General features: G+C 61.2%; 47 protein-coding genes and 1 pseudogene (1 of these 48 running past the window's edge). 22 read left to right on the forward strand and 26 right to left on the reverse strand.

The annotated features are described in order from the left end of the window. Nucleotides 1-113 precede the first annotated feature (113 nt). The 4 genes from mdeB to BM132_RS24650 all read right to left on the reverse strand — a co-directional run bounded on the left by mdeB (nucleotide 114) and on the right by BM132_RS24650 (nucleotide 4,892). Nucleotides 114-2,810: an alpha-ketoglutarate dehydrogenase gene (mdeB, locus tag BM132_RS24635; protein ID WP_092459377.1), complete on the reverse strand. Its 2,697-nt coding sequence runs from the start codon at nucleotides 2,808-2,810 to the stop codon at nucleotides 114-116. After that, nucleotides 2,807-3,229 carry a hypothetical protein gene (locus BM132_RS24640; RefSeq protein ID WP_092459379.1) on the reverse strand — a complete coding sequence of 141 codons (423 nt, stop codon included), beginning with the start codon at nucleotides 3,227-3,229 and terminating at the stop codon, nucleotides 2,807-2,809. Before BM132_RS24640 ends, mdeB begins: the two co-directional genes overlap by 4 nt. 49 nt (nucleotides 3,230-3,278) lie before the next feature. Next, nucleotides 3,279-3,737 carry a transketolase gene (locus tag BM132_RS24645; protein ID WP_092459381.1) on the reverse strand — a complete coding sequence of 153 codons (459 nt, stop codon included), beginning with the start codon at nucleotides 3,735-3,737 and terminating at the stop codon, nucleotides 3,279-3,281. A 138-nt stretch (nucleotides 3,738-3,875) separates the two neighbouring features. Further along, entirely contained in the window at nucleotides 3,876-4,892 is a 1,017-nt protein-coding gene (locus BM132_RS24650) for a 1-aminocyclopropane-1-carboxylate deaminase (protein ID WP_092459383.1), read from the reverse strand. Nucleotides 4,893-5,090: 198 nt separating this feature from the next. Between BM132_RS24650 and BM132_RS24655 the strand changes: the two genes are divergently transcribed. Next, entirely contained in the window at nucleotides 5,091-5,600 is a 510-nt protein-coding gene (locus BM132_RS24655; protein WP_092459385.1) for an Lrp/AsnC family transcriptional regulator, read from the forward strand. Between the two features lie 85 nt (nucleotides 5,601-5,685). On the opposite strand, the gene BM132_RS24660 is transcribed toward BM132_RS24655, so the two are convergent. From BM132_RS24660 to urtA, 8 genes are all read right to left on the reverse strand, one after another. After that, nucleotides 5,686-6,729 (reverse strand): aliphatic amidase, encoded by a 1,044-nt coding sequence (locus BM132_RS24660; RefSeq protein WP_092459387.1) that lies wholly within the window; start codon nucleotides 6,727-6,729, stop codon nucleotides 5,686-5,688. 14 nt (nucleotides 6,730-6,743) lie between these two features. Further along, nucleotides 6,744-7,088, reverse strand: a complete 345-nt coding sequence (locus BM132_RS24665; protein WP_092459389.1) for an FmdB family zinc ribbon protein — start codon at nucleotides 7,086-7,088, stop codon at nucleotides 6,744-6,746. Between the two features lie 10 nt (nucleotides 7,089-7,098). Next, complete coding sequence (fmdA, locus tag BM132_RS24670; RefSeq protein ID WP_092394474.1) at nucleotides 7,099-8,328, reverse strand: formamidase; 1,230 nt, start codon at nucleotides 8,326-8,328, stop codon at nucleotides 7,099-7,101. 107 nt (nucleotides 8,329-8,435) lie between these two features. Continuing rightward, nucleotides 8,436-9,125, reverse strand: coding sequence for an urea ABC transporter ATP-binding subunit UrtE (gene urtE / locus BM132_RS24675; protein ID WP_092459391.1), 690 nt, complete (start codon nucleotides 9,123-9,125; stop codon nucleotides 8,436-8,438). Nucleotides 9,126-9,135: 10 nt separating this feature from the next. Then, nucleotides 9,136-9,894, reverse strand: coding sequence for an urea ABC transporter ATP-binding protein UrtD (urtD, locus tag BM132_RS24680; RefSeq protein ID WP_092459393.1), 759 nt, complete (start codon nucleotides 9,892-9,894; stop codon nucleotides 9,136-9,138). Further along, complete coding sequence (urtC, locus tag BM132_RS24685; protein WP_092459395.1) at nucleotides 9,891-11,081, reverse strand: urea ABC transporter permease subunit UrtC; 1,191 nt, start codon at nucleotides 11,079-11,081, stop codon at nucleotides 9,891-9,893. The genes urtD and urtC overlap by 4 nt, the downstream gene beginning before the upstream one ends. 10 nt (nucleotides 11,082-11,091) lie before the next feature. After that, complete coding sequence (gene urtB / locus BM132_RS24690; protein WP_177193292.1) at nucleotides 11,092-12,009, reverse strand: urea ABC transporter permease subunit UrtB; 918 nt, start codon at nucleotides 12,007-12,009, stop codon at nucleotides 11,092-11,094. A gap of 99 nt (nucleotides 12,010-12,108) precedes the next feature. After that, entirely contained in the window at nucleotides 12,109-13,353 is a 1,245-nt protein-coding gene (gene urtA / locus BM132_RS24695) for an urea ABC transporter substrate-binding protein (RefSeq protein ID WP_092394486.1), read from the reverse strand. A 319-nt stretch (nucleotides 13,354-13,672) separates the two neighbouring features. Between urtA and BM132_RS24700 the strand changes: the two genes are divergently transcribed. Together BM132_RS24700 and BM132_RS24705 are read left to right on the forward strand one after the other, a co-directional pair. Next, nucleotides 13,673-17,050, forward strand: coding sequence for an ATP-binding protein (locus BM132_RS24700; protein ID WP_092459397.1), 3,378 nt, complete (start codon nucleotides 13,673-13,675; stop codon nucleotides 17,048-17,050). Continuing rightward, nucleotides 17,025-17,711, forward strand: coding sequence for a response regulator transcription factor (locus BM132_RS24705; protein WP_092394492.1), 687 nt, complete (start codon nucleotides 17,025-17,027; stop codon nucleotides 17,709-17,711). Before BM132_RS24700 ends, BM132_RS24705 begins: the two co-directional genes overlap by 26 nt. 73 nt (nucleotides 17,712-17,784) lie before the next feature. Here the strand turns inward: BM132_RS24705 and BM132_RS24710 are convergent, their stop codons facing one another. Next, nucleotides 17,785-18,723 carry an AraC family transcriptional regulator gene (locus BM132_RS24710; protein ID WP_092394495.1) on the reverse strand — a complete coding sequence of 313 codons (939 nt, stop codon included), beginning with the start codon at nucleotides 18,721-18,723 and terminating at the stop codon, nucleotides 17,785-17,787. Nucleotides 18,724-18,745: 22 nt separating this feature from the next. Then, on the reverse strand, nucleotides 18,746-19,579 hold the full coding sequence (locus BM132_RS24715; protein WP_092459399.1) for an oxidoreductase: 834 nt from the start codon (nucleotides 19,577-19,579) through the stop codon (nucleotides 18,746-18,748). A gap of 205 nt (nucleotides 19,580-19,784) precedes the next feature. Between BM132_RS24715 and BM132_RS24720 the strand changes: the two genes are divergently transcribed. From BM132_RS24720 to BM132_RS24730, 3 genes are all read left to right on the forward strand, one after another. Further along, complete coding sequence (locus BM132_RS24720) at nucleotides 19,785-20,300, forward strand: sigma-70 family RNA polymerase sigma factor (RefSeq protein WP_092394930.1); 516 nt, start codon at nucleotides 19,785-19,787, stop codon at nucleotides 20,298-20,300. Further along, on the forward strand, nucleotides 20,287-21,270 hold the full coding sequence (locus BM132_RS24725) for a DUF4880 domain-containing protein (protein ID WP_092394501.1): 984 nt from the start codon (nucleotides 20,287-20,289) through the stop codon (nucleotides 21,268-21,270). The genes BM132_RS24720 and BM132_RS24725 overlap by 14 nt, the downstream gene beginning before the upstream one ends. Before the next feature lie 120 nt (nucleotides 21,271-21,390). Then, entirely contained in the window at nucleotides 21,391-23,763 is a 2,373-nt protein-coding gene (locus tag BM132_RS24730; protein WP_092459401.1) for a TonB-dependent siderophore receptor, read from the forward strand. A 99-nt stretch (nucleotides 23,764-23,862) separates the two neighbouring features. Here BM132_RS24730 and BM132_RS24735 read toward each other — a convergent pair whose 3' ends face one another. Next, the gene (locus tag BM132_RS24735) at nucleotides 23,863-24,453 is read right to left on the reverse strand and encodes a hypothetical protein (protein ID WP_092459403.1); all 591 of its coding nucleotides are present in this window, start codon (nucleotides 24,451-24,453) and stop codon (nucleotides 23,863-23,865) included. Nucleotides 24,454-24,815: 362 nt separating this feature from the next. Here BM132_RS24735 and katG point away from each other — a divergent pair, with 362 nt between their 5' ends. The 3 genes and pseudogenes from katG to BM132_RS29015 all read left to right on the forward strand — a co-directional run bounded on the left by katG (nucleotide 24,816) and on the right by BM132_RS29015 (nucleotide 29,367). Continuing rightward, entirely contained in the window at nucleotides 24,816-27,080 is a 2,265-nt protein-coding gene (gene katG / locus BM132_RS24740) for a catalase/peroxidase HPI (RefSeq protein ID WP_092459405.1), read from the forward strand. A 502-nt stretch (nucleotides 27,081-27,582) separates the two neighbouring features. After that, nucleotides 27,583-28,461: pseudogene (locus BM132_RS29010) on the forward strand (methyl-accepting chemotaxis protein); the annotation flags it as partial. A 201-nt stretch (nucleotides 28,462-28,662) separates the two neighbouring features. Continuing rightward, the gene (locus tag BM132_RS29015; RefSeq protein ID WP_371264159.1) at nucleotides 28,663-29,367 is read left to right on the forward strand and encodes a methyl-accepting chemotaxis protein; all 705 of its coding nucleotides are present in this window, start codon (nucleotides 28,663-28,665) and stop codon (nucleotides 29,365-29,367) included. 338 nt (nucleotides 29,368-29,705) lie between these two features. Here BM132_RS29015 and BM132_RS24755 read toward each other — a convergent pair whose 3' ends face one another. From BM132_RS24755 to BM132_RS24770, 4 genes are all read right to left on the reverse strand, one after another. Beyond that, nucleotides 29,706-30,074 carry a glyoxalase superfamily protein gene (locus BM132_RS24755; protein WP_092394519.1) on the reverse strand — a complete coding sequence of 123 codons (369 nt, stop codon included), beginning with the start codon at nucleotides 30,072-30,074 and terminating at the stop codon, nucleotides 29,706-29,708. 135 nt (nucleotides 30,075-30,209) lie between these two features. Continuing rightward, nucleotides 30,210-31,682, reverse strand: coding sequence for an N-acyl-D-amino-acid deacylase family protein (locus tag BM132_RS24760; RefSeq protein ID WP_092459409.1), 1,473 nt, complete (start codon nucleotides 31,680-31,682; stop codon nucleotides 30,210-30,212). 1 nt (nucleotide 31,683) lies between these two features. Then, complete coding sequence (locus BM132_RS24765) at nucleotides 31,684-32,544, reverse strand: MurR/RpiR family transcriptional regulator (protein WP_092394525.1); 861 nt, start codon at nucleotides 32,542-32,544, stop codon at nucleotides 31,684-31,686. 27 nt (nucleotides 32,545-32,571) lie between these two features. Then, the gene (locus tag BM132_RS24770; protein ID WP_092459411.1) at nucleotides 32,572-33,921 is read right to left on the reverse strand and encodes a GntT/GntP/DsdX family permease; all 1,350 of its coding nucleotides are present in this window, start codon (nucleotides 33,919-33,921) and stop codon (nucleotides 32,572-32,574) included. A 414-nt stretch (nucleotides 33,922-34,335) separates the two neighbouring features. Here BM132_RS24770 and BM132_RS24775 point away from each other — a divergent pair, with 414 nt between their 5' ends. Both BM132_RS24775 and BM132_RS24780 read left to right on the forward strand, forming a co-directional pair. After that, nucleotides 34,336-35,781: a SulP family inorganic anion transporter gene (locus BM132_RS24775; protein WP_092459413.1), complete on the forward strand. Its 1,446-nt coding sequence runs from the start codon at nucleotides 34,336-34,338 to the stop codon at nucleotides 35,779-35,781. A 109-nt stretch (nucleotides 35,782-35,890) separates the two neighbouring features. Then, nucleotides 35,891-36,100 (forward strand): DUF2788 domain-containing protein, encoded by a 210-nt coding sequence (locus tag BM132_RS24780; RefSeq protein ID WP_047230243.1) that lies wholly within the window; start codon nucleotides 35,891-35,893, stop codon nucleotides 36,098-36,100. Here the strand turns inward: BM132_RS24780 and BM132_RS24785 are convergent. The 4 genes from BM132_RS24785 to BM132_RS24805 form a co-directional block, all read right to left on the reverse strand. Then, the gene (locus BM132_RS24785) at nucleotides 36,095-36,661 is read right to left on the reverse strand and encodes a pseudouridine synthase (RefSeq protein ID WP_177218218.1); all 567 of its coding nucleotides are present in this window, start codon (nucleotides 36,659-36,661) and stop codon (nucleotides 36,095-36,097) included. The two genes, BM132_RS24780 and BM132_RS24785, sit on opposite strands and share 6 nt — an antisense overlap. A 158-nt stretch (nucleotides 36,662-36,819) precedes the next feature. Then, nucleotides 36,820-38,319: an AMP nucleosidase gene (gene amn, locus BM132_RS24790; RefSeq protein WP_177193293.1), complete on the reverse strand. Its 1,500-nt coding sequence runs from the start codon at nucleotides 38,317-38,319 to the stop codon at nucleotides 36,820-36,822. Between the two features lie 717 nt (nucleotides 38,320-39,036). Next, nucleotides 39,037-40,686, reverse strand: coding sequence for an acyl-CoA dehydrogenase family protein (locus tag BM132_RS24800; RefSeq protein WP_092459419.1), 1,650 nt, complete (start codon nucleotides 40,684-40,686; stop codon nucleotides 39,037-39,039). 74 nt (nucleotides 40,687-40,760) lie between these two features. Next, the gene (locus BM132_RS24805; RefSeq protein ID WP_092459421.1) at nucleotides 40,761-43,145 is read right to left on the reverse strand and encodes a hybrid sensor histidine kinase/response regulator; all 2,385 of its coding nucleotides are present in this window, start codon (nucleotides 43,143-43,145) and stop codon (nucleotides 40,761-40,763) included. A gap of 405 nt (nucleotides 43,146-43,550) precedes the next feature. Between BM132_RS24805 and BM132_RS24810 the strand changes: the two genes are divergently transcribed. From BM132_RS24810 to BM132_RS24825, 4 genes are all read left to right on the forward strand, one after another. After that, nucleotides 43,551-44,348: a hydroxymethylpyrimidine/phosphomethylpyrimidine kinase gene (locus tag BM132_RS24810; protein WP_092459561.1), complete on the forward strand. Its 798-nt coding sequence runs from the start codon at nucleotides 43,551-43,553 to the stop codon at nucleotides 44,346-44,348. 16 nt (nucleotides 44,349-44,364) lie between these two features. Further along, nucleotides 44,365-44,991: a thiamine phosphate synthase gene (thiE, locus tag BM132_RS24815; RefSeq protein WP_092459423.1), complete on the forward strand. Its 627-nt coding sequence runs from the start codon at nucleotides 44,365-44,367 to the stop codon at nucleotides 44,989-44,991. A gap of 24 nt (nucleotides 44,992-45,015) precedes the next feature. Next, nucleotides 45,016-46,299, forward strand: coding sequence for a glutamate-1-semialdehyde 2,1-aminomutase (gene hemL, locus BM132_RS24820; RefSeq protein WP_092459425.1), 1,284 nt, complete (start codon nucleotides 45,016-45,018; stop codon nucleotides 46,297-46,299). 219 nt (nucleotides 46,300-46,518) lie between these two features. Further along, nucleotides 46,519-47,073 (forward strand): tetratricopeptide repeat protein, encoded by a 555-nt coding sequence (locus tag BM132_RS24825; RefSeq protein WP_092394551.1) that lies wholly within the window; start codon nucleotides 46,519-46,521, stop codon nucleotides 47,071-47,073. Nucleotides 47,074-47,226: 153 nt separating this feature from the next. Here BM132_RS24825 and BM132_RS24830 read toward each other — a convergent pair whose 3' ends face one another. Continuing rightward, entirely contained in the window at nucleotides 47,227-47,556 is a 330-nt protein-coding gene (locus tag BM132_RS24830; RefSeq protein WP_016773045.1) for a DUF1820 family protein, read from the reverse strand. A gap of 133 nt (nucleotides 47,557-47,689) precedes the next feature. On the opposite strand from BM132_RS24830, the gene miaB reads away from it, so the two are divergent. The 5 genes from miaB (at nucleotide 47,690) to lnt (ending at nucleotide 53,127) form a co-directional block, all read left to right on the forward strand. Continuing rightward, nucleotides 47,690-49,018 (forward strand): tRNA (N6-isopentenyl adenosine(37)-C2)-methylthiotransferase MiaB, encoded by a 1,329-nt coding sequence (miaB, locus tag BM132_RS24835; RefSeq protein ID WP_177193294.1) that lies wholly within the window; start codon nucleotides 47,690-47,692, stop codon nucleotides 49,016-49,018. 216 nt (nucleotides 49,019-49,234) lie between these two features. After that, nucleotides 49,235-50,245 carry a PhoH family protein gene (locus BM132_RS24845; RefSeq protein ID WP_092459429.1) on the forward strand — a complete coding sequence of 337 codons (1,011 nt, stop codon included), beginning with the start codon at nucleotides 49,235-49,237 and terminating at the stop codon, nucleotides 50,243-50,245. Further along, nucleotides 50,238-50,696 carry an rRNA maturation RNase YbeY gene (ybeY, locus tag BM132_RS24850; protein WP_047229507.1) on the forward strand — a complete coding sequence of 153 codons (459 nt, stop codon included), beginning with the start codon at nucleotides 50,238-50,240 and terminating at the stop codon, nucleotides 50,694-50,696. Before BM132_RS24845 ends, ybeY begins: the two co-directional genes overlap by 8 nt. Nucleotides 50,697-50,736: 40 nt before the next feature. Beyond that, nucleotides 50,737-51,576: an HlyC/CorC family transporter gene (locus BM132_RS24855; protein WP_025215634.1), complete on the forward strand. Its 840-nt coding sequence runs from the start codon at nucleotides 50,737-50,739 to the stop codon at nucleotides 51,574-51,576. 27 nt (nucleotides 51,577-51,603) lie between these two features. Beyond that, nucleotides 51,604-53,127 (forward strand): apolipoprotein N-acyltransferase, encoded by a 1,524-nt coding sequence (gene lnt, locus BM132_RS24860; protein WP_092459431.1) that lies wholly within the window; start codon nucleotides 51,604-51,606, stop codon nucleotides 53,125-53,127. A 144-nt stretch (nucleotides 53,128-53,271) separates the two neighbouring features. Here lnt and BM132_RS24865 read toward each other — a convergent pair whose 3' ends face one another. Together BM132_RS24865 and BM132_RS24870 are read right to left on the reverse strand one after the other, a co-directional pair. Continuing rightward, nucleotides 53,272-54,033, reverse strand: a complete 762-nt coding sequence (locus BM132_RS24865) for a YdcF family protein (RefSeq protein WP_092459433.1) — start codon at nucleotides 54,031-54,033, stop codon at nucleotides 53,272-53,274. Between the two features lie 103 nt (nucleotides 54,034-54,136). Then, nucleotides 54,137-54,457: a hypothetical protein gene (locus BM132_RS24870; RefSeq protein ID WP_092394566.1), complete on the reverse strand. Its 321-nt coding sequence runs from the start codon at nucleotides 54,455-54,457 to the stop codon at nucleotides 54,137-54,139. Nucleotides 54,458-54,750: 293 nt separating this feature from the next. Between BM132_RS24870 and leuS the strand changes: the two genes are divergently transcribed. Both leuS and lptE read left to right on the forward strand, forming a co-directional pair. After that, nucleotides 54,751-57,357 (forward strand): leucine--tRNA ligase, encoded by a 2,607-nt coding sequence (leuS, locus tag BM132_RS24875; protein ID WP_092459435.1) that lies wholly within the window; start codon nucleotides 54,751-54,753, stop codon nucleotides 57,355-57,357. 88 nt (nucleotides 57,358-57,445) lie between these two features. Further along, nucleotides 57,446-57,671, forward strand: partial view of an LPS-assembly lipoprotein LptE gene (gene lptE, locus BM132_RS24880; RefSeq protein ID WP_092459437.1) — the start only. Its footprint extends 380 nt past the window's final position; only the first 226 of its 606 coding nucleotides appear in the window; its start codon is at nucleotides 57,446-57,448; its stop codon lies off the right edge, out of view.

Below are 57,671 nucleotides of genomic sequence, written 5' to 3' on the forward strand. Positions count from 1 at the left end.
CACAAAAACCTGTGGGAGCGAGCCTGCTCGCGATGAGGCCAGCAAGCCCAACATCCATGTGACTCAACTACCGCTATCGCGAGCAGGCTCGCTCCCACAGGAGGAAGCTGGTTTCAAGCGTCCCATGGGGCCACGGCGTCAACGTCAATCGCGTAGCGTTCAATGGCCTGGGCACAGACACTCGCGTCCAGACGCCCCTCATGCACCAGTGAGGTCAGCGCACTCAGGACGATCTGGTGGCGGTCCACTTCGAAGAACCTGCGCAGTTGGTTGCGGGTATCGCTGCGGCCAAACCCGTCGGTGCCGAGCACGGTGTAATGGCCATCGAGATAACTGGCGATCAACTGGGGCAAGGCGCGCACGTAGTCGGTACAGGCAATGATGGGCGCCGAGTCGCGAAGGCATTCTTGAACATGACTGCATTGGGCAGCTTGTCCGGGATGCAGACGATTCCAGCGCTCCACTTCACGAGCATCACGTGCCAACTCGGTGAAGCTGGTAACGCTCCAGACCTGACTGTCGATGCTCCAATCGCTGGCCAACAACTCGGCAGCGGCAATGACTTCGCGCAAGATCGTGCCGGAACCCAGCAACTGCACGGCGCCGCACGCATCCTTCACTTCATGCCGGGCAAATGCATACATGCCCTTGATGATCGCCTGTTCGACACCTTCAGGAAGGTTGGGCTGCGGGTAGTTCTCGTTCATCAACGTGACGTAATAAAACTCGTCGACCTGGCGCTCCAGCATCTGGCGCATGCCGTGATCCAGAATCACCGCAAATTCACCCGCGAACGCGGGATCGTAGGCGCGACAGTTGGGCACCATCGCCGCCATCACGTGGCTGTTACCGTCCTGGTGCTGCAAGCCCTCGCCCCCCAGGGTTGTGCGCCCTGCGGTGGCACCGAGCAGGAACCCGCGAGCGCGCTGATCCGCCGCAGCCCAGATCAGGTCGCCGATGCGCTGGAAACCGAACATCGAGTAATAGATGTAGAACGGCAGCATCGGCAGGCCATGCACCGAGTAGCTGGTCGCGGCCGCGACCCAGGAACTGATGGCGCCGGCTTCGCTGATGCCCTCTTCGAGAATCTGCCCGTCCAGGGCTTCTCGATAACTGAGGATCGAACCAATGTCCTCCGGCTCATAACGCTGGCCCACGCTGGAGTAGATACCGATCTGCTTGAACAGGCTGGCCATGCCGAACGTGCGTGCTTCATCCGCCACGATCGGTACAATGCGCGGCCCCAGTTGCTTGTCCCGGAGCAAGCCGCTGAGCATCCGCACGAAGGCCATGGTGGTGGACATTTCCTTGCCTTGGGCGGCGATGGCAAATCCGGCGTAGCTGTCTACGTCGGGCACGACCAATGACGCGCAGGCCGAAGGTCGCGCAGGCATGTAGCCGCCCAACGCCTGGCGGCGTGCATGCAGGTAGCGCATTTCCGCGCTGTCGTCGCTCGGTTTGAAGAAGCTCAGCGAGGTAGCCTGCTCATCCGTCAATGGCAGGTTGAAACGGTTGCGGAACGCGATCAACGCCTCATTATCGAGTTTCTTCTGCTGGTGCACAGTCATCTTGCCCTGCCCGGCGTCGCCCATGCCGAAGCCCTTCTTGGTCTGGGCCAGGATCACCGTAGGTTTCTTGCCCTCAAGCATTGCGCTTTGATACGCGGCAAAGATCTTCACCAGGTCATGACCGCCGCGTTTGAGGCGGTCGATCTGCTCGTCGGTCAGGCCTTCGGCCAAATGCGCCAAGGCTGCGTCCTGGCCGAAGAAATGCTCGCGGTTGAAGCGCCCATCCTTGGCCGCAAACGTCTGGAACTGGCCATCGACCGTGGCCGACAATGCGCGGACCAGCGCGCCGTCTTTATCCCGGGCAAACAATCTGTCCCAGTCGGAACCCCACACCAGTTTGATCACGTTCCAGCCCGCACCGCCGAACAATGCCTCGAGCTCGTCGATGATGCGACCGTTGCCACGCACCGGGCCGTCCAGCCGCTGCAGGTTGCAATTGACCACCCAGACCAGGTTATCCAGCCCTTCGCGCGCCGCCAGGGTCAACGCCGACATGCTTTCCGGCTCATCCATTTCACCGTCGCCAAACACCCCCCAGACGGTTCGCCCCGAGGTCTCTTGCAGGCCGCGATGCTCCAGGTAACGCATGAAACGCGCCTGGTAGATCGAGCTGATCGGACCGATCCCCATGGAGCCCGTCGGGAACTGCCAGAAGTCCGGCATCAACCACGGGTGTGGATAACTCGACAAACCCCGGGCGCCATTGGCTCGCGCGCCGATCTCTTGCCGATAGTGCTGCAGATCCTTTTCTTCCAGGCGCCCCTCGAGAAACGCCCGGGCATAGACGCCTGGCGCCGAGTGCGGTTGGTAGAACACCAGGTCACCCCCGCCGGTTTGGGTGCGCGCCTTGAAGAAATGGTTGAAGCCCACTTCAAACAGATCCGCCGCGCTGGCATAACTGGCAATGTGTCCACCCAATTCGCCATAGGCGTGATTGGCCCGGGCAACCATCGCCAGGGCATTCCAGCGCATGATCGAGGCCAGACGCTCTTCGATGGCCAGATCGCCTGGAAACACCGGTTGCTGCTCAACGCTGATGGTATTGATGTACGGGGTGCCATGGCTGGGCCGCCAGCCGATGTCCGAAGCGTTTGCCACGGCCAGCAGCATGTCGAGGATCTGTTTGGCCCGGCCCGTGCCGCCGTGGGCTGCGACGGAGAGCAACGCCTCACGCCACTCGGTCATTTCTTCATCCTCGGCAGCCTGGCCCGGCCATTGGGCATGGGGAGCGGACAGGTTCATAGGCAACTCCTGCAGGTGTCGGGTATCACTTGAAGGTGGTGCGAATGGCTCACTCGGGCGAGGCTTTTGACCTGCTCAACCGCCGCGATGACGGCATGTTCGGCCGCCTCGTCTGGTGCAACCGGGTAGAGGCATGGCTGACCAATGGAAAGGTCGTGCAAGAAGCGCTCATCAAGTTCACCTAGCACCACAAAATGGCAGTCACGCTTGGCCACTGGCACGCCAACGAGCTTGCCCGGCGCGGTGTTCAGCGTATCGACATGGATCAGCGCAACATTGTCAAAACAGCTGAACCCCTGATGGATCAAGTCAATATGATCGCTATCAAGTCCGCTCACGATGACCACGATGCGCGTACAACTGGAAGGCTCGCGCATCCACGTCATGGCGTAGGCACGACCCTCGGCGGTTCGGCTCATAAGCTTTGCCTTTTTCCTGTTTCAACAAGCGTATTGACGAGGACATGGGTTAGATGACGCCGCGCGCCTGCAGCACGCTTTTCGCCAGACTCCGGGTCGCCAATAACACCTCCTCCACCTGTCGATCCATCGCCACCGTGGATGAGGCTATTTCACCAAGTTCGACGACGCGCAGCGGGTGGCCGCAGACGGATCCCAGCCAGGTCAGACCAGAGAACGTGCCCACTTCCAGTAAAAAGCTGCCGTGGGGGACAGCGCCTAACAGTTGGCTGGCATAACACGTCTCACCCCCGGCAGACGGCTGCGGGTTGGAGCCGACCCGCAGCCAGTCGACCATCAACGCTTCGGCTTGCTTGACGGCCAGATAGGCCACCTGGTCCCAGTCATCTATCGCCACGTGCAGCTGGTCGATCATGTATTTGGGCAGCGCAGCGCTGGTCACGATGACCACCCCGGCATCCGCCGAAGGTTCCTTGATCCAGACTGCGGATTGCGATATCGCATGCATGGCGGTACTCCCGGCGGCTTGATTGCAGCAGCTTGCTCTCGGCGGCGATCCGACGATAAGGCCGTGACATTCAACATTGATGCCGACTCACCCAGCGCTTCGTGAGCAAGCTTGCTCCTACAGGTTATTGGCGTTTAATCAGCCGTTGCGGAACAGGAAGCTGTAGGCGTTCAGCGCAGGTGCCCCGCCCAGGTGCGCATAAAGCACTTTCGAGCCTTCGGGGAACTCGCCGCGGCGGACCATTTCGATCATGCCGTGCATGGATTTGCCTTCATACACCGGGTCGGTCAGTACACCTTCCAGGCTGCCGCACAGGCGAATGGCTTCCAGCGTACCTTCGTTGGGCAAACCGTATTCCGGGTAAGCGAAGCGTGTGTCGAGCACCACGTCCTCTTCGGTGATCTCACGCCCCAGTTCCACCAGCTCAGCGGTGTGTCGGGCGATACGCAGGATCTGTGCCTTGGTTTTCTCGGGCTTGGCCGAGGCATCAATGCCGATAACGTTCTTCGAACGGCCGTCCGCGGCGAAACCGACGACCATGCCGGCCTGGGTACTGCCGGTCACGGAGCAGACCACGATGTAGTCGAACGTGAACCCCAGTTGTTTTTCCTGCTCCCGCACTTCCTCGGCAAAGCCGACGAACCCCAGCCCGCCGTAAGGATGCTCGGAACAACCCGCCGGGATCGGGAACGGTTTGCCGCCCCGCTCCTTCACGTCGCTCATGGCCTTCTCCCAGCTGGGCCGAATACCGATGTCGAACCCGGCGGCATCCAGCCGTACGTCCGCGCCCATGATGCGGGACATCTCGATGTTGCCAACGCGGTCATACACGGCGTCGGAGTAGTTCACCCAGTTTTCCTGCACCAGCACGCACTTCATGCCCAGGTGAGCGGCGACGGCAGCGACCTGGCGGGTCTGGTTCGACTGGATCCCGCCGATGGACACCAAGGTGTCGCAGCCCTGTTCGAGGGCCTCAGGAATCAGGTATTCGAGCTTGCGCGTCTTGTTGCCGCCGAAGGCCAGGCCACTGTTGCAATCTTCGCGCTTGGCATACAACTCGACCTTGCCGCCCAGGTGTTCGCTGAGGCGTTTCAGGGGCGTGATGGGAGAAGGACCGAAGGTCAGCGGATAACGTTTAAAACGATTCAGGTTCATGACTCTGCTCCTCGATTATTGAATATCCAAGCGCCAGGCCGAAAAACAAAGGCTGCATTCCAGGCTCTTTCAGGGGGGCTTCGATGAGTTCAATACTAAGAAGAAATCAAAAAATATGTATTGCAAATAATCATCAAATGAAGAAACATAATTTTCACATAACCAATTCAAACATATTTTTATTGTGCATAAATCACCATGATCGCAACAAATAATCACAGCAAGTCGGGCGAAACAGTCCCAATGCCGCAGCCGCTGGATCGAACCGACCGTGCCATCCTCAAGACCCTGCAGCGAGATGCCTCCATCTCCAATGTGGCGCTTGCAGAGAAGGTGAAATTGAGCGCACCGGCATGCCTGAGACGCGTCGAACGGCTCAAACAGGCCGGCCTGATCAAGAACATCGTTGCACTGCTGGACAATCAAGCGCTGGATGCGGGGATGGTGGTCCTGATCGGCGTGGTGCTGGACCGCTCCACACCGGAGTCCTTCGCCGCATTCGAGGCGGCCGCACAAAAAGTGTCCGGCTGCATGGAATGCCATGTGGTGACGGGGGAATTCGACTACTTCATGTTGATCCGAACCAAGGACAGCAACAGCTTCAACCGGCTCCACGCGGAGCAATTGCTTTACCTGCCCGGGGTTCGGCAGATTCGCTCGTTCATGGGTTTGCGCCAGGTCTTGTCGACCACCCATATCCCCCTTTGAGGCTCAATTCAGCCCGCCAATGGACAGGAAGGTACGAGGGATTGGCAGGTCCCGCCGCCGGGATCTGCCGAATCGATGACATGCCTCAGCCCGCCGTCTTTTCTTTGCCGTCGTGGGGCAATTGTCCCACCGGACAGTCCGCCACCCCCACGGTGCGCCGGGTGATTTTTTCCACATCCTCCCGGGCCTTCTGCGCATCCAGAACCCAGGTGCGATAGAACTCGAACGGACAGTCGGCGATGCCCTTGTCACCATCGCCTGAATCGTAGAGGCCGGTGTAGCCACGGTGAAGCAGCTTGAACAAATGGTTCTGCGACTGATCGTTGGCCCGGGCATCGCGTATCTGCGAGATCGACAATTGGGCGTACTGGATGCCCATTTCCTCCTCCCCACACTCGCCCAGGGTCCGCCCGTCGAAACCGATGATCGCCGAGTGTCCGAAGTATGAATACACCCCGTCGAAGCCGGCGGCGTTGGCCACCGCGACGTAGCAGTTGTTGGCCCAAGCCATGCTCTTGGACATTTGCACCTGCTGCTCCTTGGCCGGGTACATATAGCCCTGGCAGCGCACGATCAGCTCCGCGCCCTTCATCGCACAGTCGCGCCAGATCTCCGGGTAATTGCCGTCGTCGCAGATGATCAGGCTGATCTTCATGCCCTTGGGGCCGTCGCAGACATAGGTGCGATCACCGGGGTACCAGCCTTCGATGGGGCACCAGGGGATGCACTTGCGATAGCGCTGGACGATCTGCCCGTGATTGTCGATCAGCACCAGGGTGTTGTAAGGCGCCTTGTGCGGATGTTCCTCGTGGCGTTCGCCGGTCAGGGAAAACACGCCCCAGGTATTGGCCTCGCGACAGGCCGCGCCGAAGATGGCGGTCTCTTCGCCGGGAATAGTCGCGGCGGTGGCCATCATCTCGTCACGGTCATAGAGAATGCCCATGGTGCTGTACTCAGGAAACACCACCAGGTCCATGCCCGGTAGCCCCTGCTTCATGCCCTTGATCACCTCGGCGATCTTGCGGGCGTTGTCGATGACCTCAGCCTTGCTGTGCAGGCGCGGCATCTTGTAGTTCACGACAGCAACACCGACGGTATCGGGGCTGCTGGAAATGTCGCCATGGCGCATGAAGAAATCCTCCGTCAGTGACTGATCATCCAGGGCCTGGGCCCGGTTTTGCTCTTGAGTCCCAGGGGATTGGCCTTGCTCGGCACCACCGGTTTGTTCGGGGTACAGCAACCGCAACCCTTGGGATGGCGCCGCTGCTGGTACTCGGCGACGGTCTGCGGCGCGTGGGTGCTGCGCTCATTGGTAGCAATGGCCTGACGCTGACTGCTCGACAAGCAATTCAAGGCCGGCACCGACAGCTGCAAGCCACCACCAGCGCCGCCACAATAGGGGCACTGGCAAGGCTCATGGCGCTGGTTCATGGGCCGCAACAGCGTGAAGGTGCCGCAAGCCTGGCACTGGTATTCGTAGGTCGGCATGGTGGGCGTCCTACAGGTCGGGAGCGATGGGCAGGTCGATGCTGCCGTCCAGATGCTTGATCGGACCGCTGGCATTGGGGTTGATATCGAAGTCGAAGATCTCGGTCGGCAGCCACAACGTCGCGCAGGCATTGGGAATGTCCACCACCCCGCTGATATGCCCTTGCACCGGCGCCGAGCCCAGCAATGCATAACCCTGGGCCGGGGAGTAGCCAAACTTGGTCAGGTAGTTGATCGCATTCAGGCAGGCCTGGCGGTAGGCGACGTTGACGTCCAGATAGTGCTGCTGGCCGCTCTCGTCCACCGAGATGCCTTCGAAGATGAGGTAGTTGTTGTAGTTCGGGGTGATCGGGCTCGGCTTGAACACCGGGTTCTTGATCCCGTACTTGGCCATGCCGCCCTTGATCAGCTCGACCTTCATATGCACCCAGCCGGCCATCTCGATGGCGCCGCAAAAGGTGATCTCACCGTCACCCTGGCTGAAATGCAGATCGCCCACCGACAACCCGGCGCCATTGACGTAGACCGGGAAGAAGATTTTCGAGCCCCGGGACAGGTCCTTGATATCGCAGTTACCCCCATGCTCGCGCGGTGGCACCGTGCGGGCGCCGGTGGCCGCCGCGTCATCACGGGCCTGGCCCTTGAGCTTGCCCATGTGCGCGGTGGCGGCCAGGGGGGCGTTGGCCAGTGGCGGCACGCGGGTCGGGTTGGTGTCGATCAGTTCCTGCTCACGGCGATTCCAGTCGGCGAGCATCACCGGATCAGGCAGGCAACCAATCAGCCCGGGGTGGATCAGCCCGGCGAAGTTGACCCCCGGGATATGCCGCGAGCGAGTGAACATGCCATTGAAATCCCAGATGGCTTTCTGCGCGCTAGGGAAATGGTCGGTGAGAAAACCGCCACCGTTCTGCCGGGAAAAGAAACCGTTGAACCCCCACTGCGAGTCGGCCTTGGCGCCGATATCCAGCAGGTCGACCACCAGCAGATCACCCGGTTCGGCACCGTGTACGCCCACCGGGCCGGACAGGTAGTGCACGGTAGAGAGGTCGATATCGCGCACATCCGCCGCATCGTCGTTGTTTTTGATCGCCCCGGCGGTCCAGTCATAGGTCTCGAGAATGAAGTCATCTCCCGGCTTGACCCAGCAGGCCATCGGGATGTCTGGATGCCAGCGGTTGTGGATCTGCTCATTCTCGGTGGCAGGCTGGTTGAGGTCGACTTTGATCAACGTATCGGTCATGGCAAAGCTCCTGAACGGTAGGGATGTACAGCGTTAGCAGCAGTCTTCAATGGCGGCGCGAATCGGCCAATACGTCGGATGACGTAGCGCCCCGTGCCGGGGCGGGCCTACACGGAGAGGTAACGGCTGATGGTCGCCTCGTCGACCTTGTCGCGGGTTTCCTCGATGACAAAACGCCCCTTCTCGATCACCAGGAAACGGTCGGCGATTTCCAGGGTGAACGACAGCACCTGTTCGGAGACGACGATGGTCAGGTCGCGCAGGTGGCGGATTTCCTTCAGGGTGCGGGCAATGTCCTTGATGATCGACGGCTGGATGCCCTCGGTGGGCTCATCCAGCAACAGCACCTTGGGCTGGGTCGCCAGCGCCCGGGCAATCGCCAGTTGCTGTTGTTGCCCGCCCGAGAGGTTGCCGCCCTTGCGCGAGCGCATGTCGTGAAGCACCGGGAACAAGGCATAGAGGTCTTCCGGCACCTGGCCTCGGGCCGAGGCCGGCAAGCCGGTCTGGATATTTTCCAGCACCGTCATGCCAGGAAAAATCATCCGCCCCTGGGGCACATAGGCGATGCCGTGCTCGACCCGCTCATGGGTCTCAAGGCTGGAGACCTCACGCCCATCGACGCTGATCTGCCCTTCCCATTGCGGGAGAATACCCATCAGGCTCTTGAACAGCGTGGTCTTGCCCATGCCGTTGCGCCCCATCACGGCGACGATTTCCCGCCGGGCCACGGACAGGTCGAGGTCGTGGAGAATCTGGCTCTGGCCGTAGCCACAGGACAGCTTGTTGACGTTGAACATGCCTGCCTCCTCAATGGCCCAAATAGACTTCAATGACTTTCGGGTTGCTTTGCACCGACTCCATGCTGCCCTCGGCGAGCACTCTGCCCTGGTGCAACACCGTGACCTTGTGGGCGATGCTCTTGACGAATTCCATGTCGTGCTCGATCACCAGCACCGACCGTCCCTGGCTGATGCGCTTGAGCAACTCGGCAGTCTGCACACGCTCGTTGACGCTCATCCCGGCGACGGGTTCGTCGAGCATCAGCAGGTCGGGGTTCTGCATCAGCAGCATGCCGATCTCCAGCCACTGCTTCTGCCCGTGGGAAAGCAAGTCAGCTTGTTGCTCCAGCAACTCGCCGAGAAATATCTCCCCGGCCACCTCTTGCACCCTGGCAATCACCGCTGCGCTGCGCTTGAAGAACAAGGCGCTGAACACCTTGCGCCCGGCGGGGTAGGACATCTCCAGGTTCTCGAACACCGTGAGGTTTTCGTAGATCGACGGGTTCTGGAATTTGCGCCCGACCCCGGCGCGGACGATGTTGTACTCGTGCATCTTGGTCAGCTCCTTTGCGTCGAACTGAATGCTGCCGCTGGTGGCGCGTGTCTTGCCGCAGATCAGGTCGAGCAAGGTGGTCTTGCCCGCACCGTTGGGGCCGATCACCACCCGCACTTCATTGCGATCGATATAGAGATTGAGATCGTCCACCGCCTTGAAACCATCGAAAGACACCGTCAGCCCCTCGATAGCCAGCACCGGCTTGTTCATCTGAAAACCGACGGCGGTCATGGCTGTGTCTCCAGGGAAGCACGCTCGGGGGCTGGGGTGGTCGGTTCGATACGGGGGGCTGGCGGCGGCAAGGGCGCGTCCACCGGTAGCCGGCGCGGGGTGCGCCGCAACCAGCGAGCCAGGGCCTGGCGACCATAGCTGTCCCAGAGCCCGGCCAGGCCATTGGGGAAGTACATGACCACGGCAATGAACAACCCACCCATCAGGTACAGCCACAGCTCGGGAAAGGACTCGGAGAAATAGGTCTTGCCGTAGTTGACCAGCAAGGCTCCATACACCGCGCCGAGCAGCGACATGCGCCCGCCGACTGCGGTGAAAATCACCATCTCGATGGACGGCACGATGCCGACGAACGACGGCGACATGAAGCCCACCTGCAAGGCGAACATCGCACCGCCGATGGCCGAGAATCCGGCGGCGATACAGAACACGAAGATCTTGAAGGCGGCCACGTCGTAACCGGAAAAGCGCACCCGCTCCTCCTTGTCGCGCATGGCCATCAGCAACCGCCCCAGCTTGGAAGCGAGAACAAAACGACCAATGAAAATGCAGCCGAACAGTAACCCCGCATTAATGAAATACAGCACCAGCTTGGCGCTGTCGGTGCGCAGGTCCCAACCGAGCAAGGTCTTGAGGTCGGTGATGCCATTGACCCCACCGCTCAAGCCCTGTTGACCGACAATCAGCACCGTCAGGATCAGCGCAATGGCCTGGGTGACGATGGAGAAATAAACATCCCCGACCCGTCGCTTGAACAACGCCACGCCAATGATAAAAGCCAGCAGCACCGGCACCAGGATCACCGCCAGCAGCGTGAAGCTGAAGCTGTGGAACGGCACCCAGAGCCACGGCAATTCGGTGATCTGGTTCCAGTCCATGAAGTCTGGAATTCCCGGTGTGGTCTGGATCTTGGTGCTGACCGGGTCGGAGGCTTCCAGCTTGAGGAACATCGCCATGCAATAGCCGCCGACACCAAAAAACACCCCCTGCCCCAAACTCAGAATGCCGCCATACCCCCAGCACAACACCAGGCCGACCGCGACAAAGGCGTAGGTCAGATATTTGCCGACCATGTTCAGGCGAAAGGCATCCAGGGTCAGCGGGAACACCACGAAAATCAGCAGCGCCAACAGCGCCACGCCGAGCAGGTTCGACTTGCCCGCCAGCATCTTGTCTAGAACGTTCATCGGCTCGCCTCTACTTGCGCACTTTGATGGAGAACAGCCCCTGGGGGCGCAGCATCAGAATCAGGATGACCCCGGAGAGGGTCAGCACCTTGGCCATCGAGCCGCTCAGGAAGAACTCCGAGATCGATTGCGTCTGGGCAATCACGAACGCGGACGCGATGGTGCCGAACAGGCTTTGCGCACCGCCGAAGACCACCACCAGGAACGTGTCGACGATGTACTGCGAGCCGGCGGTGGGCCCGGTGGAACCGATGGTGGTGAACGCCGCGCCCGCCACGCCGGCCACACCGCAACCCAGGGCAAACGTCATGCGGTCGACCTTGCGCGTGTTGATGCCCACAGCCCGGCTCATCACCCGGTTCTGCACAGTGGCCCGCACATGCAGTCCCCAGCGCGAACGGTATAGCAACACAAAAATGCCCGCCGTCAGCAGCAAGGTCAGGGCCATCATGAACAGGCCGTTGCGCGGAATTTCGATAGCGTCCGTCAGGTTGAACGAGCCCATCAGCCACTCTGGTGGCGTGGCACTGACTTCGCGGGCACCGAACACTGAACGGAAGGTCTGCTGCATGACCAGGGACAGGCCCCAGGTTGCCAGCAGCGTGTCCAGTGGGCGTTTGTAGAGCCGGCTGATCATCGCCCACTCCACCAGCCAGCCGATGGCGCCGGCGACTAGGAACGACAGGGCGATGGCGAAGAAAAAATAATAGGGCCCGAACGCCGGGGCGAAATGGCTGGTCAGGCTCGAACAGACATAGGTGGTATAGGCACCTATGGTGAGGAACTCGCCGTGGGCCATGTTGATGACCCCCATTTGCCCGAAGATGATCGCCAGTCCCAATGCCATCAACAGCAGCACACAGAACACGGACAAGCCGTTGAACCCCTGCATTGCCGCGATGGCACCAAACTCCGATAGCCATTCCATGATGAGGGTCTCCTGCTGGGAAGATGGCAGTAAGCAAGCCGCACCGGCGCCAAGCCCGGCTCTTGCAGGAGCCCGGCCGCCGCCGATGAGGCCCGAGCGTTATTGGTAACCTTTAGGGAACGGATTCGGCTCGATCAGACCCGACTCGTAGACCACCTTGAACTGGCCATCGGGCTGTACCTCACCGATACGGGTCTTGCTCCACAGGTGATGGTTTTCATGCACTTTCACGTCGCCTTCAGGCGCGGTTGTCAGTTCGATAGCCGGTGAGGCCGCCACCACTTTGTCGACGTCAAAGCTGCCGGCTTTCTCCACCGCGGCCTTCCACAACCATGGCCCCAGATAGGCCGCCTGGGTCACATCGCCGATCACCGCATCCTTGCCGTACCGGGCCTTGAAGGCTTCGACGAACGCCTTGTTGTTGGGGTTGTCCAGGCTCTGGAAGTACTTCATCGAGGCATAGAACCCGGCCATGTTCCCGCCGCCGATCCCGAGCAGTTCATCTTCGGTCACCGACAGGGTGAGCAAGGTCTGCTTGGCCGCGTTGACGCCCGCGGCATTGAGTTGCTTGTAGAACGCCACGTTGGAACCGCCGACCACGGCAGCGAACACCACGTCGGGTTTCTTCAGCTTGACCTTGTTGATCAGCGAGCCGAACTGAGTGTTGCCCAGCGGGTAGTAGTCTTCCCCGACCACCTCACCGTGCAGCACGTTTTCAATGTGCTTGCGCGCGATCTTCATTGAGGTACGCGGCCAGATGTAGTCCGAGCCCACCAGGTAAAAAGTCTTCGCGCCCTTGGTCTTGGCGATCCAGTCGAGGCTGGCGAGGATTTGCTGGGTGGCTTCCTGGCCGGTGTAGATCACGTTCTTGGACTGCTCCAGCCCTTCATAGAACGTCGGGTAGTAGAGCAGGCCGTTTTCCTTCTCGAAGATCGGCAGCACGGCCTTGCGCGAGGCCGAAGTCCAGCAGCCGAACACCGTCGCCACCTTGTCGTTGACCAGCAACTTCTTGGCCTTCTCGGCGAAAGTCGGCCAGTCGGAGGCGCCGTCTTCCTGGATCACCTTGATCTGCCGGCCGAGGATGCCGCCCGAGGCGTTGATCTGCTCAATGGCCAGGCGTTCGGCCTGGATGGAGCCGGTTTCGGAAATCGCCATGGTCCCGGTGGCCGAGTGCAATTGGCCGACCGTGACTTCGGTCGGGGTCACGGCCAGACCGGTGCTGTTGGCCTCATCCGCCAGGACACCCTGGCTGAACACACTGGCGGCCAGTAACGACAGGGCCGCTGCTCCCAGCGCCAGACGGCGCGGCAACAGACCTTGGGTGCGGATCAATCGTGGTTCCATGCTGCTACTCCTCTGCGGTGGCGCTGCGGGTTCGCCCTGGGGCGGCCAGCAACGGTGATGGCATGAGCATGGCGGTGCGGAGCGGCAGCCGGTATACGCAGCCTGACGTAAAGGCATACGTCATTTGACGTAGGGAAAATCGCACAAAGCTGGTGCAGGCTAGCGCTCCGGGCCCATGCCACCTTGCTCCCTCACGCGCGGGCACGCGCATGGGCAGCCGTCGACGCCACCCGGCGGCCGAGGCATGGAAATTGCTCAATTTTTCACCAGCGCAACACCCGCCAGGCATGGAGCGCCTTGACCGCAGGAGGCTTTTACCGTGCTACCACCCGGCACCCAGCGCATCGCCAAGATCCGTCGTGACTACAACCGATGGGTCGCCGACGAGACCATGGAGGACTACGCCCTGCGCTACACGCCAAAGTCCTTTCGCAAGTGGTCGGAGCTGCGTATCGCCAATACCGCCCTGGGTGCGGTGTCGTTCCTGGCGCTGGAAGCCATCGGCGGGGTGCTGGCCTTGAGTTACGGCTTCACCAACACGTTCTGGGCGATTCTCGCGGTGAGCCTGGTGATCTTCTTCACCGGCCTGCCGATCAGTTACTACGCAGCCCGTTACGGCGTCGACATGGACTTGCTGACCCGTGGCGCCGGTTTCGGCTATATCGGCTCGACCATCACCTCGCTGATCTACGCCAGTTTCACCTTCCTGTTCTTCGCCCTGGAAGCGGCGATCATGGCCCTGGCCCTTGAGCTGTATTTCCATATTCCACTGGCCTTCGCCTATGTGATCTGCTCGCTGCTGGTGATTCCGCTGGTGGCCTACGGGGTGACCCTGATCAGCCGCCTGCAACTCTGGACTCAGCCACTGTGGCTGGTTCTGCTGGTGCTGCCCTATCTGTTCGTGCTGGCAAAAAATCCCCAGGCCTTCAGCGACTGGACCAGCTTTTTGGGGCGCAGTGCCAGCGGCGGAGACTTCAATCTGCTGGAATTTTTCGCGGCCTGTACCGTGGCCCTTTCGCTGGTGACGCAGATCGGTGAACAGGTCGATTACCTGCGTTTTCTGCCAGAGAAAAACGCCGCCAACCGCAAACGCTGGTGGGCCGCGCTGCTTTGCGCCGGTCCCGGATGGATCATTCCCGGCGCCTTGAAAATGGCCGCTGGAGCCTTCCTGGCCTTTCTCGCCCTGCAACACGAAATCCCCATGGAGCGTGCCGCCGAACCAACCCAGATGTACCTGGTGGCCTTCAGTTACGTCTTCTCCTCGCCGGAATGGGCCTTGGGCGCCATGGTGCTGTTTGTGTTCGTCTCACAGATGAAGATCAACCTGACCAACGCCTACGCCGGCTCACTCGCCTGGTCGAATTTCTTTGCCAGAGTGACCCACAGTCACCCGGGTCGCGTGGTATGGCTGGTGTTCAATGTGGCGATTGCGTTAATGCTGATGGAACTGGGCGTGTTCGACGTCATCGACCAGGTGCTCGGCCTCTACGCCAATATCGCCACCGCCTGGATCGGCTGTGTGGTCGCGGACCTGGTAATCAACAAACCTCTGGGGTTGTCGCCCAAACACATCGAGTTCAAGCGCGCGCACCTTTACGACATCAACCCGGTGGGCGTCGGCGCGATGCTGATTGCCTCGCTGCTGTCGATTCTCGCCCACTTCGGCCTGTTCGGTGCCCTGGCTCAGGCCGCCCCACCCTTTGTCGCCCTGGGTGCCGCGTTGATCATGGTGCCGCTGCTGGCCTGGGCGACGGGCAGTCGTTATTACATCGCCCGTGCCAGCGACCCATTGTTGTTGCACCCGGTAGAAGCGGGTACGCAGATCACCTGCGGCCTGTGCAGCAACCCGTTTGAAAGCGCCGACATGGCGTTCTGTCCGGCCTACAGCACGCCCATCTGCTCGCTGTGCTGTTCGCTGGACGCGCGTTGCGGCGATCGTTGCAAACCCCAGGGGCGTCTGTCCGCGCAGTTCGAGTCGCTGTTGCGCTGGTTGCTGCCCAACAGCATGGTGCCCCGCCTGCACACGCGGCTGATGCATTACCTGGGCCTGTTGCTGGTGCTGATCCTGATGCTCAGCGGGGCCCTCGCGCTGATCTACAGCCAGGCCTCTGGAGGCTTGCCCCATTCGGCGCCGCTGTACCAGGCGTTTTTCAAGGCTTTCCTGACCCTCTCAATGTTGGCGGCGATTCTCGCCTGGTGGATCGTCCTGACCCGGGAAAGCCGCCATGTGGCCCAAGAGGAGTCGACCCGCCAGACCCAGTTGCTGATGCAGGAAATCGCCGCGCACCGCGTCACTGACCAGGCCCTGCAGGATGCCAAGGAGGCCTCCGAGGCAGCCAATGCGGCCAAGAGTCGCTACATCACCGGGCTGTCCCATGAGTTGCGCACGCCGCTCAACAGCATCCTGGGCTTTACCCAAAACCTGCAACGCGACGCGGCAATGCCGGAGCAGCATCAGGATGCCCTGGCGACCATTCTGCGTAGCGGCTCGCACCTGCTGTCGTTGATTGACGGCCTGCTCGACGTGGCCAAGATCGAGGCCGGCAAACTGCGCCTGGAACTGACGGAAATCCCCTTCCCGGAGCTGATCCACGACCTGGAGCTGATGTTCACCCCGCAGGCCGAGGAAAAAGGCCTGCGCTTTCGCCTGGAACTGATCGGCAAGATGCCGGCGGTGGTGCGGGGTGACGAGAAACGGGTTCGGCAGATCCTGATCAACCTGCTGGGCAACGCGGTCAATTTCACTGACAGCGGTGAGGTCTGCCTGCGGGTCAGTTACATGCGCGAAACGGCAACCTTCGAGGTCATCGACACAGGGATCGGCATAGACCCCGAGCATATCGAACGGATCTTCCAGCCGTTCGAACGTGGCGACCTGATGCGCCAGGACAAGGGCGTCGGCCTCGGTCTGACCATCACCCGCATGCTCACCTCGCTGATGGGCGGTGAATTGCAGGTCAAGAGCCAGCAGGACCAGGGCACCTGCTTCCAGGTGCGGCTGTTTCTCTCTCAGGTGCGCGCGCCCCAGGCGGTGGTCCATGTCGAGCACGACATCATCGGCTACCAGGGGCCACCGCGTCGTGTGCTGGTGGTGGACGATCATGTCGACCATCGCAAGGTGCTCAGCGGCATGCTCACACCGCTGGGTTTTGAGGTCGTGCAAGCGAGCAACGGCCAGGAAGCCATTCGCCAGGTGGCACTGCTGGGGCCGGACCTGATCCTGATGGACCTGTCGATGCCGACCATGGATGGCTGGGAAACCAGCCGCCTGATTCGCCGCAACGGGTTGTCCAACGTTCCGATCATCGTGATCTCGGCCAATGCCTTCAACGACGAACGCAATCTGGCCAGTGCCTGCAACGACTATCTGGCCAAACCCGTGCGCACGCCGGAGTTGCTGGAGCGCATCCAGGCGCAACTTGACCTGCAGTGGGTGCGGCGTGAAAGGCCTGCGTCCGCGGCACTCCCTGCACACTGGGTCTTACCCTCACACCCGGACCTTGTCACCCTCGGCGAGCTCAGCGCCATGGGCTATGTCCGTGGGTTACAGGAAAAGCTCGACAGCATCCAGGCCGAGACACCGCAGACGGCAGCGTTTATCGGGACACTGCGCAAGTTGCTGAAGAACTTTCGCCTGGACGAAATCAACCGCGCCCTCAAGGAGGCAGAAGATGAATGCACTGACCACAGTCGCTGAACCCGGTGTTGTGCTGATTGTGGATGACACCCCGGACAACCTCGCCCTGCTCTCCGACGCGCTTAACGATGCCGGCTATATGGTGTTGGTGGCCCTTGACGGGCTAAGTGCGTTGAACCGTATCGAGCGTCGACGCCCGGATCTGATCCTGCTGGACGCAATGATGCCGGGCCTGGATGGCTTCGAGACCTGTCGGCGGATCAAGGCGCAACCCCAGAGCGCTGATATCCCGGTGCTGTTCATGACCGCGCTGACGGAAAGCTGCCATGTGGTTCAGGGTTTTGAAGTGGGTGGTAGCGACTACGTGACCAAGCCGATCCAGATCGACGAAGTGTTGGCGCGGGTCGCCGCGCACTTGCGCACTTCACGCATTCTGCATTCTGCCCGTGCGGCGTCGCAGCCAGTGGCGGCCTTGAGCCTGAATGACGAACCGGCCAGCCAGGTGTTGTCGGCACGCTTTCAACTGACGGGGCGTGAAGTTGAAGTGTTGCGCTGGGTGGCCTGTGGGAAAACCAATCGCGACATCGGCACCATCCTGGATTTGAGCCCGCGTACGGTGAACAAGCATCTGGAGCATGTGTACATCAAGCTGGGGGTGGAGACGCGTACAGCGGCAACGTCGGTGGTGCTTTCGGCGATGACCGAGCATCGGCGGACGTAGCGAATTTCCGTGAGACGGGTGGCGAAACCTACGGCTACCGAAGGCGGGTCTGGCGCGTCCAGTTGATGCCTCTCTAATGCGATGACACATAGATAGACGGCGTGGCAGGCGCGGGCAACGCATAAGTCGCCTTCATCCACTCGATCTCGGCCTGGGGGGTACGGCCAAAGAAGCGCTTGAACTCACGGCTGAATTGCGACGCACTTTCGTAGCCCACGTTGAACGCCGCTGCCGAAGCGCTCATGGCATTGCGTAGCATCAGCAGGCGTGCCTGGTGCAGGCGCGTCGACTTCAAGTACTGCATGGGGGAGGAGTCGGTCACGCTGCGAAAGTGCAGGTGAAAGTTGGGCACGCTCATGCCGGCCTCATGGGCAAGTGACTCGACGTCCAGACGCTCCTGGTAGCTGCTGTGGATTTTGCGAATCACGCGAGCGATCTTACCGAAGTGCCCCTGGCGATTAAGCGCGGCATGCATTGAGCCGCCCTGCTCGCCAGTGAGGATGCGGTAGTAGATTTCTCGTACCAGTGACGGCCCGAGTATTTGCGCGTCACCCGGACGACTCATGGCTTCAAGAAAACGCAACGTCGAGGCACGCAGCCGGTCATCCATGGGCGAGGCATACATGCCCTTGGGCAGGGCATCACTTGGGCCCAGCACCTCATCGACTTGCAATATCAACTCGCTGGCCAGCTGAAAGTCGAGCCGCATGTAGATCGCCAGCATGGGCTCGGCAGCGCTGGCGTCGGTCTCCATGGTGAAGGGCACGGGGACGGACACCACCAGATAATGCTGGGCGTCATACACGTAGACGTCTTCCCCCAGATAGCCGCGCTTGCGCCCCTGACACAGGATGACGATGCCCGGGTCATACAAGACCGGCGTGCGGGTCAGTGGCCGGTTCGAACGCAGAAAGCGGATGTCGTCCAGCGCGCTCAGGTTGTAGCCCTCGACCGGCGCGAGCTGCTCCATCAACTGCACCATGCGCAAGGTGTGTGGATCGGTCGGCGTCATCATTGCCCCCTTTGCTGGCCGCTCAACCGTCAGTCGAGCGGGTCAGCGCCTCCCATCGGTCAATCTCACTGGCCGTTCGAGTCAATTTGTCACGCACCAGGTTCAACGCGTCACTGCCCAACAACAAGTGCGCCGGTGGCGTCGGGCTGGCGATGACCTGCAACATTGCTTGGGCAGCCTTGCGCGGGTCGCCGAGCTGTTTACCGCTTTTCTCTTCCCGCGCTTTACGCACCGGATCGAAACTGGCGTCATAGTCGGCAATGCTGCGCGGCGTGCGCTGCATCGAACGACCTGCCCAGTCAGTGCGAAACGAGCCGGGCGCCACGGCGGTCACGAAGATGTTGAACGGCAGCAATTCCTGGCTCAGCGTATCGGAGATACCTTCCAGCGCAAACTTGCTCGCACAGTAATAGGCAATACCCGGCATCGTGATGGTTCCGCCCATCGAGGTGATATTGAGAATATGACCGGCACGACGTTTGCGGAAATACGGCACGAAAGCCTTGGTCACCGCCACCGCGCCGAACACGTTGACGTCGAACTGGCGGCGCATCTCTTCCAACGGCGACTCTTCGAAGATGCCCTCATGGCCATAGCCGGCATTGTTGACCAGCACATCGACCGGGCCGTGGCTGGCTTGTGTGGAAGCGACAACGCTGTCGATCCGCTCGAAGTCAGTGACATCCAGGATGACGCCATGGGCATGATCCGGGGACAGTGTCTCGAAGGCCTGCAACGCCGCTTCACTGCGCACGGTGCCGATGACTCGATGGCCCTCCGCAAGCGCTTCCCGCGCCAGGGCGTTGCCCAGGCCGCTGCTGACGCCGGTGATGAATAGGGTTTTTCTGCTGCTCATGGCGAGCCTCCAATAAGGTGGGTGCAAGGCCATGGTAGCGAGGCAGAACCGGGGCCCCTATGCCGGTTTGCCTTGCAGCATTGCCTATTCCTATCAGGACTCGAGACCAAGCCCATCTCGAACATCAGGTTCCGCACATTGCCCTGACGTCACCTGTCTGAATATAATGCGATTCATTATCAATTATGTATTTTCCGAGATGCTGATGCGCAGCAACGACACACTGGGCAATGCCGATCTCGCGCTGCTCTATCGCAGCCACCATTCCTGGTTGCACAGCTGGCTGAGCCGGCGCATCGGATGTCACGAAAGCGCAGCCGATCTGGCGCAGGACACGTTTGTACGCCTGCTCAAATCCCGTCAGATAAGCCCGTTGCGCGAACCCCGGGCTTATCTGAGCAGCATCGCCCGCGGACTGATGATCGATCGCTATCGCCGTCGCGAACTCGAACGCGCCTACTTCGAGAGTCTCGCGCTGCTCCCTCCACAAGCGGCCCCCTCGGAAGAAGAACGGTTGCTGATTCTTGACAGCCTTGAGCGCATCGACCGTCTGCTCGACCTGCTGAAACCGAGAGTTCGCCAGGCTTTTCTACTCGCCCAGCTCGACGGTTTGACCTGCCTGCAAATCGCCGAAAAATTGTGCGTTTCCCGCTCTACGGTTGAACGCGACTTGGCCAAGGCCCTGCAACACTGCTATCGCTTGCGTTATGCCGAACAGTGAAGCGCAGGTGCTGGACCCGGCGGTGGTCGACCAGGCGATCCACTGGCTGGTGCGCCTGCGCTTCAATCCAGCCGACGAGCAAACCCAGCGCACCTTTGAGCACTGGCTGCGGCAGCGTCCTGAGCATTTTTTAGCGTGGCAGCGTGTAGAAGCGCTTGGCGATGACTTCGCGGGCGTTCCACCTGATTTGGCCCGGCACACCCTCAAAGGCGCCCGCTCAGGCATGCATCGGCGCCAAAGCCTGAAGCTACTGGGTGTGCTGGCCACTGTTGGAGGAGCGACCTGGCTGGGCCGCGACTACACACCATTGCCGGCTTTGCTTGCCCAGCAGCACAGCAGAACCGGCGAGCAGAGACGCTTCCAACTCGATGACGGCAGCCTTATCCAGCTCAATAGCGACAGTGCGGTCGACAGCTATTTCAACGAACAGCGGCGCCTGATCGTTCTGCGGCGCGGCGAAATCATCGTGAATACCGGCGCCGATGCGGGCTCAGCTCAACCGCGTCCTTTCTGGGTACAAACCCGCGACGCAATCATAAGCACCCAGAACGCCCGGTTCCTGGCATACGAGCGTGACGACGGGACCCTTCTGGCGGTGCAGCGCGGCGCAGTCAGCGTATTTCCCGGATCCAGCCAAACCCTTTCGGTTAACAACACTGTCCAGGCCGGCAATCAGCGGCTGTTCACCTCAAATGGCGTTCGTGAGTTCAAGGATAACGGCCTGGATGTATGGAGCTGGAGTGACGGGGTGATCAGCGCACGCCATATGCGCCTCGGTGATTTCATTGGGGCCTTGTCGCGCTATCGGCCCGGCCTGTTGCGATGCGCCGAAGAAGTCGCGGACCTGCGCGTTTCCGGGACCTTTCAACTCGCCGACACCGATCAGGTACTGGCATTGGTGGCGCAGTCACTGCACTTACGGATTGATTATCGAACCCAATATTGGGTGACGTTGAGCGCCGCCAGCTAAGCCCTTTTCCGTCGCGCGCCAACATCAAATAAAAATGAGGTGATTTCTCATTCTCGTTCGGCATGTAAGAAAGGCTGAAATACAGGCCGATCTGCCGATCCCCTTTCTTGGAGCGAGTAAATGAGTTCGTCCCCGGTTCCACAGCGCCACCGACTGAATCGTGCCTTACACGGTGCGATCTTTGGCGTCATTGTCAGCAGCTACGCGCTACCGTCTCTGGCGCAATCCTCGAGCGTTGATCAGGCCCATCAGGTTCACTCGTGGAACATTCCTGCCGGCCCATTGGCACCGGCGCTTGACCGCTTTGCGCGCGAGGCGGGCATCAGTCTTTCTTTCGATGCGTCAAGCGTAGCGAACCGCAATACCCAGGGCGTGAGCGGGACACTCGATACGCCCCAAGCTCTGTCGTCGTTGTTGCAGGGGAGCGACATCGCGATACAGCAGCAAGGCCCGAACGCTTACTTGCTGACGCCGCAAGCCAGGGCGGACGGCGAACTCGACACCTTTCGCCTCGCGCCCATCCTCGTCAACGCCAAGGCGAGGGTCGACGGCACCGAAGACGCCAACTCGGTGGTCGCCCAGGAACTCTGGGTCGGCGGTAAGGTGGCCACCAGCATCCTCAACACCCCCGCCTCGGTTTCCGTGGTGACCGACAAGGAAATGAAGCAACGCAGCGTGAGCACCACCGAAGAACTGCTGCAATACACGCCGGGGGTTCTTACCGACTATTACGGCACTGACGACCGCAACGATTACTTCCAGATCCGCGGCTTTCAGGCCACGACCTATCGGGACGGCCTGACCCTGGGTTCAATGCGCGGTGTGCGCGAGGAACCTTTCGCCTATGAGCGCGTTGAGGTGATACGCGGGGCCAACTCCACACTATTCGGCCCGGCTGACCCGGGCGGTTCGGTGAACTTTGTCAGCAAGAAGCCACGCTTCGACAAGTTCGGCCAGGGCTACGTCACCTACGGTTCTTTCGACCATGTCGAAACCGGCATCGATGTCGGGGACTCGCTGAACGAAGAGCAAACCCTGGCCGGTCGCTTCACGGCAAAGATGCAAGACAGTGAGCGCGAGTACGACCATTCACAGGACGACAACAAGTTCTTGATGGGCGGCCTGACCTGGGCCCCTACGGACTTCACCTCGGCCTCCGTGATCGTGGACTACCTGAAGACCCAAAGCTCGCCCAACAGCGGCGGTTACCCGCTGGACAAGGAATACGACCGCGACAAGTTCTACGGCGAGCCCAGCTACAATTTCCACGATGTCGAACGCACCAATATCAGCGGCACCTTCAGCCATGATTTCGACAATGGGTTCGTGGTGCGCAGCAACCTGCGCTACAGCGAACTGAACGATGATTTCGGCTATGTGTTCCTCAGCGACTCCCCTACCCGCACCGGCACCACGGTCCCCCGTTATATCTTTGGCACTGACAGCGAAGCCGAGCAACTGAACGGCAACTTGATGCTGCAATACGATGCCCGCTTCGAAAACATCGACAGCAGTACGTTGGTGGGCGTGGAGTATGGCGACTCTTCGACTGAGGAACGCTCCGTATACGCCACGACAGGATCCATCGACCTGGCCAACCCGGTGTTCACCGGTGTGCCAAGCGCAGTCGCGCCCTACAGCAACAACAAGCTCGATACCAAAACCAAAGCCGTGTTCCTGCAGCAGAACCTGTCCTTCTATGAGCGCTTTATCGTCACCGCCGGTGTGCGCAACGACTCGCTGGATCTGTCCAGTACCGACATCAACAACGTAAAAGAGTCGGATGATTTCTCGGAAACCTCCTATCGCGGCGCGCTGACCTATATCGTCAACGACGAAGTCTCCACCTACGTCAGCATGGTCGAGTCGGTCTCACCGCCAACGGTGGGCGTTGTCCCGAAGACGGGCACACAATACGAAGTGGGTGTGAAATATGCGCCCATCGGTATGGACGCGTTGTTCTCGGCAGCCGTCTACGACCTCACCCAGGAAAATGTCAGCATTGCCGTCGTACTGCCCAGTGGTGTCATTGAGCAGCAAACCGTTGGCGAGTCACGTGTGCGCGGGCTGGACCTGGAAGCCAAGGCTGAGTTGACGCCCAACCTGAGCCTGGTCGGTGGCTACTCCTATATGGAGTCCGAAGTATTGCGCGGTACTTTGTACGACGGAAGTTCACTCAAGGGGAATGAGTTCGCCACGGCGCCCAAACACTCCGCTTCGCTGTGGAGCTATTACAACGTACCCGACACGGCTGTCAGCGTTGGCCTGGGTGCCCGGTATGTGGGCGCCTATTACTTCGACGCTGCCAACACTGGCACCAGCGATGGTACGACGCTCTTCGATGCGGCTTTCAACTACAACCTCTTCAAAGGCACTGACCTGGCGATCAACGTCAGCAACCTTCTGGATGAGCAACATGTGGTCGGTTCCGGTACCGCGAACTACTACAACCCGGGCCGCGAAATCACTGCAAAGCTGAGTTACAACTGGTAAGCCAGCCGTCCACGGCCTGATACCGGTCAACCCTCAAATGGCGTAAACCCCGTGGGAGCAAAACCTGCTCCCACGGGTGCGACGCTTGCCGCTTCTCGATCACGAATCAAGGCTTCTCACGCCATTGCCAAGCAAGCTGGGCGACTCTGCGGTGATCTCGCACAGCAGCGCCGTGACCGCTTTGCCCTCGACCACGCCTTGCTCTTGCAGAAGCCCCGCCACAGCACAGACAGCAAACCAGTAACGATGCACAAGGCAACTGCAGCGGGCGATGGCCCGTGATTCGGCGTCGAGCAACATGCGTGGGGGCAGCAGGCAGATCAACTCGTGCCCCCGGTCCAGATCGCCACGGCCACTGGTGCTGATCATCCGGTCGGACCTGCCGTGTCGATAGACCGCTTCGGCCACAGGCCCGGCGAAGCAATGGAGCAGGTCGCGCTCAATCGAATCAACCATGGAGGGCAAATATTCAGCAATCCCCCGGGCGGCCAACGCCGGGCGCAGGACCAGATAATCGGCCTCCACCAACCCGTCGGCGTAGTGCGGGTTACCGAGCAGATCGATCATCGGTCCCGCACACGCTTCGTCCCTGGTGCGCACGGTGATGCGTTTTATCGGCAGACCGTTCCACCAAAAAGCCAGGGCGTGGCCGGCTTCGTGGATGGCCGTGCTGCGGGGGCGTTCGTTCATGGTCCGGTCCTCTCCCGTAACCAAGCGCTGGCCCTATCATCTGCCTCGACCGGCAAGCCGGGTAAAAGAATCTGCCTATTACCCATTAATACTGTGGCTATTAGCGATCTGCCACAGAAGAACTAGCCTTGATTCAGCGCTGGCGAAAGCTGGCCAGATCAGACCTGACAAGAGATACGAAAGCGTTCGAAACGTACTGGGCTTGCCGTGGGCCACGATGCGGGTAATCGACGTCGATTGCCGGAAGGCCGAACGATCAATGTGCGAACTGTGAGCCCTGCATCTACGTAGTGATTTTCACCTGTCGCTATAGCGCCCGGCCGGGCTCGATAGCTGGATGAACACGACCAAGGTAGCTCCTCATGGCAAACGAATCGAAATGCCCGTTCAATCATGCTGCCGGTGGTGGCACCACCAACCGTGATTGGTGGCCCAACCAACTGAATCTGAAAATCCTGCACCAGCACTCACCGCTGTCCGACCCCATGGGCGAGGATTTCAATTACGCCCAAGCGTTCAAAAGCCTGGATTTCCAGGCCCTGAAAAATGACCTGAATGCGCTGATGACCGACTCCCAGGACTGGTGGCCGGCGGACTTTGGGCACTACGGGCCGCTCTTTGTGCGCATGGCCTGGCACAGCGCCGGCACCTACCGCACCGGTGACGGGCGCGGTGGCGCGGGCTCCGGCCAACAACGTTTTGCGCCGCTCAACAGCTGGCCGGACAACGTCAGCCTAGACAAGGCCCGTCGCCTGCTATGGCCGATCAAACAGAAGTACGGTCGCAACATCTCCTGGGCCGACCTGATCGTGCTAACCGGCAACGTCGCGCTGGAATCCATGGGCTTCAAGACCTTCGGCTTTTCCGGCGGCCGTGCCGACGTCTGGGAGCCGGACGAAGACGTCTATTGGGGTTCCGAAAACAAATGGCTCGGCGGAGACACCCGCTACGGCAAACCGGATAAGGCCGCGATGCAAGATCCCGGCGACGGCCAACTGGTGGCCGAACCTGGCAATGAAGAAAGCCGTACCGACCTGGGGCGCAATCTGGAGAACCCGCTGGCCGCCGTGCAGATGGGCCTGATCTACGTCAACCCGGAAGGTCCCGAGGGTCAACCGGACCCGGTCGCCGCCGGGCTGGACATCCGCGAAACCTTTGGCCGCATGGCAATGAACGATGAAGAAACCGTGGCCCTGATCGCTGGCGGCCACGCCTTCGGCAAGACCCACGGTGCCGGGCCTGCGGACAATGTCGGTGCCGAGCCAGAAGCCGCCGGCCTGGAGCAACAGGGCCTGGGCTGGAAGAACGCATTTGGCACCGGCAAAGGCCCCGATACCATCACCAGTGGCCTGGAAGTGACCTGGACCACCACGCCCACCCGCTGGAGCAACAATTATCTGGAGAACCTGTTCGGTTTCGAGTGGGAACTGACCAAGAGCCCGGCCGGTGCACACCAGTGGACACCGAAAAACGGTGCTGGCGCCGGCATCATCCCGGACGCCCATGATCCGTCCAAGCGCCGCAACCCAACGATGCTGACCACCGACCTGGCGCTGCGCTTCGACCCGATCTACGAAAAAATCTCCCGGCGTTTCCTGGAGAACCCGGACCAATTGGCCGACGCCTTCGCCCGCGCCTGGTTCAAGTTGATCCACCGCGACATGGGCCCACTCTCGCGCTACCTCGGCCCGGAACTGCCCAACGAAGAGTTGCTCTGGCAAGACCCCATCCCGGCGGTCGACCACGCACTGGTCAACGACAGTGACATTGCGTCCCTCAAGGACAAACTGCTGGCCTCGGGGCTGTCGGTGCCACAGCTTGTGTCTACGGCGTGGGCGGCTGCGTCCAGCTTCCGCGGTTCCGACAAACGTGGCGGTGCCAACGGCGGACGGCTGCGCCTGGCCCCGCAAAAAGATTGGCCGGCCAACCAGCCGGAACAATTGACGCAAGTGCTGGCGACTCTGGAAAAGGTCCGCAGCGAGTTCAACGGGGCCCAGTCCGGCGGCAAGAAAATCTCCCTGGCCGACCTGATCGTGCTGGCAGGCAGCGCCGGCATTGAACAGGCGGCGAAAAATGCCGGACTCAGCGTGACGGTGCCGTTCTCGCCAGGGCGTATGGACGCCAGCCAGGAGCAGACCGACGTCGAGTCGTTCGGCTTTCTTGAACCCATCGCCGATGGTTTTCGCAACTACCTCAAGGGCAGATACCGCGTACCCGCCGAGGCACTGCTGATCGACAAGGCGCAACTGCTGACCCTCAGCGCCCCGGAAATGACCGCATTGATCGGCGGCCTGCGCGTGCTCGATACCAACGTCGGCCACACTCAACATGGGGTTTTCACCCAACGGCCTGGGGCGCTGACCAACGACTTCTTCGTCAACCTGCTCGACATGGGCGTGGAATGGAAACCGCTCTCAGACGACCAGCAGACGTTCGAAGCCCGTGACCGCAAGACCGGTCAAGTCAAATGGACCGGCACGCGGGTCGATCTGGTCTTCGGCTCCAACGCTCAACTGCGGGCCCTGGCCGAAGTCTATGCCAGCTCGGACGCGCAGGAGCAGTTCGTCAACGACTTCATCGCGGCGTGGGTCAAGGTGATGAACCTGGATCGGTTTGATCTGAGGTGAGGCTGTCAGGTTCGCAGACAAGCCCTCAACCTGATCCAGGTTGAGGGCTTCGTTCTCTGCTCATTGCAACTCGTCCCCCATGAACTTTTCTTCACCCAACGCGTTGGTGGGATTGGGTAAAGTCCCCTCGCTCATTCAAGAAACTAAGGTTTTAGCCCGCCCTCCCGCGGGCTTTTTTTTGCCTGAAATTCAGGAAAACCCTGAGGCGCACAGCAAAATCTTCAGCAATGCCTGACACCCGAAAATAATCCTTTCAGATCCAGCGCCGGCAGCCGATACAGCCCTGTTACACGTTTTAGCTGGCTCAAAAACAACAATCTTCCAGCGTACCGACAATCAAGCAGCACAACGTTCCTGGAGGAATTTGATGAATAGCTGGTTTGGCAATATTAGCGTCAACATGAAACTGGGCCTGGGCTTTGGCCTGGTGCTGGTACTGACCTGCATCCTGGCACTGACCAGTTGGACCAGCCTGGGAGGGCTGATCGACCGCAGCAACTGGATGAGCGACATCACCAAGCTCAATGCCGGCCTGACCAAGCTTCGGGTCGTGCGCCTGCAATACATGCTGACCAACGGCGACGAGACCGCCGCACAGAATGTGCAAACCACCCTCGATGGTTTCGTCGCGCAACAGAACGCGCTGCTCAGCAGCTTCAAGAGCCCGGAAAACGTCAAGCTGCTCAAGGAGCAGAGCGCGACCATCAGCGCCTATCAGGTGTCCCTGAACAAAATGCGCAACGCCTACCGCACCGGGAACACCGCCCGTGATGCGATGACAGCCAACGCCGGGATCGCCTATCAACTGATCGAGACGCTCAACACCGACGTGCAGCAAACGCCCTTGAGCGACCAGCGCTTCGAACAATACCAGGCCATCACCGAGGCCAAGCAGGCGTTCATGTTGGCCCGCTATGAAGTACGCGGCTACACCGCCAACAGCAACCCCGAAAACGAACGCAAGGCCGTCGCCCAACTGGACGCCACCCTCGCTTCGCTTCAACCGCTGAATGCGTATTTCGCCAGCACCCGGCAAGGTGAGCTGCGTCAGCTCGAAGCTGCCCTGACTCAATACCGCAGCTCCGTCCAGGCTTTCACCCTGGCCATTGCCGAGGCGGCGCAGGCCCGCAAGGAAATGACCGACCAGGGCACGACCATCGTCTCCCTGAGCGAGCAGCTGTATCAGATCCAGCTCGACCGTCGCGATGCCGAAAGCGCCCAGGCCCGCACCCTGCAACTGGTCAGCACTTTGTTGGCATTGCTGGTAGGCATCATTGCGGCCGTGGTCATCACTCGCCAGATCACCCGACCACTGCGTGAAACCCTGGCCGTGGTCGAACGCATTGCCGGTGGCGACCTGTCGCACACCCCGATTGTCACCCGTCGTGATGAGCTGGGCGTGCTGCAACAGGGCATTGCGCGCATGGGCGTGACCCTGCGCGACCTGATCAGCGGCATCCGTGATGGCGTGACCCAGATCGCCAGCGCCGCCGAACAATTGTCCGCAGTGACCGAGCAGACCAGCGCCGGAGTCAACAGCCAGAAAGTCGAGACCGATCAGGTGGCGACCGCCATGCACGAGATGACCGCCACGGTGCAGGAAGTTGCCCGCAACGCCGAAGAAGCGTCCCAGGCAGCCGCCGCCGCAGACGGTGAAGCCCGTGCCGGCGACCAGGTGGTCAACGAGGCCATCGCCCAGATCGAACGCCTGGCCAGTGAAGTGGAGCGCTCCACCGACGCCATGACCGTGCTGCAACAGGAAAGCGACAAGATCGGCAGTGTCATGGACGTGATCAAGGCCGTGGCCGAACAAACCAACCTGCTGGCCCTGAACGCGGCGATCGAAGCGGCGCGCGCCGGTGAAGCCGGTCGTGGTTTCGCGGTGGTTGCCGACGAAGTCCGTGGCCTGGCCCAGCGCACGCAAAAGTCCACCGAGGAAATCGAAGGCCTGGTGGCCGGCCTGCAGAACGGCACCCAGCAAGTGGCCGCCGTGATGAACAACAGCCGCAGCCTCACCGACAGCAGCGTGGCCCTGACCCGCAAAGCCGGCGTATCACTGGAAAACATCACCCGCACGGTGTCGAACATCCAGTCGATGAACCAGCAGATCGCCGCAGCCGCTGAAGAGCAAAGCGCCGTGGCCGAGGAGATCAGCCGCAGCATCATCAACGTGCGCGACGTGTCCGAACAGACCGCCGCCGCCAGCGAAGAAACCGCCGCGTCCAGTGTTGAACTGGCCCGCTTGGGTAATCAGTTGCAGATGATGGTGAGTCACTTCCGGGTTTGATGAAGTGCATCCGCCGGCCTCCTTTAGGTGGCCGGCGGACAGCTCAAGCTTGAGCAGCAGAGTCCTGTCACCGTTTATCGAATCGGCAAATCCAGCTCAACCCCACCAATGTCCCGGAACCGTTCTTGGATCCGTGTACCCAATCCTGAGGCGCTATCAATTACGCCCGAATTTTCGGTCACAACTGACTGAGTGTCCGCTTTGGAGCGCTCCACGTCGGTCTTAGCATTGTCCAAGCGCTCTCGAGAGTCTGGATGATGAGTCATGCGTACGATCTCCTACTCTGTCGGTTTGAACGAACGAGACTAACATGACGTTTTATCACCCAGCCCTACCTGTTACACACTGATCGCATTGGTAAACACCAACCGATTCCCAAACGGATCGACCACCGTCATGTCCTGGCTGCCCCACGGCATGGCCTGAATCTGAGGGCGGGCGAAGGGGTATTGCTTGGCCAGCAGTTGCGCCTGGAAAGCTTCCAGTTCATCGGTTTCTATCCGCAGCGCCGAGCCGGGTGTGCAGTCGCCATGGTGCTCGGACAAGTGCAACACGCAATCGCCACGGGACACTTGCAGGTACAACGGAAAATCGTCACCGAAGCGATGTTGCCAGTCGAGGGTAAACCCCAGGAAGTCGACATAAAACGCCAATGCCTTGGTTTCATCGAAGATCCGCAGGATCGGGGTGGTTTTACCGAAGCTCATGGGTAACTCCCTGGCTGAAAAGACCCAGTTTAGATGGGTTGACCCCATTGCTTCGGCTTTGGCGGCGGCTTCTTTAATATCGCAATGCCACTACTGAGAGGACGATCACGGATAACTGCAATTGGTTTGCACCTCTCAAGCTTCGCGTGACGAACTGAATCCGAGGCGCAAATCCCCTTCTCGTGCCAGAAACCGTCCTTGCCTGCGCCCGTTCGCCCGGCCCTGGCTGAAGCTCAAGACGCCATTGACCCAGACCCCATCGATACCTTCGGCGGCCCGTTGTGGTTCGTTGAAATCGGCGACGTCCCTGATGGTATGAGGATTGAACAACACCAGATCCGCCCAATACCCTTCACTGACTTCACCACGGTCCTTCAGGCCGAAGCGCGCCGCCGACAGGCCGGTCATTTTGTGCACGGCGGTGTGCAACGGAAAAAGCCCCACGTCACGACTGAAATGCCCCAGTACCCGCGGGAAAGCACCCCACAGGCGTGGATGCGGAAACGGATCCTCCGGCAAACCGTCGGAGCCGACCATGGACAACGGGTGGGCGAGGATTCGTCGTACGTCGCCTTCGTCCATGCCGTAGTACACCGCGCCGGCCGGTTGCAGGCGGCGCGCTGCATCCAGCAGTGATACGTCCCATTCGACGGCGATGTCAGCCAGGTCGCGCCCGCCCATGTGTGGATGAGGCGTCGACCAAGTGATGGTGATGCGATGGGCATCGGTCACCTGCTTGAGATCCAGGGTCGAGGAGCTGGCCGCATAGGGATAGCAGTCACAACCGACCGGATGGGTTTTCGCCGCGTTCTCCAACGCCGCGAGCACCTGCGGACTGCGCCCCCAATTACCGGCACCCGCACATTTGAGGTGAGAAATGATCACCGGACTCCGGGCATGACGGCCGATCTGGAACGCCTCGTCCATGGCCTCGAGCACCGGTTCGAATTCGCTGCGCAGATGGGTGGTGTAGACCGCACCGAATGCGCTCAGCTCTTGAGTCAGTTGCATGACTTCGTCGGTGGAGGCCGAAAAGGCGTTGGCGTAGGCCAGGCCCGTGGACAACCCCAGTGCGCCGGCCTCCAGGCTTTCGCGCAGTTGCTGACGCATGGCGGCGATTTCTCCCACGCTGGCTGTGCGCAACAAATCGTCCATGTGGTTGCTGCGCAGCGCCGTGTGCCCCACCAGCGCCGCCACGTTCACCGCCGGCGTGGCCGCCTCCACCGCCGAACGATAATCATCGAAACTCGGATAAACGAACGCTTGGGCGGTGCCGAGCAAGTTCATCGGGTCCGGCGGCTCACCTCGCAGGCTCACCGGCGAAGCGCTGATGCCGCAATTGCCGACGATCACCGTGGTCACGCCCTGGCTGAGCTTGGGCAGCATCTGCGGCTGACGAATGACCACCGTGTCGTCGTGGGTGTGCACATCGATGAACCCTGGCGCCAGCACACGGCCGGCGGCGTCTATTTCTTCAAGCGCCCGGGTATCGCTCAAGTCGCCGATGCGCTCGATGCGACCGGCGCGGATCGCCACGTCGGCGCTGTAACCGGGGGTGTTGCTGCCATCGATGACCAGTGCGTTGCGGATAAGCGTGTCGTACAGCATCTCAGTCTCCCAGCGGCAAGTGATCGTCGCCGCCGCGGTAATCATCCAGGGCGAGTTTGACTCGCCGCAGGCGTTCTTGATTGTCTTCAGGGTGGGCCAGCGCCAACTCGGTGGCGAGTACATCGATGGCCAGCAGCATGCCGTAGCGCGCCGCCGTGGGCTTATAAATGAACGAGGTCTCGGCGCCTTGCAGGGGCAACACCACATCGGCCAGTCGGGCCAACGGTGAGTCGGCGCGGGTGATGGCCAGGATTGCCGCACCATAACTGCGCGCCAGTTCAACCGCGCCGAGCAGTTCCGGGGTGATGCCGGTGAGTGAACAGGCGATGACCAAATGCTCCTGGCTCAATGAGGTGGCGGTGATGCGCATCATCACCGGATCCCGGCAGGCGGCAATCGAGTAGCCAAAACGCACCAGCCGGACCTGCAATTCCTCGCCGCACAGCGCCGACCAACCGCCGAGCCCGAACGCATGAATCATCCGCGCCTTGCCGAGCATCCGCACGGCGTCGCCGAACCGAGACTCTTCGAATGCCGACAGGTGCTGACGCAGGGTCGTCTCGATATCGCCGACGATCTGCCCATAAAACGCCGATTGCTCGGGCGCGCCGGCGGGGTCGAGAAACCGGCTGCCGACGCCACTGGCCTGGGCCAGTTGCAGGCGCAAGTCCCGCAGGTCGCGGCAGCCAACGGTACGGGCAAACCGTGACAGCGTGGCGCTGCTCACTTCGGCGCGCTGGGCCAGTTCATCCAGACTGGCCGAGGCGGCGAATCCAACGTCGTCGAGCATCAGCCGGGCGATTCTTCCTTCGCCGGCGCTGAAGGAATCCTGACGGGAGCGAATCTGGTAAAGGATGTCCATGACGGCACCTGTGTGGGAGCGCTGCGATTAAAGCAAGCGCGCGAGTCCTAGGGTCAGGCCGAACGCAACCAGGGAGATCAGCGTTTCGAGTACGGTCCAGGTCTTGAAAGTTTGAGTGACGGTCATATTGAAGTATTCCTTGATCAGCCAGAAGCCGCCGTCGTTGACGTGGGAAAAAATCACCGAGCCGGCTCCGGTGGCCAGCACCAACAGCTCGGGATGGGGATAGCCCAGACCGATCGCCACAGGCGCGACGATGCCCGACGCCGTGGTCATCGCCACCGTGGCCGAGCCGGTGGCGACACGCATCAGGGCGGCGAACAGCCAGCCCATGACCAATGGCGATAGTTGAAATTCCTCGGCCAGGCCGACGATTTGTTGAGTCACCCCGGCGTCCACCAGAATCCGGTTCAAACCACCGCCAGCGCCCACCAGCAACGTGATGCTGGCCGTCGGCGCCAGGCATTCGTTGGTGAACTTGAGGATCGATTCACGGTTGAAACCCTGGGCCAGGCCCAGCGTCCAGAAGCTGAGAAGGGTCGCCAGCAGCAAGGCAATCACCGAGTTGCCGATGAACAGCAGGAACTGATTGAAGCCGCTGCCCGGCTCGGAGATCAGGTTGGCCCAACCGCCGATCAACATCAGCATCACCGGCAGCAGGATGGTCCCCAGGGTTATCCCGAAACCCGGCAGATTGGCCCGGGGCTCGCGGTCGAGGAATTGTCGCTCCAGCGGGTTATCGTCCGGCAGTTGGATGCGCGGCACGATGAACTTGGCGTACACAGGGCCGGCGATGATCGCGGTAGGAATACCGATCAGGATCGCGTACAGCAAGGTCTGCCCCACCGAGGCCTGGAACGCCTGCACCGCCAGCATGGCCGCCGGGTGCGGCGGCACCAGGGCATGCACCACCGAGAGCCCGGCGACCATCGGCAACCCCACCATCAGGATCGACACGCCCACGCGCCGGGCAATGGTGAACGCGATGGGCACCAGCAGCACGAATCCGACTTCGAAAAACAACGGCAACCCCACCAGGAACGCAATGCACACCATGGCCCAATGGGCGTTGCGCTCGCCGAAGCGCTCGATCAGCGTCTGCGCCATGCGCTCGGCCCCACCGGACTCGGCCATCATCTTGCCGAGCATCGTGCCCAAGGCCACCACCAGCGCGATGTGCCCCAGGGTCTTGCCCACGCCCGCCTCGTACGCCCCAACCACACTGGACGGCGGCATCCCGGCCAGCAGCGCCAGGCCAATGGACACCAAGGTAATGACAATGAACGGATTAAGCCGGTATCGGGCGATCAAAACGATCAGCGCAATGATGGCGATGGCCGCGTAGACCAACAGCCAATAACCGAATGCAGATGCCATGCGTTACTCCTCGAATGGGGTCACGACGTTGTGTTTGTGAAACTCATAAATCATTTCGAGGAATAATCTTCAAACGCACTGAAAGTAATTTTCGTACACAGACAAGAAATGTCGCTGACGGACATCGCGATGCAGCCGCTATGAAAATCCCGCGCTGGACTTTCATGCACAACCATTCTCTTGTGGCGAGGGGATTTATCCCCGCTGGGTTGCGCAGCAGCCCCAAACCAGGCAACTCGGTGCGCCAGCAAGATTGGGCCTAATGCCTTAGGACTACGGTGCAGCCCAACGGGGATAAATCCCCTCACCACAGACGGCTGGCCGCACCGGGCTCAATTCCGTACCATCCCCACCTTGTTTTTTGCACCGAGCCCACGGCAGCCGATGTTCAAGCGCTGCGCAGTCAGGAAAATCATGAAACCAGCACGTCTTCGCGCCGACGCCCTCGCCGGCCTCACCACTTCTTTTGCCTTGCTGCCCGAATGCATCGCGTTCGCCCTGGTGGCCCATCTCAACCCGTTGATGGGGTTGTATGGCGCGTTCATCATTTGCACGCTGACCGCGCTGTTTGGCGGGCGGCCCGGCATGGTGTCTGGCGCGGCGGGATCAATGGCCGTGGTGATTGTCGCGCTGGTGGTGCAACACGGCGTGCAATACCTGCTGGCCACTGTGCTGCTGGGCGGGTTGATCATGATGGCGTTCGGGCTGTTACGGCTGGGCAAACTGGTGCGCATGGTGCCGCACCCGGTGATGCTCGGTTTCGTCAACGGTCTGGCGATCATCATCGCGCTGGCGCAACTGGAACACTTCAAGAGTGGCGAGAGCTGGCTCAGCGGCGGCCCGTTGTACCTGATGATCGGCCTGGTGGCGCTGACCATGGCCATCGTCTACCTGTTGCCGCGCCTGACCCGCAGTGTTCCGCCGGCCCTGGTGGCGATCCTGGGGGTTGGTCTTGCGGTCTACTTCTTCGGCCTGCCGACCCGCACTCTGGGTGACATGGCGCATATCGCCGGCGGCCTGCCGGCTTTTGTCTGGCCGGACATTCCCTGGAACCTGGAGACGTTGCGGATCATCGCACCCTATGCGGTGGTGATGGCGATGGTCGGCCTGCTGGAAACCCTGCTGACCCTGAACCTGACCGACGAGATCACCGAGAGCCGCGGCTACCCGGACCGCGAGTGCGTGGCGTTGGGCGCAGCCAACATGGCCTCTGGCCTGTTCGGCGGCATGGGCGGTTGCGCGATGATCGGCCAGACCGTGATCAACCTGAGTTCGGGCGGCCGCGGCCGGTTATCCGGCGTGATTGCCGGGGTGATGGTGCTGCTGTTCGTGTTGTTTCTGTCGCCGTTGATCGAACGCATCCCGTTGGCCGCGCTGGTCGGCGTGATGTTCGTGGTGTCCCAGCAGACCTTTGCCTGGGCCTCGCTGCGGGTGATCAACAAAGTGCCGGTCAATGATGTGTTGGTGATCATCGCGGTGACGACCATCACGGTGTTCACCGATCTGGCGACCGCGGTGCTGTGCGGCATTATCATTGCGGCGCTCAACTTTGCCTGGCAACAGGCCCGGGAACTGTACGCCGACACGCATCTGGAGGCGGACGGCAGCAAGCTCTATCGCCTGCACGGCACCCTGTTCTTCGCCTCGACCACGCCGTTTCTCAACCAGTTCGACCCGGCCAACGATCCGGCCCTGGTGACCCTGGACTGCCGCCACTTGAGCTTTGTCGACTATTCGGCCATCGCGGCGCTCAAGACCCTGCGTGAACGCTATAGCAAGGCCGGCAAGCACCTGCGGGTGTTTCACTTGTCCGAACGCTGCAAACAGATGCTCAAGCGGGCGGGCGTCCAGCACGACTGAAAAGACTGACGAATAGCTGCGACACACCGTCGCAGCCCAATCCTTCGCCCTCTTCCCATGCCGTATACTCGCCCCGCCTTTCCAACCTCGCCCACGCCGGAGTGTTTCGATGGATCCTGTGGTTTTCGAAGAGTGGATGATGACCGGCCTTGTCAGCATCCTGATCATTTTCATGGGTTTTATCGTCTGGGATCTGGCGAAGAAGTCCAAGGCCGGGCGTTTCGGCTCGTTCATCCTGTTTTTCGTGCTGGGACTGGGCGTGGCGGCATTCGTCATCAAGAGCGTGGTGATCGGCCTGATCGAGACCGGCACCTTATAAACGCGCCGGCACTTCCTTCCACTGGCCCTGATCCAGCCCTTCGAGCGTCCAGTCGCCGATCCTGACCCGCACCAGACGCAATGTCGGCAAGCCCACCGCGGCGGTCATGCGCCGTACCTGACGGTTGCGCCCTTCGCGAATCACCAGTTCCAACCAACTGGTCGGCACGCTTTTACGAAAGCGCACCGGCGGGTTGCGCGGCCATAGTTGCGGTTCGTCCAGTTGCCGTGCTTGTGCGGGCAAGGTCATGCCGTCGTTCAACTCCACGCCATCGCACAGACGCTGCAATTGCTCGGCACTGGGCTCACCTTCTACTTGCACCCAATAGGTCTTGGCCAGTTTGTGCCGGGGGTCGGCGATGCGGGCCTGCAGTTGCCCGTCGTTGGTAAGTAGCAGCAACCCTTCGCTGTCGCGATCCAGCCGCCCGGCGGGATAAATGCCGGGCACGTCGATAAAGTCCTTGAGCGTCGCCCGCCCCTGATCGTCACTGAACTGCGTCAGCACATCGAAGGGTTTGTTGAACAGGATCAGCCGCGGCTCGGCCGGCGCGGCCTTGGCCACACGGCGCGGGGCGGATGCGGGAGGTTTCGCGCCAGGACGGCGGGAAGCGGGACGGGGCGGACGGGGCATGGCAAACACAACATCTAACGGTCTGGGCCGACCATGCTAGTGGCCCGACCGTTAAATAACCACTGTCCCATCAACAGGACATCAGTCGATCAGCGGAACGGCGGCTCGTCGAAGCTGCGCAACTTGCGCGAGTGCAGCGAGTTGAGTTCGGTGCGCAACAGGTCCAGCGCTGCGATGCCGATCTTCAGGTGCTGGTTGACCGCCCGTTCGTAGAACGCGTTGGCCGAGCCCGGCAATTTGATCTCGCTGTGCAGCGGTTTGTCCGAGACACAAAGCAACGTGCCGTATGGCACCCGCAAGCGGTACCCCTGAGCGGCGATGGTGCCGCTTTCCATGTCCACCGCCACGGCGCGGGACAGGTTGATCAGCGGACGCTCCTGGGCCCAGCGCAGTTCCCAATTGCGGTCGTCGTAGGTCAGCACAGTGCCGGTGCGCAGGCGCTTCTTCAGCTCGTCGCCCTTTTCACCGGTGACATTGGCGGCCGCTTGTTGCAAAGCCATCTGCACTTCAGCCAGGGCCGGGATCGGAATATTCGGCGGCACGACCCGGTCGAGGATGCCATCGCGACGCATGTAAGCGTGGGCCAGCACGTAGTCGCCGATGGTCTGGGACTGCCGCAGCCCACCGCAGTGACCGATCATCAGCCAGCAGTGAGGTCGCAGCACGGCCAGGTGGTCGGTGATGTTCTTGGCGTTGGACGGTCCGACGCCGATGTTCACCAGGGTCACGCCATGGCCGTCATTGGCCTGCAGGTGATAGGCCGGCATCTGGTAGCGGTGCCAGACCACGCCTGCGGCGATCGCCGAGGCTTCACCGTGGTCCATGCCCTTTTCGATGATCACGTTGCCCGGCAGGACCATGCGCACAAAACGCGGGTCGCTGCGCAGTTGTTCCAGGCCATGAACGATGAACTGGTCAACATAACGGTGATAGTTGGTCAGCAGGATCCAGGGCTGCACATGGCGCCAGTCGCTGCCGGTGTAATGCACCAGCCGGCGCAGGGAAAAGTCCACGCGCGCGGCGTCGAACAGTGCCAAGGGCAGCGGGTCGGTGTTTTCCCAGTCGTAGAGGCCGTCGGCAATGCCATCGGTGGCGGCCGACAGGTCGGTACTGGGAAACACCCGCGCCAGCACAGCGGCGGTCACGCCGGAGCCGGCCAGTTCATCACCCTGCTCCACCACGTACGGATACGGGATGTTCTGCTCGCTGACACCCACTTCCACGGTGACGGTAAAGTCGTGCATCAGCGGGACCAACTGCTCCAGCAGGTATTTACGGAACGCAGCCGGATGGGTGACGGTGACACTGTAGGTGCCCGGCAACTGGACCTTGGCGTAGGCGCGGGTGGTTTGCGGGACTTCACCGTGGCAGTGGTAGGTCAGGCGCAGGGCGGGATAGCGAAACAATGCCCGCTGTTCGGCATCCGGCTCGATGCGATCCTTGAGGTACCGCTTGAGCGCCTGGTTCAGCGCAGTGGTCGCACGCTCGTGCAGGGCCGCCAGACGATCCACGGCTTGTTCGGCGGTTTGAACGACAATAAACGCTTCGGTCACGATCAGCTTCCTGTGTTCTGACTTGCAGGCCTTCATCTTGCCTGCAACGTCGTCCGACGGGAACAGTGGCGTATTGGGCGCGGTCGATCATTCACAGCAGATCCCCTGTGGGAGCGGGCTTGCTCGCGAAAGCGGTGTATCAGTCAGCAAAGATGTTGAATGGGCCGACGCCTTCGCGAGCAGGCTCGCTCCCACCCTTGATCACCACCAGCCGCAGATTCTTCAGTCGTCGCAAATCCCCCGTGGGAGCGGGCTTGCTCGCGATAGCGGTGTGTCAGTCACCCGCGATATTGGATGGGCCGACGCCTTCGCGAGCAGGCTCGCTCCCACCCTTGATCACCACCAGCCGCAGATTCTTCAGTCGTCGCAAATCCCCCGTGGGAGCGGGCTTGCTCGCGATAGCGGTGTGTCAGTCACCCGCGATATTGGATGGGCCGACGCCTTCGCGAGCAGGCTCGCTCCCACCCTTGATTTCCTGTGGCCGCAGAATCTTCAGTCGTCGCAAATCCCCCGTGGGAGCGGGCTTGCTCGCGATAGCGGTGTGTCAGTCACCCGCGATATTGGATGTGCCTACGCCATCGCGAGCAGGCTCGCTCCCACCCTTGATTTCCTGTGGCCGCAGATTCTTCAGTCGTCGCAAATCCCCCGTGGGAGCGAGCCTGCTCGCGATAGCGGTGTGTCAGTCACCCGCGATATTGGATGGGCCGACGCCTTCGCGAGCAGGCTCGCTCCCACAGGGGTTTCTTAGTCTCCTTAGAAACCCTGGGGGGTGGAGCGCGCCACGATGGCCTCGACATTCAGGCCTCGGGGCAAGGCGCCGTAGGCCCCGCCAGCCGAACCCAGGCGGCTGGCGATGAAAGCATCGCTGACGCCGCTGTTGCCCGCTTCCAGCAGCAGCTTGGCTTGCAGGCCGATGGCGATCTCTTCAGTCAATTGCCGGGCGCGGTACTGGATGTCAGCGGTATCCTTGAACGCCGCCTGCAACCGATCGATGTGGGCAGCCAGGCGTTTGTCGCCGTGGCCGTCACCCAGTTCGTTGAACAGCACTTCAAGCACGCCCGGTTCCTTGGACAGGGCCCGCAACACATCCAGGCACTGCACATTACCGGAACCTTCCCAGGTCGAGTTCACCGGTGCTTCGCGGTACAGGCGCGGCAGGATGCTGTCTTCGACGTAACCGGCACCGCCCATGCATTCGGCAGCTTCGTTGATCATCGCGGGGGCGCGTTTGCAGATCCAGTATTTGCCCACCGCCGTCACCAGCCGCGCGAACTTGGCCTCGTGTTCGTCACTCAAGTGATCCAGCGCCCGGCCCATGCGCAGGCTCAAGGCCAGGGCGGCTTCGCTTTCCAGCGCCAGGTCGGCCAGCACGTTTTGCATCAGTGGCTGTTCGTTCAACAACTTGCCACCGACCTTGCGGTGCGCACAGTGATGGCTGGCCTGGGTCAGGGCCTGACGCATCAGAGCACTGGAACCGACCATGCAATCGAAACGGGTCATGGCGACCATCTCGATGATCGTCGGCACGCCCCGCCCTTCTTCACCGACCATCCAGGCCAGCGCACCACGGAATTCGACTTCGCTGGAGGCGTTGGAACAGTTGCCCAGCTTGTTCTTCAGCCGCTGGATATAGAACTGATTGCGCGTATCGTCCGGGCGATGGCGCGGCAGCAGGAAACAGCTCAAGCCCTTGTCGGTCTGGGCCAGGGTCAGAAAGGCATCGCACATCGGCGCCGAGCAGAACCACTTGTGGCCCACCAGTTCATAGGCCTGCCCCGGACCGCTGGCGCCCACCGGATAAGCCTTGGTGGTGTTGGCCCGCACGTCGGTGCCGCCCTGCTTTTCAGTCATCGCCATGCCAAGGGTGATTCCGGCCTTGTGGGCCATGCCGACGTTTCGCGAGTCGTACTCGGTGGCGAGCGCTTTGGGCACCCAGAGCTCGGCCAGGTCCGGTTGCAAGCGCAACGCCGGGATGCTGGCGAAGGTCATGGTCAGCGGACAACCGGTGCCGGCTTCAGCCTGGCTGTGCAGATAAGTCATCGAGGCTCGGGCGACGTGGGCGCCGGGTTGCGGGTGGGCCCATGGCAGGCTGGGCAGGCCATGCTCGACGGCGGTGCGCATCAACTGGTGATAAGCGGGATGGAATTCCACCAGATCGATGCGATGACCGTAGCGGTCGTGGCTGGAAAAAACCGGCTTGTTCTGATTGGCCAGAAACCCCGCCTCCATCAGCGGCCCACCGGCCAACGCCCCATACGCATCGATCCGCCCTTGCGCCCAGCCCGCACCGAAACGCTGCGACCACTGTTGCAGCGGCAGGTCGATGCGATAGAGGTTGGCGCCATCCAGGGACGGTGGCTGATTGGTGACCTCGTGGGTTTCGGCGAACTGGTGCAGGTTCATGACAGGGCTCCTTGGTCGGCCAGCAGAGGTTCAGTTAAGCACCGCCCCAAAGCCGAACAAAGTGTCATACCCGCCTAAATATCGGCGCTTTCACCCTGCCTTGGACAAAGCACCCGTCGTTGCAGAATCGTGCGCAACACCTCGAATTTCACCGGTTTGCTCAGGTAATCGGTCAACGCGCCAGACGTGCAGCGCTCGTGATTCGGATGGGGACTGACCACAAACACCGGCAGATCCTCGCAGCCGGCGAGCGTACGGATCTGACAGCAGACCGACACCCCGTCCAGCGGTGGCGACTGGCAATCGAGCAGCACCGCGTCAACACTCTCGCCCTGCAGCATATCCAGTGCCGCGCGGCCGCTGTCGGCGGTACGCACCCGGTAACCAAGCTTGAGCAACATGCCGCGCATCACCAGCAGATCAATGCTGTTGTCGTCAGCCAGCAACACCGTGCAGTCCTGGGGCAACCGCGCGCTTTCTCGCGGGCTGAACGAGAATGGCGTCGGCGCCTCCACGGGCAAGGCCACTTCCACCTCGACATCCAACTGGAATCGGCTACCGCGACCGGGTTCGGAGGTATGGGTCAAGCGTCCGCCCAGCAACTCCACCAGCTGTCGACAGATCGCTAGACCCACACCCAGGCCGCCGTATTCCCGGGTCATGGAACCGTCAAGCTGGAAGAAGCGCTGGTACAAGGTCGCCTCCCCAAGGTCCGTGAAACCGATACCGGTGTCGATCACGGCAAAGGACAGCACCAGCCGATCGAGCCCCGACGGCCTGCCACTGACCCGCAGCGCCAAGCCCCCTGTGCGGGTGAACTTGACGGCGTTGTCCAGCAGGCATTCCAGGCATTGGGCCAGCTTGCCACTGTCACCGATCAGCCGGTCCGTCAGACCGGGTGCCACGTCGACCTTGAAATCCAGGCTCTTGACCGCCGCATTGGCCCCGAACTGCACCTGCAAGGCGTCGACCATCGCGCGCAGGCTGAACGGCGCCGGGTAGGCCTTGAGCTTGCCGGCCTGCAACTCGGTAAGGGTGAGGATGCCGTTGACCATGCGCATCATGTCCCGCGCAGAACCTGCGGCGGTCTGTTGATACTGGGTCAGCTCCTCGTTCATTTCGACGGTTTCCATCAACTCCAGCGAACCGATCACGCCATTCATCGGCGTGCGCAGCTCATGGGTCAAGGTGGCGAGGAATTCATCCTTGAGTTTGTTGCCATGGGCCAATTGCTGGTTGAGCACTTCAAGTTTTTGCCCGGCGTCGAACAGGGTCTGGGCCTGCTGCTCGCGCATGGCATTGATACGGTCGGCCAGGGCCAGGGACAACAGCGCTACTTCGATGGCCGAGCCGATCTGGCTGGCGTACATGGTCAGGAATACGTTCGGCAGATAACCGAGGACCATCATCGTATTGACGACGCCCCCCAGCAGAAACGCCGACCAGGCGATGATGAAATAACGCGCCACCCGCAGACCGCGCCACCAGGCGAACAGCCCGGCGGCGAAAATCACCACGGTAAACACCAGCGCCAATGCCGTCGCCAGGCGCAAGGCCAGGGCGTAACTGGTCATCAGCGACAGGCCCACTACTACTGCGCTGTAGACGATCAGCGCCAGCAGCAGCCGGTCAAGCCAGCAACTGTGTTGTGCGGTTTGCAGGAAACTGCGCGCAAACTGGCTGCCGAACAGGCCCGCACAACCGATGAAAAAGGGTGTTGCGGCATTGGCCCACCAGGGGTTGTCCGGCCAGAAATACTCCACGGCCGCTCCATTGACCGACAACTGATACAAGCCGAACGAGGCGATATAAACGATGTAATAAAGGTAACTGGTGTCCCGCACGCTCAGATAAATGAACAGGTTGTAGACCAGCATCCCCAGCAGTACGCCATAGATGATGCCCAATACGTACAAGCGCACGGGTTGTTGCTCGAGATAGGCCGTGCTCGACCACAACGTCAGCGGCGCCTGGATCGACCCCTGGCTCTGCAGGCGCAGGTACACGGACTGACGTTGTCCGGGTTTGAAGTCCAGGCTGAACAGGTAGTTGTTCTGGCGAATTTCACGGCTGGCGAACGGCAAGGCATCGCCGGTCTGGCGAACCAGGCGATACGCCCCGGCGCTATCAGGCAGATACAAGTCCAGATGGTCCAGCGGCGGATAGGCCAGTTCCAACAACCAGGTGCGCTGGGCGTCCGGATTGCCGGGGCGGTAGTGCAGATCTATTTTCAGCCAGAATGCCGAGCGCGAATAACCCGCGTTCAGCGTGGCTTTGTCATGGGGCTTGAAGTGCCCCAGCGCAGCCTCTGCCAGGACATCATCGATGGTGGCCGTGCCGTGGGTGTCTTCGAACACCTGCAGGGCATGGCCCAAGGGCAGACTTTGGGTGAATTCATCGAATTCGAGGGCGCTTGCCAAAGGGGGCAAGCACAACAGCAACATCAGCAAATAGCGCATTTAAGCCCCAGCGTGGCCTGTCCGGTTGAATCAGGAAGCCCCCCATTCCCTGAGTAGACGTAAAACCGGCATTACCTGTTATTGGTTGGATCCATTTCTAGCATAGCCGTTGATGGCCAATTTGCACCATTGAAATTTTTCCTACAGAGGGCTCTAGAACGGGCGTTCCAGCGCCAAGCATTGAGCTAGAGCTGTTGCTTTGGTCAGGTCGGTAAACTGGCGGGCCAAGGTGGCGAGGCGCTTGCTCGCGCTGGCCGTAGGAGCTGACGCAGTCTGCGATCTTTTGATCTTGATCTTTCACTCTCGATTTAATTGGCAATGGAAAGATCGCAGCCTCGCTCCGCTCGACAGCTCCTACAAGGATCGTGCGCCCCGACAAGGGGTTTGGTGGTAAGCTCGCGCACCATGAATATCTACAGCTCTCGCCCCGTTGTCCTCTGTCTCTCCGGCCACGATCCCAGTGGTGGCGCCGGTTTGCAGGCAGATATCGAAGCCCTGCTCGCCCAGGGTTGTCATGCCGCCCCGGCCGTTACCGCGTTGACCGTGCAGGACACGGTTAACGTGAGCGATTTCCGCGTGCTCGATCGGGAGTGGGTGCTGGCGCAAGCCAATGCCGTGCTCAACGATTCGCAGGTAGCGGCGGTCAAGCTGGGGATGCTCGGCTCACTGGAAATGGTCGACACGGTGGTCGAACTGCTGCAGGCGCACCCACATTTGCCCATGGTCTGCGACCCGGTGCTGCGTGCCGGCGGCGGCGGACGATTGGGCAAGGATGAAGTCGGCTACGCCATGCGCGAACGCCTGTTGCCCCTGGCTATCATTGCCACCCCCAACCTGCCGGAAGCACGCATCCTCGCCGAACTGCCCGAGGGCAGCGCCGATGAGTGCGCCGAAAAACTGCTGCCCTTCGTCAAGCACCTGTTGATCACCGGTGGTCACGGCGACGAACATGAAGTCCACAATCGCCTGTACAGCCGTGACGGTCGCCGCGAAACCTTCACCTGCCAGCGCTTGCCCGGCAGCTACCACGGCTCCGGCTGCACCCTGGCCAGCGCCCTGGCCGGACGGTTGGCCCAGGGCGAACAGCTGGCCAGCGCGGTCAAGACAGCACTGGATTACACTTGGCGCACCCTGCGCGATGCCGAACAATTGGGCAAAGGCCAGTTCGTTCCGCGGCGCCTGCCGCTGGATTTCTGCTCGTAGCTCCGGAGGCTGTGGAATGAAACTACGTGGCCTTTACGCCATCACCGATAGCCAACTGCTGGCCGGCAAATTCCTCGCGTATGTGCAAGCGGCACTGGAAGGTGGCGTCACCCTGCTGCAATACCGTGATAAAAGCAGCGACGAAGCCCGCCGTCTGCGCGAAGCCGAAGCGCTGCGCAATCTGTGCGAGCGCTACAAGACCCGGTTGATCATCAACGACGACGCCGAACTGGCCGCGCGCCTGGGCGTCGGCGTTCACCTGGGCCAGACCGATGGCCCGCTGGCGCCGGTGCGGGCGCTGCTGGGGCGCGATGCAATCATCGGCGCCACCTGTCACTCCAGCCTGGAGCTGGCCGAACAGGCGGCCAGCGAAGGCGCCAGCTATGTCGCGTTCGGACGCTTCTTCAACTCCAACACCAAGCCCGGCGCACCCAGCGCAAACCTTGAACTGCTCGACCAGGCCAGGCTCAAACTGCATATACCGGTGTGCGCCATCGGCGGCATCACCCTGGACAACGCCGCCGCGCTGGTGGCTCACGGTGTCGACCTGCTGGCCGTGGTCCATGGCCTGTTCGGCGCCGACAGCCCGCTGGAAGTGACGCGTCGCGCCCGTGCCTTCAACGATCTGTTGCAGATCAAATAATTTTTCGATTTCGAGAGCCCAACCATGTCCCGTTCCGAAACCCTGTTTGCCAACGCCCAGAAACATATCCCCGGCGGCGTGAACTCCCCCGTTCGTGCGTTCAAGAGCGTGGGCGGCACCCCGTTGTTCTTCAAGCATGCCGAAGGCGCGTACGTGACGGACGAGGATGACAAGCGCTATGTGGACTACGTCGGTTCGTGGGGACCGATGATCCTCGGCCACAGCCATCCAGACGTGCTGGAAGCAGTGCGCAACCAGTTGCAGCATGGCCTGTCCTACGGTGCCCCGACCGCCATGGAAACCGAGATGGCCGACCTGGTCTGCTCGATCGTGCCGTCGATGGAAATGGTGCGCATGGTCAGCTCCGGCACCGAAGCGACCATGAGTGCGATTCGCCTGGCGCGCGGCTTCACCGGTCGCGACAGCATCATCAAGTTCGAAGGCTGCTACCACGGCCACTCCGACAGCCTGCTGGTCAAGGCCGGTTCCGGCGCGCTGACCCAAGGCGTACCGAGTTCGGCCGGCGTACCGGCGGCGTTTGCCAAGCACACCCTGACCCTGCCATTCAACGACCTCGAAGAGGTCGAGAAGATGCTCGGCGAAGTCGGCCAGGAAGTGGCCTGCATCATCGTCGAGCCTGTAGCCGGCAACATGAACTGCGTACCGCCGGCGCCGGGTTTCCTCGAAGGCCTGCGCAGCCTGTGTGACCAGCACGGCGTGGTGTTGATTTTCGACGAAGTAATGACTGGCTTCCGCGTGGCCCTCGGCGGCGCCCAGGCCCATTACGGCGTGACACCGGACCTGAGCACCTTCGGCAAGATCATCGGCGGCGGCATGCCGGTCGGTTGCTTCGGTGGCAAGCGTGCCATCATGGAATGCATCGCGCCGCTGGGTCCGGTCTACCAGGCCGGTACGTTGTCAGGCAATCCGCTGGCCATGGCCGCCGGCCTGACCACCCTGCGTCTGATCAGCCGCCCGGGCTTTCACGCCGAGCTGACCGACTACACCACCCGTCTGCTCGACGGTTTGCAGATTCGTGCCGACGCGGCGGGCATTCCGTTCGTGACCACCCAGGCCGGTGGCATGTTCGGCCTGTACTTCAGCGGCGCCGATGACATCGTGACCTTCGAAGAGGTGATGGCCAGCGACGCTGACCGCTTCAAGCGCTTCTTCCACCTGATGCTCGACGGTGGCGTGTACCTGGCACCGAGCGCGTTCGAAGCCGGCTTTACCTCCATCGCCCATGGCGAGGCCGAGCTGAAAATCACCCTCGACGCCGCTGAGCGGGCCTTCGCCGCGTTGAAGTAAGCCTGTGGATAACTGACGCCGGCTGACGCTGGCGTCAGTGATTGACGACAACCTCTTACCCCTTTTCCTACGTATTACCCCTCGAAGCTGTCGATAGCGCTCCCTTGCAGCAGAAAAAACGAGTAAAGACTTTGTAAGGATGGCCCTGCTTATTTCATAATGCGCGCTTATTGGATCCCCCGGAGGGTCCGCGTGCCCCTCAGAGGTAAGTCGATTCCCATGAACCGCACCGGCCGCACCCTTGCCCTGGGCTGCCTGTTGCTCCTTCAGCCGCTGCTGGTGAACGCACAAGCAGGCGGCAACTCGTTGTTGATCCCGGCGATGGGCCGTTGCACGCTCAACACCCAGCCACAAGATCTCGCACCGGCACTCGACGCCTGTCAAAAAGCGGCGGACGCGGGCGATGCACAAGCGCAATACGAGTTGGGCGAGTTCTACTACGCCGGCAAGGCTGCGCCGCGCGACCTAAAGCTGGCCCTCAGCTACTTCGAGAAAGCCTCACTGCAAGGCCATGCCCAGGCGCAATACAAGCTGGGCGGCATGTTCTTCCATGGCGAAGGCGTGCCGGCCAACAACGTGCAGGCCTACATTGTCTTGAAGATGGCAGCGGTCAATGGCGCCGAAGAAGCCCTGGACACCGCCGACGAAGTCGCCGAACAGATGCCTCGCGACGAGCTGGAAGTCGCGACCCAGGTGCTGGGGCAGATCTTCCGCAAATACCTGATGGAATTGCAGAACGCCGACGGGCGCACGCCCTTCTCACCACTGCCCTGAACCGCACAGCCTCTTGAGCTCTGTAGGAGCTGTCGAGTGCAACGAGGCTGCGATCTTTCCACAGCCAATTGAATCGAGAGCGAAAGATCAAGATCAAAAGATCGCAGGCTTCGCCAGCTCCTACAGGGCCCAGCACAGCAACAAAAATATTTCTTACTTCTCAGGCATCGGCATCGGAAACGGCATGACATTACCGACCGCGCCGCGGGCTTCGCTGATTTTCGGGGTGCCCAGGCGCTCGACCTCGTCGATACGCACGATCGAATGCATCGGCACAAAACTGCGCACCACGCCTTCGAACTGCGCCTTGAGCTTTTCCTCGCTCGGATCGACGACCATTTGCGTGCGCTCGCCAAAGACGAATTCTTCGACTTCCAGGAAGCCCCACAGATCACTTTGATAGATCTGCTTGGCGTACATTTCGAACACCTGGCCCTGGTTGAGGAAAATCACCTTGTAGATTGGAGCTTCACGTTTGGTCATGGCTGGCGAAACACATCGGCGGGTAAAAATGAGGGCGCGAACTATAGCATAGCCACTGCTCGCACAGCGGTAGGAACCGGCTGACTTGTTCCCTATAATGCGCGGTTCTTTGAATCACGTGATGACTCCGTCCATGGCCAAGAAGCTTTACATCGAAACCCACGGTTGCCAGATGAACGAGTACGACAGCTCGCGCATGGTCGATCTGCTGGGTGAACACCAGGCCCTGGAAGTCACCGCCCGCGCCGAAGACGCCGACGTGATCCTGCTCAACACCTGTTCCATCCGCGAGCGCGCCCAGGACCGGGTGTACTCCCAGCTCGGCCGCTGGCGTGAACTGAAACTGGCCAACCCGGAAATGGTCATCGCCGTGGGCGGTTGCGTGGCCAGCCAGGAAGGCGCCGCCATTCGTGACCGCGCACCCTACGTCGACGTGGTCTTCGGCCCGCAGACCCTGCACCGTCTGCCGGAGATGATCGACGCCGCGCGCATCACCAAACTGCCGCAAGTGGACGTTTCGTTCCCGGAAATCGAAAAATTCGACCACCTGCCCGAACCCCGCATCGACGGCCCGAGCGCCTATGTGTCGGTGATGGAAGGTTGCAGCAAGTACTGCACGTTCTGTGTGGTGCCCTATACCCGTGGTGAAGAAGTCAGCCGCCCGTTCGACGACGTCATCGCCGAGATCATCCACCTGGCGGAAAACGGCGTGCGCGAAGTCACGCTGCTGGGGCAGAACGTCAACGGTTATCGCGGCCTGACCCATGACGGGCGCCTGGCGGACCTCGCCGAGCTGATCCGCGTGGTGGCGGCCGTGGAGGGCATCGACCGTATCCGCTACACCACGTCGCACCCGCTGGAGTTCTCCGACAGCCTGATCCAGGCCCACGCCGAAGTGCCTGAGCTGGTCAAGCATCTGCACCTGCCGGTGCAATCGGGCTCCGACCGGATCCTGGCAGCCATGAAGCGCAACCACACGGCGCTGGAGTACAAATCCAAGCTGCGCAAACTGCGGGCGGCGGTGCCAGGGATCTGCATCAGTTCGGACTTTATCGTCGGCTTCCCCGGCGAAACCGAGAAAGATTTCCAGCAGACCATGAAGTTGATCGAAGACGTGGGCTTCGATTTTTCCTATTCGTTCGTCTACAGCCAGCGCCCCGGCACCCCGGCGGCCGATCTGGCGGACGAGACCCCCGAAGAAGTGAAAAAAGAACGGCTCAACGCCTTGCAACATCGCTTGAACCAGCAAGGTTTCGAGATCAGCCGACAAATGGTCGGCTCCGTCCAACGGATTCTGGTGACCGATTACTCGAAAAAAGACCCGGGCGAATTGCAAGGACGGACCGAAAACAACCGCATCGTCAACTTCCGCTGCGACACCCCGGCCCTGATCGGCCAGTTCGCCGACGTACACATCGACGCCGCGCAACCGCACTCCCTGCGCGGCTCGCTGATCCAATAAGCACGCCAGTCCCTGTGGGAGCGAGCCTGCTCGCGATAGCGGTGTGACAGTCAATATCAATGTTGAATGTGACGCCCTCATCGCGAGCAGGCTCGCTCCCACAATGGGTTGGTGCCACCCTGTGATCAGATTGCCTTGTTTAAGAGCTTTCGCACCCAGCCTACTGGCGTTATCCTTGATTTCATCTTAATTGCCCCAGGGCGGCTAAAAACGACCTTGAACGCACCCATCGAACCACATCGTTTCATTCTCGAGCCCTTTGAGGCTCGCCGCTTCGCCAATCTGTGCGGGCAATTCGACGAGCATCTGCGCTTGATCGAACAGCGCCTGGCCATCGAGATCCGCAACCGCGGAAACCAGTTCGAACTGATCGGCGAACCCAAGCACACCACCTCCGCGGAAAACCTGCTGCGCCGCCTCTATCGGGAAACCAAGGGAAGCGAGTTGTCGCCGGACACCGTCCACCTGTTCCTGCAGGAGTCAGCCCTCGAAGAACTCGAGAACCACGCTCCGTCGGAACCTGCCGTGGCCCTGCGCACGAAAAAAGGCATGATTCGCCCTCGCGGCTTGAATCAGCAGCGCTACGTGAAGGAAATCCTGGGTAACGACATCAACTTCGGCATCGGTCCGGCCGGTACCGGCAAGACCTATCTGGCCGTGGCCTGCGCCGTCGATGCGCTGGAGCGCGAACAGGTGCGCCGCATCCTGCTGGTGCGCCCGGCGGTTGAAGCGGGGGAAAAACTCGGATTCCTGCCCGGCGATCTGGCTCAGAAAATCGACCCGTACCTACGTCCGCTCTACGACGCGCTGTACGAAATGCTCGGTTTCGAATACGTCGCCAAGCTGATCGAACGCCAGGTCATCGAGGTTGCGCCGCTGGCCTACATGCGTGGCCGTACGCTGAACAACAGCTTCATCATCCTCGACGAAAGCCAGAACACCACGGTCGAGCAGATGAAAATGTTCCTCACCCGGATCGGCTTCGGCTCCACTGCGGTGATCACCGGGGACATCACCCAGGTCGACCTGCCCCGTGGCACCAAGTCCGGGTTGAACCATGTGATCCAGGTGCTCAAGGACGTTCCGGGCATCAGTTTCACGCATTTCATGCCCAAGGACGTCGTGCGCCATCCATTGGTGCAGCGCATCGTCGAAGCTTACGAGCGCTTCGAGAATCATCAGGACGAGCGGGCAACTGCAGACAAGGGCAATCGCCACGATGCTTGAACTTGACCTGCAACTGGCCAGCGAACGCCCCGCCCCCAGCGAGGCTCAGTTACGCCAATGGTGCGAGCTGGCCCTGCGCCAGCGCAGCGCCGACTCGGAACTGACCATCCGCCTGGTCGACGAGCCCGAAGGCCGTGAGCTAAACCACACCTGGCGGCAGAAAGACTACGCCACCAATGTGTTGTCGTTCCCCGCCGACGTGCCCGACGAACTGCTCGACATTCCGCTGCTGGGCGATCTGGTGATCTGCATCCCGGTGGTGGAGCGCGAAGCGGCCGAACAAGGCAAGACCGCTGAGGCCCACTGGGCCCATCTGGTGATTCACGGCTGCTTGCATCTATTGGGTTACGACCATATAGAAGATGACGAAGCCGAGGAAATGGAGTCGCTGGAACGAACGTTGCTTGCAGAGCTGGGTCACCCCGACCCCTACGCCGGCGACGAACACTGATACATCAACCTGTAACGACAAAGGATTCAGAGTAATCGCTATGAGCGAAGATCGATCGAGCAACGGGCAGAAGTCATGGTTGGGCAAGCTCACCCAGGCTTTTGCCCATGAGCCGAAAAACCGCCAGGAGCTGCTGGAGCTGCTGCGCGATGCACATCAGAACAAACTGCTGGACAGCGAAGCGCTGGCCATCGTCGAAGGCGCCATCCAGGTCGCTGACCTGCAAGTGCGGGACATCATGGTCCCCCGTTCGCAGATGGTCAGCATCAAGGCGACCCAGACACCTCGCGAATTCCTGCCCGCCGTGGTCGATTCCGCTCACTCGCGCTACCCGGTCGTCGGCGAGAGCCATGACGACGTCATGGGCGTGCTGCTGGCCAAGGATCTGCTGCCGCTGATCCTTCAGGAGAACGGCGACAGTTTCAACATCAAGGATTTGCTGCGCCCGGCCACCTTCGTGCCCGAGTCCAAGCGCCTGAACGTGCTGCTGCGTGAATTCCGCGCCAATCACAACCACATGGCCATCGTCATCGACGAATACGGCGGCGTGGCCGGGCTGGTCACCATCGAAGACGTGCTTGAGCAGATCGTCGGCGACATCGAAGACGAGCACGACGTCGAAGAAGACAGCTACATCAAGCCGCTGCCCAGCGGCGACTTCCTGATCAAGGCGCTGACGCCGATCGAGAACTTCAACGAGTTCTTCGACAGTCAGTTCTCCGACGATGAGTTCGACACCGTCGGCGGCCTGGTGATGAGTGCTTTCGGGCACCTGCCCAAGCGCAATGAAACCACGGAAATCGGCTCCTGGCGCTTTCGCATCCTGAACGCCGACAGCCGTCGGATTCACTTGCTGCGCCTGTCACCCATTGCCCGATAAACCCTGCGAGACCCGCTAAGGACACACATGCGCTGGATAACCCGCCCCGGCTGGCCCGGTAACCTGCTGGCCATGGCGGCTGGCGCGATCACCACCCTGGCCTTGGCGCCGTTCGACATCTGGCCGCTGGCACTGCTGGCGGTCGGGCTGTTCTATGCGGGCCTGCGCGAGCTTTCGCCACGTCAGGCCATTGGCCGTGGCTGGTGTTTCGGTTTCGGCCTGTTTGGCGCCGGCACCAGCTGGATCTACGTCAGCATTCACAACTTCGGCGGCGCCTCGGTGCTGCTCGCCGGTTTCTTGATGCTGCTGTTCATCGCCGCCATTGCCTGGTTTTTCGCCCTGCCCGCCTGGCTCTGGGCCCGGTGGTTGCGGCGTAACGAAGCCCCGCTGGCCGACGCCTTGGCCTTCGCCGCCCTGTGGCTGGGCCAGGAAGCCTTTCGCGGCTGGTTCCTCACCGGCTTCCCGTGGCTGTATTCCGGGTACAGCCAACTTGACGGCCCGTTGGCCGGCCTCGCGCCGCTGGGCGGGATGTGGCTGATGTCCTTCACCCTGGCCCTGACCGCCGCGCTGCTGTACAACGCGCCACGGTTGATCCGCGCCGGGCGCAAAAGCTTTATCGCAGCGGGCGTGATCCTGCTGATCGGCCCATGGGTCGCCGGCATGGCACTCAAAGGCCATGCCTGGACCAGCCCTTCGGGTGATCCGCTGAGCGTCGCGGCGATTCAGGGCAACATCGAACAAAGCATGAAGTGGGACCCGGACCAGCTCAACGCGCAACTGGCGCTGTACCGCGACATGAGTTTTGCCTCCAAACGGGTCGACCTGTTGATCTGGCCGGAAACAGCCGTGCCGGTGCTCAAGGAATCTGCCCAGGGCTATCTGGACATGATGGGCACCTTCGCCGCCGAGCGAAATTCGGCGCTGATTACCGGCGTGCCGATTCGCCAGGTGGTGCATCAACAGAAGCGTTATTTCAACGGCATCACCGTGACCGGCGAAGGTGACGGCACTTACCTGAAGCAAAAACTCGTGCCGTTTGGTGAATACGTGCCGTTGCAGGACATTCTGCGTGGTTTGATCGCGTTCTTCGACCTGCCCATGTCGGACTTCGCCCGTGGCCCGGCCGACCAGCCTTTGCTGCAAGCCAAGGGTTACCAGATCGCGCCGTTCATCTGTTATGAAGTGGTCTACCCAGAGTTCGCCGCCGGCCTCTCGGCGCGCAGCGACCTGCTGCTGACCATCAGTAACGACACCTGGTTCGGCACCTCGATCGGCCCATTGCAACACCTGCAAATGGCCCAGATGCGGGCTCTGGAAGCCGGTCGCTGGATGATTCGCTCCACCAACAACGGTGTCACTGGCCTGATCAACCCCTTCGGCCAGATCACCGCACAGATCCCGCAATTCGAGCGTGGCATCCTGTACGGCGAAGTGGTGCCGATGCATGGGCTGACGCCATACCTGCAATGGCGCTCGTGGCCGCTGATCATTTTGTGCGTGTTGCTGCTGGGCTGGGCGTTGATGGCGGGACGGATGGCCAAGACGGTTTGACACCCGGTAGGAGCTGCCGAAGGCTGCGATCTTTTGATCTTCGCTCGCGACTCAATTGTCTGGGGCAAGATCGCAGCCTCGTTGCACTCGACAGCTCCTACGGACGCATTCCAGCGGGATAATTCCCTCGCAGCAACAGCGCGCTCAGCGATAGAACAACCTATACCCCAGCTGCCCCACCGCCTCGTTCATCAACTGCCCCGATTGCCAGATCGACTTGAACTCCGGCATCCAGCCGCCCAGCGGGCGGGCATTGTCCTGCCCCAGAAAGCCCACCGGTGCAGGAATCACTTCAAACCCCGAGCGCTCGAAACTCCACACTGCCCGTGGCATGTGCGACGCATGGGTCACCACCACGATCCGTCTGATGCCCTGCGGCAATAACATCTCGGCGCTCATCCGGGCGTTTTCCCAGGTCGTGCGACTGCGCCCTTCCTGCCAGCGCACGGTGACACCAAAATCATCGAGCATCGAATCGGCCATCAATTTCGCTTCACTCGGTGGGGAGCCATAGTGCAAGCCGCCGCTGGTCAGCACCGGCAATCCCGATGCCTTGGCCAGTCGCGCCGCATACCGCTGGCGCTCCAGACCGATGCCGGTGGGTTGGTCGGTGCCCCAGGCCAGGTCACCGCGATCACGACCAGAACCGAGTACCACGATGACATCGGCACGTTGCGCCAATGTCACCCATTCGCTGCGAGGCAGCGGCGGCTCGCGCTCCAATACCTTGGCGCTCCATTGCACCACCACAGGCAAGCTCATCAGCCAGAAACCGCCCACCCCAGCAATGAAACACAGGCGAGCCAGGCGCGGCCGAGAGTTGCGCCACCACCAGGCAAGCACCAACAGCAGCAAAAGAATGCCGGGCGGCAATAAAAGTTGTTTGATGAAATAGCGAAACGGCATCGGGCATCTCCATAGATGCCCGAAGCCTAGGTGGGTTGACGCAAAGCGACAACAGATTCGAAACAACCTTGAATCAAAAAAAGCGACACGCGTGAATCCGGCTTTACTTGAACTGCAGTGACCGGACTTTTACAGCATCCCTGGTGGGCGTCCGATCCTTGAGCCATACAACCTTGGCCGAACGGGGTGTATCGAGGCGCTTGAGTAGCTGGGCCCCACTTGTGGGGGCTTGATGCCCGACCTGCTCAAGGTAAGCCTTGACCAGTTCGAACTCTGCGGGCGTCAAGCCACGCAGTTCCAGCTCTGCCGGGCGTTCATCGCGCAAGCGACCGGCGGTTCTTGCAGCGTCCAGGGCCATCCCGAGACGATCGATCAGTTTTTCGTACAACTCAGGTGTAGTTACTTTTCGTTGTGATTCAACCATCCCTCACCTCATTGAAGATAAGACTCACTCCCCATTGAGAAGCTTAGCTTCGCTGGGCAAACCGGCAGGGCGCCGCGACCAACGGCCCTGAACAGCCGCCGTCACCGGGTATCGACAATGCCCCGGCACGCAATCAGGGTTTCCCTCGGCAGAGCACGGTCATGTATGCTACGGCGCTTCCTGTAACTCCACTTCCAGCTCGGCTGGGCATCGAAAACGCCGCATCAGGCGTCGTCTGCGTCCAGCATGGCAACGAAGAGGATTGGGCCACCCCATTCAGTACAAAAGTAGCCATGCACGAACACTATCAGCCCCGTGAAATCGAAGCCGCCGCCCAGTCGTTCTGGGACGAGCAAAAGTCCTTTGAAGTCAGTGAACAGCCAGGCAAGGAGACTTACTACTGCCTGTCGATGTTCCCTTACCCCAGCGGCAAGCTACACATGGGGCATGTGCGCAACTACACCATCGGCGATGTGATCTCCCGCTACCAGCGCATGCAAGGCAAGAATGTCCTGCAACCCATGGGTTGGGACGCTTTCGGCATGCCGGCGGAAAACGCCGCGATGAAGAACAACGTGGCCCCCGCCAAGTGGACCTACGAAAACATCGCCTACATGAAGACCCAGCTGCGCAGCCTGGGCCTGGCGGTGGACTGGTCCCGCGAGGTCACCACCTGCAAGCCTGATTACTACCGCTGGGAACAATGGCTGTTCACCCGCCTGTTCGAAAAAGGCGTGATCTACCGCAAGAACGGCACCGTGAACTGGGACCCGGTGGACCAGACCGTACTGGCCAACGAGCAGGTGATCGACGGTCGCGGCTGGCGCTCCGGCGCGCTGATCGAAAAGCGCGAAATCCCGATGTACTACTTCAAGATCACCGCCTACGCGGATGAACTGCTGGAGAGTCTCGACGAACTGACCGGCTGGCCTGAACAGGTCAAGACCATGCAGCGCAACTGGATCGGCAAGTCCCGGGGCATGGAAGTGCAGTTCCCCTACGACGTCGCCTCCATTGGCGAAGCGGGCAACCTGAAGGTCTTCACCACCCGTCCGGATACCCTGATGGGCGCCACTTATGTAGCCGTGGCCGCCGAGCATCCGCTGGCGACCCTGGCAGCCCGCAACAACCCCGAGCTGCAGGCGTTCATTGCCGAATGCAAAGGTGGCAGCGTCGCTGAAGCCGATGTCGCCACTCAAGAGAAGAAAGGCCTGCCGACCTCGCTGTTCGTCGAGCATCCGCTCACCGGCGAAAAACTCCCGGTGTGGGTCGCCAACTATGTGCTGATGCACTACGGCGACGGCGCCGTCATGGCTGTTCCGGCCCACGATGAGCGCGACTTCGAGTTCGCCCACAAGTACAACCTGCCGATCAAGGCCGTGGTGCGTACCAGCGCCGGTGACCAGACCCCGGCGCCATGGCAGGACGCTTATGGCGAACACGGCGAACTGATCAACTCCGGCGAGTTCGACGGCCTGGACTTCCCCGGCGCGTTCGACGCCATCGAAGTGGCCCTGATCAAGAAGAACCTTGGTGCTTCCCGCACCCAGTTCCGCCTGCGCGACTGGGGCATCAGCCGCCAGCGCTACTGGGGCTGCCCGATTCCGATCGTGCATTGCGATACTTGCGGTGACGTTCCGGTGCCGGAAGATCAACTGCCCGTGGTCCTGCCCGAAGACGTGGTACCCGACGGCGCCGGCTCGCCCCTGGCACGCATGCCCGAGTTCTACGAATGCAGCTGCCCGAAATGCGGCGCACCGGCCCGGCGTGAAACCGACACCATGGACACGTTCGTCGAGTCCTCGTGGTACTACGCCCGCTACGCCTCGCCGCACTATGAAGGCGGCCTGGTGGAAAAATCCGCAGCTGACCACTGGTTGCCGGTGGATCAGTATATCGGCGGCATCGAACACGCCATTCTCCACCTGCTCTACGCGCGCTTCTTCCACAAGCTGATGCGTGACGAAGGCCTGGTGAGCTCCAACGAGCCGTTCAAGAACCTGCTGACCCAAGGCATGGTGATCGCCGAGACGTACTATCGTCGCGAAGCCAACGGTGCCTACACCTGGTACAACCCGGCCGACGTCGAACTCGAACGCGACAGCAAAGCCAAGGTCATCAGCGCCAAACTGATCGCGGACGGCCTGCCGGTGGAAATCGGTGGCACCGAGAAGATGGCCAAGTCGAAGAACAACGGCGTCGACCCGCAGTCAATGATCGATCAGTTCGGCGCCGACACCTGCCGTCTGTTCATGATGTTCGCCTCGCCGCCCGACATGAGCGCGGAATGGTCCGACTCCGGCGTCGAGGGTTCGCACCGCTTCCTCAAGCGCGTCTGGCGCCTGGCTCAAGCCCACGTCACTCAGGGCCTGCCGGGCAAACTGGACGTCGCCGGCCTGAACGACGAGCAGAAAGCCGTTCGCCGTTCGATCCACCTGGCCATCAAGCAGGCCAGCCATGACGTCGGCCAGAACCACAAATTCAACACCGCCATCGCCCAGGTGATGACGCTGATGAATGTCCTGGAAAAAGCCGCGCAAGGCACCGAACAGGATCGCGCACTGGTTCACGAAGGTCTGGAAGCCGTGACGCTGCTGCTGGCCCCGATCACGCCGCACATCAGCCACGAGCTGTGGAATCGCCTGGGCCACGCTGACCCGGTGATTGACGCCGGCTGGCCGGTGGTGGACGAAACCGCGCTGGTGCAGGACAGCCTGACCCTGGTCATCCAGGTCAACGGCAAGCTGCGTGGCCAGATCGAAATGCCGGCCGCCGCCACTCGCGAAGAAATCGAAGCCGCCGCACGGGCCAATGAAAATGTGTTGCGCTTCGTCGATGGCCTGACGATCCGCAAAGTGATCGTCGTGCCCGGCAAACTGGTCAATATCGTCGCAAGCTAATTGGATCGGGCGCCGGCCTGGGCCGGGCGCCGAATATAACCTGCGGGGCCGCACTGTCGAGCCATAGGGTTTCAAGGGGAGCAACAAGATGATCAAACGTAATCTGCTGGTAATGGGCCTGGCGGTCCTGTTGAGCGCCTGCGGCTTCCAGCTGCGCGGCACCGGCACCACCGAACTGGCCATCACGGAGCTGGACCTCAGCGCCCGGGACGCTTATGGCGAGACCGTGAAGATGCTGCGTGACACGCTGGAGAACAGCGGCGTGAAGATCTACAACGGCGCGCCGTACAAACTGGTGCTGACCAGCGAACAGC

Source organism: Pseudomonas sp. NFACC45, assembly GCF_900113505.1.
In the GTDB taxonomy this organism is placed as follows: Bacteria; Pseudomonadota; Gammaproteobacteria; order Pseudomonadales; family Pseudomonadaceae; genus Aquipseudomonas; species Aquipseudomonas tehranensis.

What these genes read in the sequence shown, in the direction of transcription:
- katG (WP_092459405.1), top strand. Translation starts at nt 24,816, where the DNA reads ATGGCAAACGAATCGAAATGCCCGTTCAATCATGCTGCCGGTGGTGGC.
- BM132_RS24710 (WP_092394495.1), bottom strand. Translation starts at nt 18,723, where the DNA reads ATGACGCCGACCGATCCACACACCTTGCGCATGGTGCAGTTGATGGAG.
- urtA (WP_092394486.1), bottom strand. Translation starts at nt 13,353, where the DNA reads ATGGAACCACGATTGATCCGCACCCAAGGTCTGTTGCCGCGCCGTCTG.
- hemL (WP_092459425.1), top strand. Translation starts at nt 45,016, where the DNA reads ATGTCCCGTTCCGAAACCCTGTTTGCCAACGCCCAGAAACATATCCCC.
- BM132_RS24780 (WP_047230243.1), top strand. Translation starts at nt 35,891, where the DNA reads ATGGATCCTGTGGTTTTCGAAGAGTGGATGATGACCGGCCTTGTCAGC.
- BM132_RS24855 (WP_025215634.1), top strand. Translation starts at nt 50,737, where the DNA reads ATGAGCGAAGATCGATCGAGCAACGGGCAGAAGTCATGGTTGGGCAAG.
- leuS (WP_092459435.1), top strand. Translation starts at nt 54,751, where the DNA reads ATGCACGAACACTATCAGCCCCGTGAAATCGAAGCCGCCGCCCAGTCG.
- urtC (WP_092459395.1), bottom strand. Translation starts at nt 11,081, where the DNA reads ATGAACGTTCTAGACAAGATGCTGGCGGGCAAGTCGAACCTGCTCGGC.
- amn (WP_177193293.1), bottom strand. Translation starts at nt 38,319, where the DNA reads ATGAAGGCCTGCAAGTCAGAACACAGGAAGCTGATCGTGACCGAAGCG.
- BM132_RS24645 (WP_092459381.1), bottom strand. Translation starts at nt 3,737, where the DNA reads ATGCATGCGATATCGCAATCCGCAGTCTGGATCAAGGAACCTTCGGCG.
- BM132_RS24865 (WP_092459433.1), bottom strand. Translation starts at nt 54,033, where the DNA reads ATGCCGTTTCGCTATTTCATCAAACAACTTTTATTGCCGCCCGGCATT.
- BM132_RS24735 (WP_092459403.1), bottom strand. Translation starts at nt 24,453, where the DNA reads ATGAACGAACGCCCCCGCAGCACGGCCATCCACGAAGCCGGCCACGCC.
- urtD (WP_092459393.1), bottom strand. Translation starts at nt 9,894, where the DNA reads ATGACCGCCGTCGGTTTTCAGATGAACAAGCCGGTGCTGGCTATCGAG.
- BM132_RS24715 (WP_092459399.1), bottom strand. Translation starts at nt 19,579, where the DNA reads ATGAGCAGCAGAAAAACCCTATTCATCACCGGCGTCAGCAGCGGCCTG.
- fmdA (WP_092394474.1), bottom strand. Translation starts at nt 8,328, where the DNA reads ATGACCGATACGTTGATCAAAGTCGACCTCAACCAGCCTGCCACCGAG.
- BM132_RS24755 (WP_092394519.1), bottom strand. Translation starts at nt 30,074, where the DNA reads ATGAGCTTCGGTAAAACCACCCCGATCCTGCGGATCTTCGATGAAACC.
- BM132_RS24655 (WP_092459385.1), top strand. Translation starts at nt 5,091, where the DNA reads ATGATCGCAACAAATAATCACAGCAAGTCGGGCGAAACAGTCCCAATG.
- BM132_RS24825 (WP_092394551.1), top strand. Translation starts at nt 46,519, where the DNA reads ATGAACCGCACCGGCCGCACCCTTGCCCTGGGCTGCCTGTTGCTCCTT.
- ybeY (WP_047229507.1), top strand. Translation starts at nt 50,238, where the DNA reads ATGCTTGAACTTGACCTGCAACTGGCCAGCGAACGCCCCGCCCCCAGC.
- BM132_RS24870 (WP_092394566.1), bottom strand. Translation starts at nt 54,457, where the DNA reads ATGGTTGAATCACAACGAAAAGTAACTACACCTGAGTTGTACGAAAAA.
- BM132_RS24720 (WP_092394930.1), top strand. Translation starts at nt 19,785, where the DNA reads ATGCGCAGCAACGACACACTGGGCAATGCCGATCTCGCGCTGCTCTAT.
- BM132_RS24725 (WP_092394501.1), top strand. Translation starts at nt 20,287, where the DNA reads ATGCCGAACAGTGAAGCGCAGGTGCTGGACCCGGCGGTGGTCGACCAG.
- BM132_RS24760 (WP_092459409.1), bottom strand. Translation starts at nt 31,682, where the DNA reads ATGCTGTACGACACGCTTATCCGCAACGCACTGGTCATCGATGGCAGC.
- BM132_RS24805 (WP_092459421.1), bottom strand. Translation starts at nt 43,145, where the DNA reads ATGCGCTATTTGCTGATGTTGCTGTTGTGCTTGCCCCCTTTGGCAAGC.
- BM132_RS24665 (WP_092459389.1), bottom strand. Translation starts at nt 7,088, where the DNA reads ATGCCGACCTACGAATACCAGTGCCAGGCTTGCGGCACCTTCACGCTG.
- BM132_RS29015 (WP_371264159.1), top strand. Translation starts at nt 28,663, where the DNA reads ATGACCGCCACGGTGCAGGAAGTTGCCCGCAACGCCGAAGAAGCGTCC.
- urtE (WP_092459391.1), bottom strand. Translation starts at nt 9,125, where the DNA reads ATGTTCAACGTCAACAAGCTGTCCTGTGGCTACGGCCAGAGCCAGATT.
- urtB (WP_177193292.1), bottom strand. Translation starts at nt 12,009, where the DNA reads ATGGAATGGCTATCGGAGTTTGGTGCCATCGCGGCAATGCAGGGGTTC.
- BM132_RS24775 (WP_092459413.1), top strand. Translation starts at nt 34,336, where the DNA reads ATGAAACCAGCACGTCTTCGCGCCGACGCCCTCGCCGGCCTCACCACT.
- BM132_RS24705 (WP_092394492.1), top strand. Translation starts at nt 17,025, where the DNA reads ATGAATGCACTGACCACAGTCGCTGAACCCGGTGTTGTGCTGATTGTG.
- thiE (WP_092459423.1), top strand. Translation starts at nt 44,365, where the DNA reads ATGAAACTACGTGGCCTTTACGCCATCACCGATAGCCAACTGCTGGCC.
- BM132_RS24830 (WP_016773045.1), bottom strand. Translation starts at nt 47,556, where the DNA reads ATGACCAAACGTGAAGCTCCAATCTACAAGGTGATTTTCCTCAACCAG.
- miaB (WP_177193294.1), top strand. Translation starts at nt 47,690, where the DNA reads ATGGCCAAGAAGCTTTACATCGAAACCCACGGTTGCCAGATGAACGAG.
- BM132_RS24660 (WP_092459387.1), bottom strand. Translation starts at nt 6,729, where the DNA reads ATGCGCCATGGCGACATTTCCAGCAGCCCCGATACCGTCGGTGTTGCT.
- lnt (WP_092459431.1), top strand. Translation starts at nt 51,604, where the DNA reads ATGCGCTGGATAACCCGCCCCGGCTGGCCCGGTAACCTGCTGGCCATG.
- BM132_RS24770 (WP_092459411.1), bottom strand. Translation starts at nt 33,921, where the DNA reads ATGGCATCTGCATTCGGTTATTGGCTGTTGGTCTACGCGGCCATCGCC.
- BM132_RS24800 (WP_092459419.1), bottom strand. Translation starts at nt 40,686, where the DNA reads ATGAACCTGCACCAGTTCGCCGAAACCCACGAGGTCACCAATCAGCCA.
- BM132_RS24730 (WP_092459401.1), top strand. Translation starts at nt 21,391, where the DNA reads ATGAGTTCGTCCCCGGTTCCACAGCGCCACCGACTGAATCGTGCCTTA.
- BM132_RS24640 (WP_092459379.1), bottom strand. Translation starts at nt 3,229, where the DNA reads ATGAGCCGAACCGCCGAGGGTCGTGCCTACGCCATGACGTGGATGCGC.
- mdeB (WP_092459377.1), bottom strand. Translation starts at nt 2,810, where the DNA reads ATGAACCTGTCCGCTCCCCATGCCCAATGGCCGGGCCAGGCTGCCGAG.
- BM132_RS24650 (WP_092459383.1), bottom strand. Translation starts at nt 4,892, where the DNA reads ATGAACCTGAATCGTTTTAAACGTTATCCGCTGACCTTCGGTCCTTCT.
- BM132_RS24810 (WP_092459561.1), top strand. Translation starts at nt 43,551, where the DNA reads ATGAATATCTACAGCTCTCGCCCCGTTGTCCTCTGTCTCTCCGGCCAC.
- BM132_RS24765 (WP_092394525.1), bottom strand. Translation starts at nt 32,544, where the DNA reads ATGGACATCCTTTACCAGATTCGCTCCCGTCAGGATTCCTTCAGCGCC.